Consider the following 57,671-nt stretch of genomic DNA (forward strand, 5'->3'; position numbering starts at 1 on the left):
CTCATGCTGTCCGGGATCGGGGATCCCGATGAAATCCGTCCGCATGGGCTTGATGTAAAAGCCGAGCTGAAAGGCGTCGGCAAGAACCTTCAGGATCATCTGCAAGCCAGACCGGTGTTCAAAACCGACTTGAGTACCATCAATGTCGAAACCAGCAGCCTGTTCAAACAGGCGATGATTGCAATGCAATACGCCCTGACCCAACGCGGACCGATGACAATGGCTGCCAGTTTGGGCACGGCATTCCTGAAGACCGAGAACCATCTGGAAACACCCGATATTCAGTTCCACATTCAGCCGTTCAGCGCGGATAGCCCGGCAGAGGGTGCGCATAAGTTCTCGGCCTTCACGGCTTCGGTCCTGCAACTGAGGCCCGAAAGCGCCGGACATTTGAAACTAAAGTCGGCGCGCATGGATGATCATCCCGAAATTCACCCCAACTATCTGAACTCGGAAACCGATTGCCGCACGATCGTGAAAGGCATTCAGATTGCCCGGCGGATTGCCAGAACCGAACCGCTCAAAACGCACATAACCGAGGAACATGCGCCCGGTGCCAGTATCGCGTTTGAGGACGAACAAGCCACGTTGGACTGGGCGCGCCGGACGGCGGTGACGATCTATCATCCGACCGGCACCTGCAAGATGGGCATCGACGAAACGGCAGTGGTTGATCCGCGTCTGCGTGTGATCGGCATTGATGGGCTGCGGGTGGCGGACGCGTCGATCATGCCCCGGATCGTCAGTGGAAACACGAACGCCCCGGCGATCATGATCGGGGAAAAGGTCAGTGACATGGTGCTGGAGGATGCTCGTATATGACCCGTTTTCATCCAGACTTGCACTTGAGCACGATGCGATTTGCGAGGTGCAGACAAAGATAATGGACAAAACTCCGGGCATAGCCTTCGCCCCCGGGGAGCAAAAAAATCACTAATCAGAGGGCACAGATCTGGGAGGATTTAATGTTTAACCTGAAACCACTTGCGGTCGGCGCAGCAGTTCTTGCGCTTACGGCAACCAGTGCAATGGCCGAAAAGGTTCTGCGCATTCAGTCGGTTCTGCCAAACACGGCAGACGAAGTCTTCATGCTAAACGAGTTCGGCAAGGACGTGGCTGCTCTGACGGGTGGCTCGCTCACGATCGAGGTCTTGCCGGCAGGTGCCGTTGTCGGACCGCGTGACATCATGGATGCGGTTGACGCCGGACTTGTCGAAGGCGGCTTTGCATGGACGCATTACTGGGGTGGCAAGCATGTTGCGGCCAACCTCTTTGGCGCACCGGTGGCCGGTGCCGGCGTTGGCCTTGATAACATCGCGTTCCTCAGCTGGTTCCAGTATGGCGGCGGCAAGGAGCTGTATGACCGTCTTTGGGAAGAGATGGGCGTGAACGTCAAAGGCTTCATGTTGCAGCCGGTTGGCCCCGAGGCCCTTGGTTGGTTCCCCGAGCCGATCAAATCCATGGACGACTTCCGCCAGATGCGCTTCCGTGCGCCTCCGGGCATGGTTGGTGCCGCCTATGCCGACATCGGAGTGCCCGCCGTTGCTATGGGCGGTGGTGATATCCTGCCGGCGCTGGAAAAAGGCACGATCGACGCGGCTGAATGGTGCTGCCCCAAGCCGGACTCGGTCTTTGGTTTCCAGAAAGTGCTCAAGCACTACTATCTGCAGGGGCTGCATCAGGTTGTTGTGAACGCGGACATGTATGTGAACCTCGACTTCTACAACAGCTTGACGGATCTCGAGAAGAAAGCGTTGGAAGTTGCGGCAAACGCGTCATTGTCCAAGTCCATGTCGTATCGCATCTATGAAAACGGCAAGGCTCTGAAGGATCTGACCGACAATCACGGTGTCATTCTGGAAGATACACCGGCGGACTACTTCACCGAGTACATGGCAGCGGCCAAGAATGCCCTGCAGGCAGCGGCGGACGAGAACGAGTTCTTTGCCGAGGTGTGGCAGTCCCAAAAGGACTTTGCCGACATCGCTGTGCCGTTCTGGGCCGGTGCGCAGGCGTCCAACGCTGGCTTGGGTCGCGCGCACGCTGAATCGCTCAAGTAAAACCTTTACCCATCCCGGATAACGCTCCGGGATGGGCCACTCGCCACTGCCGCCCGTGGTGGTTTGCCGCCCTGCGAAACCGGGCAATCAACGAATGATGGGACCAACAAAATGGCTGACGAAGTCAACCCGGACGAGTTGGAAGTTGCCGACGAGCTGATCGCGGAGCGCCGTGCCGAAAAGCCGGGCGAGACCCCAGAAGACATGACCTCCTGGCAACGCCCGATCACCGCAGCCATCGATTTGATCAATTACCGCGCAGGGCAGATCATCGCACTGCTCATGGTGCCGTTGATCGCGGTGGTCGTGTACGAGGTGTTTTCGCGCAACTCCTTTGCCATTCTGTCCAATGCCGGGTTCGAAGATCTGGCGCAGTCTCTGGGCCTTGGCCCTACGCTTTGGGTCTATGATACCAGCCGTATGATTGCAGGGGTCCTGTTCATGGCGGCGGCGGGCTACGGTCTGATGCGCGGGGTGCATATCCGGGCCGACTTTCTGTATCGCTCATGGTCGCCCAAGACGCAGGCGACGGTCGATGCGATCCTGTATCTTCTGTTCTTTATTCCCTCGATGATCTTTTTTACCGTTGTTTCCGCCCAGTTCTGGTGGCTGGCCTACTCCACGGGCGAGACAATGCAGATCGACAGCGCATGGGGGCCGCTCTTGTGGCCTGCGCGCACGGCGATGCCGGTCGGTGGCTTCCTTCTGCTTTTGCAGGGGATTCCTGAGATTTTCCGCGCCTTTCACAAAATGGGAAAAGAGCGGGAGCGTATCTTTGTCCGTGCCCTTCCGTTTTATCTGGTCGGGCTGACCTGGCTTGTTATGGCGGTTTTTGCACCAGAATTGGTGCCCGGCGGGGAATGGTTCACCGAGGTCATGAAGGCCCGTCCGGCAATATCCAAGCCGACCATTGGCCTGATCATGCTTGCAGCGATGCTTTTCGTGATCTTCATCGGCTTCCCGATCGCGTTCACGCTGATTTTTCTCGCCTTCGTCTTTGGCATCTGGGGTGCAAACTTCAAACTGACCACGCTGTTGATGACGCTCAACACCAACTCCACGATGCTGAACGATCAGCTGATGGCGGTTCCGCTTTTTGTCCTGATGGGGATCGTGATGGAACAGGCCGGTCTGATGGAGCGCCTGTTCGGGTCGATCCAGATGATCATGGCCCGCGTCCGCGGAGCGCTCTATATCGCGGTCCTCGTGGTGTCGACGATTTTTGCTGCAGCAACCGGGATCGTCGGGGCATCGGTCACAATCCTCGGGATCATGGCGGGCGCAACAATGAGCCGGTCGGGCTACAACGTTCAGCTTGCCGCAGGAACGATCACGGCAGGCGGCACACTGGGTATCCTCATCCCACCCTCTATCATGCTGATTGTCATGGGCCCGGTGCTGGAGGTTTCGGTTCTCGACCTGTTCCGCGCGGCCTTTATCCCGGGTGCGCTGCTGGCTTCGCTCTACCTGATCTACACGCTTGGCCGCTGCTGGCTAAATCCTGATCTTGGCCCGATCCTTTCCGAAAAGGATCAACCGGTGACATCGAACCGCTATGGCATCGAAGTCGTGCTGATCTCTGTCGGTGTTCTTGCCGTCTGCCGGGTTTTCGGCTGGGCCCTGAACGGCGTGTTTGCCGGCGTATTTCCTTTTGCGGGCCTGATCGCAACGCTTGCGGCACTCGGTGTTGCCTATCTTGCTTACAGGAACCTCAGCATCCTGCGCATTGTTGCGCCCATTACCATTGGCGGCCAGATGGCAATTTCGATCAGTGCGCTAATGGGGGGCAGCCTATCGGGCGTGTCCACTGTGGTTACAGTTTCATGGCTGATCCTCATGACACTCGCCGCCTACCTGATCCTGCCGATCTTCCGGGCGGACGCGAAGGAAGAATTCTATTTCTCCGACCTTTGGGATGAGTTCTTCAGAGGGCTTATGCCGCCGACGATCCTTATCAGCTTTGCATTGGGGTCGATCCTTCTGGGGTTGGCGACCCCGGCCGAAGCTGCCGCCATGGGTGCGTTTGGGTCCATCCTCCTCTCGATCGGTTACCGCAAGTTCTCGCTCTCCGGGTTTATGGATTGTCTCATCAAGGCGCTGGAGATCACTGTCCTGATCATGTTCCTTGTCGCGGCATCCAATTTCTTCGGAGCCGAATTCTCCAGCCTTGGCACACCCAAGATGTTGACCGATGGCCTGTTGGCGCTGGATCTGTCGCCCTACATGGTGCTCATCCTGATCATGGTACTGGTTTTTCTTCTGGGATGGCCGCTTGAATGGGTCCCGATTGTTCTGATCGTGGTGCCGATTCTTTTGCCCACGGTCGTTGCTCTCGATCTTCCGGGGTTCGAAAGCACCTATGACTTCCTGATCTGGTTCGGAATTCTGGTTGCGGTGAACTTGCAAACGGCGTGGCTGTCGCCGCCGGTGGCCCTGTCTGCCTACTTCCTCAAAGGAGTGGTGCCGAACTGGGATCTCAGAGACATCTATCTCGGCATGATGCAGTTCATGCTGGTGCAGCTCTTTGGCCTGATCCTTCTCTTTACCTTCCCGCAGCTGGTTCTCTGGTTGCCCAAAGTCATGGCTGGAGAATAAGATATGAATTCCACACCGCGCTCGGCGGTTTCTTATCTCAAGTGGCCTCTGATCGTGACCGCGACTGGGCTGATCTTGTCCGGCTGGCTCGGTTGGGCAACCGAGGGCACGACCGGCGGTGTCCTGTCGTTCCTGATGATCGGCGTGGTTTTGGCAAGCCTCGAGATTGCCTTGTCCTTCGACAACGCCATTGTGAACGCGAACAAGCTGGTCGACATGACACCGGTGTGGCGACAGAGGTTCCTGACATGGGGTATCCTGATCGCCGTGTTCGGAATGCGCATCGTCTTTCCGCTGGCCATCGTCGCCATTTTCGCCTGGATCAACCCGTTCGAGGCGGTTCGCCTGGCTCTTACGGATCCGGACGAGTACTCGCGGATCATCAAAAGCGCCCACGGTTCTATTGCAGCTTTTGGCGGAACCTTTCTTATGATGGTGGCGTTGAAGTTCTTTGTAGACGAAGACAAGTCGATCGATTGGATTGTCATTCTCGAACGCAATCTGCGCCGCTGTGGGTCGGTGCGCGGTTTCGAGATCGCCTTTGTTCTGGTGATCATGCTGGTGATTTCGAATTACCTTCCTGCCGATTTCCGTGCGACCTTTCTGTTTTCAGCCATATCGGGCCTGTTGGTGTTCACACTGGTCGATGGGTTGGGCACTTTTCTGGACAACAGCGCAAACCAGATGGCCAAGATGGGCGCCCGAGGCGGATTGGGTGCCTTCCTCTATCTGGAAGTGTTGGACGCCAGTTTCTCCTTCGACGGTGTGATCGGTGCCTTTGCCCTGACCACCAATATTCTGCTCATTGCGATCGGTTTGGGGATTGGCGCGATGTATGTCAGGTCGATGACTATCATGCTGGTTGAAAAGGGCACTCTGCGCGAATTCCGGTATCTTGAGCATGGCGCATTCTATTCAATCTTTGCGTTGTCGATGGTCATGTTTGTGCAATCCCTGACCCATGTGCCGGAAATCCTGACCGGATGTCTTGGCGTGGCGTTTATCGGATACGCCTTCTTTTCATCGATCCGTCATAACAAACGCGAAATCTAACCTCGAAATTAGGGCCAGATCTGATGTCCAGAACATATTTGAAGAAAGCAACGCTTACCTCGGTTTCCAATGCCGGAGAGGTGCGCGAAACCGTGACCGACATTCTTGCCGACATCGCTGAGCGGGGCGATGCCGCTGCATTGGAATACGCGGCCCGCTTCGACAAATATGACGGCAACATTCATTTGTCGGATGACGAGATCGCCGAGGCTGCTTCGAAGGTGCCTCAGAAGCTGAAGGATGACATCAGGTTTGCACAGGATAACGTGCGCCGGTTCGCCGAACAGCAAAAGGCAACCGTTTCGGATATTCAGTACGAGATCGTTCCCGGACTGATTGCCGGCCAGAAAGCGATTCCGGTGGATGCGGCAGGGTGTTACGTGCCGGCCGGGCGGTATCGGCATATCGCCAGCGCTGTGATGACCGTGACCACGGCCAAGGTTGCCGGGTGCCGCCACATCACCGTCTGTTCTCCGCCGCAGCCGTCCGAAGGGGTAAACCCGGCAATCGCTTATGCTGCGAAGATCAGTGGGGCCGACAAGATCATGGCCATCGGCGGAGTTCAGGCCGTCGCGGCCATGACCTATGGGCTTTTGGGCCTGCCCAAGGCCAACATCATCGTTGGCCCCGGCAACCAGTTCGTGGCCGAGGCCAAGCGTAGCCTTTACGGACTGGTGGGGATCGACATGATTGCCGGACCAACCGACAGCCTGATCCTTGCGGACCAACAGGCCGACCCGTTCATCGTGGCCACAGACCTCGTGAGCCAGGCCGAACACGGATATAACTCGCCGGTCTGGCTCGTCACCGATCACCGGCCACTGGCCGAAGAGGTGCTGCGCCTTGTGCCGGGACTGATCGCAGATCTGCCGGAGCTGAACCGCGAGAATGCCGCGGCAGCCTGGAGGGACTACGCCGAAGTGATCCTGTGTTCGGATCGCGAGGATATGGCCGCCACGTCTGATGAATATGCGCCCGAACACCTGACCGTGCAGGCCGCCGATCTGGATTGGTGGCTGTCGCGTCTGACCTGCTACGGGTCGCTGTTTCTGGGCGAGGAGACCACTGTTTCTTATGGGGACAAGGCATCCGGTACCAATCACGTTCTGCCAACCTCGCGGGCCGCGACCTATACCGGCGGATTGAGCGTGCACAAGTACATGAAAATCGTGACGTGGCAGCGGTCCACGCGCGACGGATCGAAAGCAGTGGCCGAGGCAACGGCCCGTATTTCACGCCTTGAGGGGATGGAGGGCCATGCCCGAGCGGCAGACGTTCGTCTGGCCAAGTATTTCCCGGAGGAAGACTTTGATCTGACCGCAGATGGGTGACATGACGAACCTGTTTGACATCTCTGGAAAGACGGCGCTGGTGACGGGCGCAAGCTCTGGCATCGGGCGGCACGCGGCGACCCTACTCGCGCGGGCAGGGGCCCGCGTCGTTGGTGTAGCGCGCCGGCAAGGCCCGCTGCTGTCATGGCAGGCCGAAGCCGGGGACAACGCCCATGCAGTTGTTGCAGACATTTCCGATCGGGACGCTTTGCCGGATCTGGTGTCGGCTGTCTGTGCTCCGTTCGGCGCGCCGGATATCCTTGTCCATGCGGCCGGGCTGAATCTTCGGCAACCTGCCGATGACGTCACGCCGGACGGGTGGGACAGAACGCTTGCAGTGAACCTGTCGGCCCCATTTTTTCTCAGTCAGGCGTTGGTTGGGGGCATGAAATCAAAGGGTTGGGGTAGAATTGTGAACTTTGCGTCCCTTCAGACCAGTCGCGCGTTTCCCGGCGGGATCGCCTATGGCGCGTCCAAAGGCGGGGTAGGGCAGCTGACACGGGCCATGGCCGAAGCCTGGTCAGGACACGGCATTCTGACCAATGCGATCGGGCCGGGCTTTTTTCCAACGGAACTGACCGCGCCGGTTTTTGACGATCCGGCAAGAGCGGCGAGAAACGCGCGCCAGACCTGCGTGGGGCGAAACGGAACCACATCGGATCTCGACGGGCCGCTTCTGTTTCTCTGCTCGGATGCATCGGCCTATGTCACCGGTCAGATCCTGATGGTTGATGGGGGATATACTGCGAAATGAAAGCTCTGGTGTATGATGGACCCCGAACCCTCAGCTACAAGGAAGTGGCAGACCCGCCGACAGAAATGACTGGCGAATTGATCCGGGTCGAGGCTGTCGGGATTTGTGGCTCGGACATGCACGCTTATCTGGGCCATGACAGTCGCCGTCCTGCGCCACTGATCCTCGGGCACGAGGCGGCGGGGACAATAGAGGGCGGGCCGCGGGCCGGTGAACGGGTGACGATAAATCCGCTGGTGACCTGTGGCATCTGCCCGGCATGTCAGGCTGGCCGCGAGAACCTGTGCCCTGAGCGCCAGATCATCTCCATGCCACCACGCGAGGGGGCGTTCGCACAATATGTGTCGATGCCCAGCCGGAACCTGACGACCGTTCCCGAGAATGTTCCGCTGGAACAGGCGGCACTTGCGGAACCGCTGGCTGTCAGCTGGCATGCGGCCCGGCTTGCTCTGTCTGCCTTGCCCGAAGGAGGGCGGAGGGACGCTCTTGTAATCGGAGGCGGTGCGATCGGTGTCGCGGCCGTGCTGGCCTTGCGTGCAATGGGAGTGGACAGAGTCGTCATTGCCGAACGCAATGAGGCGCGACAGGATTTCCTGAGTGATATCTGCGGTTTTGACGTTGTAGACAGCCCACAAGGCGATTTCGCCGTCGTCATTGATGCCGTCGGTCTGTCCGTTACCCGCGCTCTGGCATCTGCGCTGGCCTGTCCGGGGGGGGTCATCGCTCATATCGGGCTGGGCGAGGACCGGGGCGGTTTGGATATCCGGCGTATCACTCTGCAGGAGATACAGTTCATCGGAACCTATACCTATACCGATCAGGACTTTCGCGACACGGCCTCGGCGATCTTTGCGGGGCGGCTCGGCCCGCTTGACTGGTTCGAGAAACGTCCGCTTGCAGAAGGGGCTCGGGCGTTCAAAGATCTTAACAGGCACGCGGTATCGGCGCCTAAGATCATTCTGACACCATGGGCCTGACCCAAACACCCGTTTCAACGGAGGTTGCAATGTACGACAAAATCCTAGTTCCGCTGGCCCTTGATCATGGCCTTTCACACAAACTTCTGGAGATCGCGCGCAAGCTGCTGTCTCCGGATGGCGAAATCCATGCGTTGCATGTGGTCGAGGCGCCCTATGGGATGGCCCAGGCCACCCAGAACGAGACGACGTCAGAACATATTTTCCAACAGGCCCGAGGCCGGATGGAGGAAAAACTGCATGGCGAGCCGGGGGTCCACCGGCATGTGATCGAAGGGCACGTCTATCGCACAATCATCGGTTTCGCCAACGAGCACGGGATAAACTGTATCGTCATGGGATCCCACAAACCCGGGTTGAGCGACTATTTCATCGGATCGAACGCGGCGCGGGTCGTGCGACATGCCACCTGCGCGGTGCACGTTCACCGCGGCTCCTGAAACCAGATTCAGCGCAGATCGGCGCACTTCCTGAAAGGCAAATTCAACCATGAGCATCGACAAGAAGATCGCGGACGATCTTGTTGCCAACGACATCTCGTTTGTGACCACCGTGCCCTGTAAGCAACTGGCCGGGGTGATCGAAGAGATCGATCAGCGCGACGAGATCTTTCATATCCCGTCCAACAAGGAAGATGAGGGAATGGGACTTTGCGCCGGGGCATGGATGGGCGGCAAGCGGCCGGCGATCATCATGCAAAACACGGCGATTGGGGTGACGATCAACACGCTCGCGACGCTAATCCAGTACTACCGGATGCCGTTGCCCATGCTGATTTCCTACCGGGGAGAACTGCGAGAGCCCGTCGCCTGTCAGGTCGAGATGGCCGTGCATACCAAAGCATTGCTGGCGCAGCTGAACATCCCGACTTACCATTTTCACCATCAGGGCGACGTCGATGAGCTCGACACCATCCTGAAATACACCTTCATGTGCAACAAACCCGTGGCGATCCTGACGGACGCAAATTTCTGGGGAGGCTATGGCGACCAATGATCCGCTCTGAAATTCTCAAGGAGATTGCTCCGATCCTCCGCGACCAGCTGGTGGTCTGCAATATCGGTATTCCCAGTCAGGAACTGCACGCAATCGATGACCAGCCGACAAATTTCTACATGCTGGGGACCATGGGGCTTGCCTCCAGCATCGGGCTGGGGCTTGCTCTGGCGCAGCCCAAAACAGTCATCGCGATCGACGGCGATGGCTCGGTGTTGACCAATCTCGGAACGCTTCCGACCATTGGCAACAACGTGGCCGATAACTACATCCTGATGATTATCGACAACGGTTCCTACGGATCCACCGGCGACCAGCCGACCTATGCCGGCAGAAAAACATCGCTGGCCGGGATGGCGCGTGCGGCCGGGTGCGAAAGCGTTGTCGAGGTGCGCGACGTGGACACGGGACAGGCCCTGCAGGACGCGATCGACAGCGGCAAAATGACGGTGATGGTTGTGAAATGCGACAGCGGCAATGCCAAGATGCCGGTGATCACGATGGATCCCGTTGTCATCCGGGACCGGTTCATGAAGGCGGTTGCAAGCTGACCGGTGGGGGCTGCCGAGCGAATTCACTGTAGCGAGGACGCGCGGCAGCTTGCTCGCCGACGCCTGCCTTGGATGGTGTTTGACTACATCGATGGCGCTGCAGGATCAGAGGCCGGCGCGGCGAGAAACCGTGCCGCTCTGGACGGGATTTGCCTGCAGCCCCGGATCCTGAAGGATGTCAGCACACGATCGCTGGATGCAACGGTGTTGGGTCAGCAGGCAAAGCGTCCGTTCGGCATTGCTCCGATGGGAATGTGCAACCTATCCCGCCCCGGGGCGGACAGGATGCTGGCCCGGTTGGCGGCGCGCTACAGTGTGCCGCTTGGCGTTTCGACAATGTCATCTACGCCGCTGGAGGCCCTGATAGAGGAGGCTGAAGGTCATGCATGGTTCCAGCTCTACTTTTCGGGGGACGGATCGGGGACGCTGAAACTGGCCAAGAGGGCGCAAACCGCCGGGTATGACGTTCTGGTTCTGACAGCTGACGTACCCGAGGTTGGTCGGCGGCCCCGAGAGTTGCGGCATGGGTTTTCCATGCCGTTCCGTATCGGTCCGAGGCAGTTTGTCGATTTCGCCCTGCACCCCCGCTGGTCGTTGGCAACACTGCTTCGCGGGCGTCCGCAGATGGCGAACTTTGAACTCGAAGGGTTCGATTTCGACCGGACCGAAAGCCGGGCCCGCGCGACCTGGGACACATTGCGGGCCCTTCGGGACATTTGGCAAGGCAAGCTTGTCGTCAAGGGCGTGATGAATGCCGAGGATGCCGTCGCATGCATGGACGCGGGGGCCGACGCGGTTCAAGTCTCGAGCCACGGCGGGCGCCAATTGGACAGCGCACCGGCCCCAATTCACGCGTTGGAGGCAGTACGATCAGCTGTCGGGTCAGATTTCCCAGTTTTCTACGATAGCGGACTTCGCTCAGGAGAGGATGTTCTGCGTGCCCTTGGAAATGGAGCAGACTTTACCTTTTTCGGCCGTATCCTTCAGTTTGCGATCGCGGCAGCGGGCGAAGAAGGATTGCACCGTCTGTGGGACGTCCTGAGCGCGGAACTGTCAATCGCCATGGCGCAAACCGGAACCAATTCACCAGCTGGCGAAGGCCGACGAGACGTTTTGTCTGCATAGCCCGGAATGAGAATTGGCGGGGTAACGGGAGTTTGACCCGAAACAAGAGCCTGAAAGCTATCTGATGGAAAGAACGGCCCGACAAAAGTGGGTTACGATTTCAGATACCCGAAGCCTATTCGATCCCATTCGGTGGATCTGAACGGGACCGAGCCTCATGCCACCTCAATTGTCAGGGGGTCACGAGGCCCAACGCCACCTGCATCCTTGCCGAACTGCAAAAACACTTCTTGGCGTATTCGACCTTACGGATGGAATCCGATTTGAAGCCCACTGCGCGGTTGCAATCTTCGCGTGCGGCTCCGGCCATTTGATAGGCCGGGCCATTCAGGCCGTTGGTCTTAAGGCTGGAGTAGTTTGCGACCGCGTCCGCCAATCTGGATTCGAGATCGTTTTGCAGCGCGTCACCCACCGAAGAGGCATCGAGCTGAACTTCGCGATAGGTGCGGCAGGCTTTGAGAATATCGTCAAGTGTCACGGTGACCCGGCGGTTGCGGCGTTCGGGTGTCGCGACGGCGACGAGAAGCTCTGACTTGCCGCGGCTTTCAATGGAACCAACCCTGTCTACCGGGACCCCCGCAGCGACCAGTGCCTCTGCGACGCGTTGTGCCCGGCGACGCCCCAGATCGCGATTGTAAGCGCTTGTTCCCACCGCATCTGTGTAACCCACAACGACTGTCGGCTTGTAGCTGGGTGAAGCCTTGAGGCTGTCAGCTATCGACCGGACCTGTTGAAGCGCCTGCGCGTCAAGCTGATCGGAATCAAAGTCAAAGTTGACCGTTCCGACGGTTTGCGCAACCGCCGCAAAGGGCAGAAGGGACAAACACAAAAGGCTCAACAGCAGGCGCGCAATTCGTCCAGTCATTATCCATCTCTGATCATACGTGACAGTCTGGGACAGTCTGGGGCAGTTTGAACAATAACTTGCCGATGAACAAGCGCCGTGTGATCGGGACACGGGCTTTTTCTGTTGCATTCCTGTTGCAATCGTCGGGTATCCCGGTCAATCTCTGGTTGCTGCATAGGGGTTGCTGCTCAAAGGATTTGATTTGTTCAGAAGTATTGCGTTTGCATCGTTAATTGCGGCGTCACCGCTTGCCATGAGCGCGGCGGAAGCTTTGTCGCTCGAAGATACGATCCTCTATGTGCTGGAGACAAATCCGGACATCAAAGCGGCCGAAGCGAATAAGCAGGCAATCGAGTTCGAACTCGAACAAGCCCGCAATTTCTACGCGCCAAAGATCGAACTTGAGGCCTGGGGCGGATCGAGCCGCAATCAGGGCACCGCAACCCCGGATCTGGGCGCAGCTTCGAGCGCGGTATCCGGGTATGAAATTTCCGGGCGCATATCCCAGATGCTCTTTGACGGCTGGCAAACCCGCTCGGAAATCGAGCGGCAAGCCTATCGGATCGATGCGGCCGCATACCGCGTGCTGGAACGGTCCGAGGTGTTGTCACTTGAGGCCGTTCGTCTCTATTCGGATGTGCTGCGCAGCCAGCGCTTGCTGAAACTGGCGCGAGATAATCTTGCCTATCACCAAGATGTGTTTGCCCGGTTAAAGACTGGATTTGATCGCGGCGTCATCGGCATCGGGGATTTGAATCAAGCCGAAGAACGGGTGGTGTTGGCCCAGGACACGATTCTTGAATTTGAACTTAACTATGAAGACGTCAAAACCCTGTTTTTGGCGACTGTCGGGGTAGAGGCGCGCAATCTCGGGTCGGTTCCCAATATCGGTGCCTCGGTTCCCTCTGTTCTGGACAATGCCATCGCCAAGGCCCGAAACACAAACCCGACGATCCGATTCCTTCAATCCGATGTCGGCTCAGCCGAGGCCCTGTCCCGGCGCGTGAACGCAAACCAGTATCCCGAGCTGACCCTTGAAGCTGATGGTCGCTATGGCGATGACGTTGGCGGATTTGAAGGTCGTCGGCAGGATGGGCGCGTCGGCCTTGTTCTGCGTTACGAATTCCAGGGTGGCTACAAGCGTGCGGTTCGGCAGGAACATGTCCGCCGGGTGGGTGAAAGTCGGGCTCGGCTTTTGTCGCAAACCCGGTTGGTCGAACGGGAAGTGCGACAATCCTGGAGCACATTGCGATCGGCGCAACGGCGCCTCAAGACAATTGACGCGCAAGCCCGTCTTTCGCGGCGTTTGCGCGAGACCTATGAGGAAGAATACGTTGTGGGTACGCGGTCCTTGCTGGATGTACTGAACACTCAGAACGCTCTTTTTCAGGCCGAGGCCAATCTGATCAATGCCCAGTCGCTGGAATCTTACGTCAAATACAGGCTGTTGGCCTCCATTGGCATTCTGCTGCCCACATTGGGCATTGAACCGCCAGAAGATTCACGGGCTTATGCCAAGGAGCGGATCGGGGCACCCGAACTAAGCAGTGATGGCGTTGACGATCAGCTTGATGCCCGCACCTTCCGCGACTGGCGGAAATCTGTCGAGAACAAGTAAGACCCTTCCGTTGGGAGAGCCGAGATTACCGAACCCACCGCAAAGCAAGGCCCGGTTTCCCGAGTTCGAGTAGAGCCACGGGTTGTGCGGCAGGGTGCATCGCGAGAGTGGGATTTTCCTGACAGATCTCCGGACCCGCTGGCGTCCTCGGTGGTTGCGGCCATGCGGCTTGAAGGGCGGGATGCCTCGACCGACGCGTTGCTTGCAGGTGTGCCGCTGCCCGCCGATGGATTGTTGACGCCACCTTTGGCGCAATCGGCGCTCGAAGCTCAGGGGTTTCGGGCGCATCTGACCCGTCGAAGGCTGAGCCAACTGCCAGATAGTGTGTTGCCGGCAATCCTGTTCTTGCGAGGTCGCGAGGCCTGCGTTCTGGTCTCTCGTCGCGGCGATGATGCTCAGGTCGTCTGGCCGACCAGATCGGACGACCCGCAGTCGATTCCCGAGAAAGATCTGGCAGATACCTATGCCGGTCACGCACTGCTGTTGCGGCCCGAAGAAAAGGAAGAGGCGGGGCCTTCTTCTCCGGAAACGCAACGCCATTGGTATTGGAGCGTCGCGCGACGGTTCTGGCCTGACTACATTCAGGTCATTCTGGCCTCGATGCTGGTCAACCTTCTGGGTTTGGCAGTGCCGATCTTCACGATGAATGTTTATGATCGGGTGTTTCCGACCTCGGCTCTGATTACGTTGTGGTCATTGGCCGCCGGTGTTGGAGTGGCCCTTTTCTTCGATGCGATTCTGAAATGGCTGCGGGCGGCGGTGATCGACAATGTTGGTCGCCGGGTAGATCAGGCGGTTTCATCCGAGATTTTTCGGCACATTGCCGATCTGCGGCTACAGGCCGGGGCGCAGCCTTCGGGAGAGCTCATAAACAACCTTAAGGACTATGAACAGGTTCGCGATTTCTTTTCTTCGCAGACATTGGCAACAATCACCGACCTTTGTTTTAGCCTGCTGTTCGTTGCAGTAATTTTCTATATCGGCGGGCCGCTGGCCTATCCACCTGCCGTGGCGCTGGCTCTGGTTCTGATAATGGGGCTGATGGTGCTGGGCCCGCTGCGCAGCACATCCAATGCGACCCGACGCATGAGCGGGGTCAAGAATGCCGTGGCCGTTGAGGCGGTGACCGAACTTGAAACGCTCAAGGCAGTGGCCGGGCAGGGGCGGATGCAGTCACGATGGGAACGGCAGGTCGCGGAAAGCGCCAGGCTTCAGGACCGCGCCAGAAAGCTTGCGACATTTGCGACGACCGCGACGGCACTGGCGCAACAGGCCGCCTCGGTGGGGATCGTGATCATCGGTGTCTACCTTGCACTTGACGGAAACCTGACCATGGGTGCGGTTATTGCGTCAATGATCCTGTCGGGTCGTGCATTGGCACCTACGGCGGCTCTGTCAGGGCTGTTCGTGCGGGCGAGCTTTGCTTTTTCAACGCTGCGGAGCCTGAACGCCTTGATGTCGCGTCCTTCGGACAAGGCGAGGCCCGCCGCTACGCTCAACGCGCGCATTGACTTGGGTTCATACGAATTTCGCGACGTTTCGCTGGAATATGAAGGGGCGAAGCTACCGTCGCTGGTCGATATTTCCTTTGCCGCCCGTGCACAGGAACGGATCGGCCTGATCGGCCCGGTCGGGGCGGGTAAAACCAGTCTCGTGCGGCTCATGAGTGGGTTGTATTCACCAACATCCGGTCTGGCGACCATAGACGGGTTGAACATAGATCAACTGGACCCGGCCACCTTACGGCGCGATGTGCAGATGGTGACACAGGATGCTGTGCTCTTTTCGGGCACGCTGGCTGAAAACATTGCCTTCGGGATGCCGCAGGCGACCGGTGAGGATGTGCTTCGGGTGGCCCGTCTGACTGGTGTCGACGCTTTGGCAGCCGCTCATCCGCAGGGGTTTGCCATGCCAATCACCGAACGCGGCCGTAACCTGTCCGGTGGCCAGCGGCAGATGGTGGCGCTGGCCCGTGCGCTGCTGCCGCGACCGCGGGTTCTGATCCTTGACGAACCGACCTCGTCTATGGACTCGGCGAGTGAAAGTCGGTTCGTGCAGCGCCTGAAACACGTTCTGGAACAGCGCCCGATGACGGTCGTGATCTCCACTCACCGTATGGGCCTGCTGGATCTGGTGGATCGGGTGATCCTGCTGGACAACGGGAAGATTCGAATGGACGGAAACAGGGCGCAAGTTCTGGCCCGGTTGAACAAGGGCGAACCATGAGCAGCTCCGATTGGGATTTGCGGGATTTTGCGCAAGGCGGCGATGCTGCCCGGATCGGGCGCAGTTCACGCATGCTGACGCTGTTCCTCGCCGTCATGGTAGGGTTGATTGTCGCCGCGATCTGGTGGGCTTCGGTTGCTCGGATCGAGGAAATGGCCCGCGCAACCGGGCGTTTGGTGCCGGCCGGGCAGGCGCGGGTGGTGGAAAGCCTCGAAGGCGGCATTATACGTGAAATTCTTGCGGCCGAAGGACAAACGGTAACAGCCGGGCAGGTTCTGGTGCGGATCGACGATACCGGGTCGGCGGCATCTTTGGGAGAACTTCGGGCACAGATGCAGGCTCTGCAGGTGCGCGCCCTGCGGTTGGCCGCCGAAATGCAGGGTGCGGAGGTCGTTGATTTCTCAACAGATGGAATAGATCCCGAAAGCGCGTTGGCCCTGCGGGAAAGCGCGATCTTCGACAGCCGCACCGCCAGCCATATCGGGCAACGGGCCGTTCTGGAGGCACAGGCCAGTCAACGCCAGCAGGAGGTCGAGGAGACCGAAGCCGCGCTTGCCCGTATCGCCGAGAACATCGCCTTGCTGGATGAAGAGATCCGCCTGAAAACCGAAAGTGGTGTGGTGCCGCGCGCGCAGATAATCCCGATCGAGCGGGAATTGTCGGCCAAACGGCAGGAGCAGGACAGCCTGACCAGCCGTCGTGGGCAGGCCGTGTCTGCGCTGAGTGAGGCGGATGCGCGGTTGACCGAGCTTCGTTTGCAGCGCCGGGCCGAAATCAGCGTCGAGCGGTCGGACACGCTCAACCAGATCAGCGTGATCGAGGAACGGATGAAAACTGCCAGCGACGTCGTCACACGCGCAGCGTTGCGCGCGCCGGTGAACGGGGTGGTATCCGCGCTCAACGTGCACACGATCGGTGCGGTTGTTGCACCGGGCGAAGAGATCCTGCGCATCGTTCCCGTCGAGGATCGTCTGCAGGTGGAGGCACGCGTGCGCCCCGAAGACGTGGCTTTTGTCTATCCTGGGCTTGAGGCCAATGTGAAACTGACCTCCTTCGATTTCACCATCTACGGCTCCATCCCCGGTCAGGTGTCACGGGTCGGAGCGGACGCCGAGCAGGATGAGGCCACCGGAGAGATCTATTTCCCGGTCGTGATCGAAACCTTCAGCACAACGCTGAGCAAGGGCGACCAAACACACGAGATCCGCCCCGGAATGGTTGCATCGGTCGATATTCTCACCGGGGAACGATCGGTACTCGACTATCTGCTCAAACCGTTTCGCAAGGCCCAACTGGAGGCCATGCGGGAGCGATAGGCTCAGATCACCGCCGTTTCCTGTGCTCCGGCGGCGTTGGTGAAAATCACTTCGACCTCACTTGCAAAGACACCCGGCGCGGTTTCGACAGTTGCAGCCAGATTACCATCGACTGTCAGTGCGCCAGTGCCGTTGTTATAGCCAACATGGTCCGAGAGGTTCTCGCCAAGGGTCAACGCAACCACTGTGGTCAGGTCGATCTGGTCCACGCCCATCGGGATGATGATGCCTGTGGGTTCTTCGAAATCCAGTATGATGTCGGATGTCGCCAGATCCGTGATCGCGAATACATCTGCGCCGGCGCCGCCTTCCAGAGTGTCCGCTCCTGCGCCTCCTGTCAGCACGTCGTCGCCGCCGCTGCCGATCGCCCAGTCATCGCCACTACCGGCATCCACCGAGAATCCTTGGGCCGAACCGCTGAGGTCGATGAAATCCGACCCGCCCTGAAGTTCGAAACCTTCGATTTCGGCATAATCCGTTGCCCCTGTCAGGATCACCGCGTCATCATTGGCCGTGCCCTTTGCGATATCCGTGCCGCCGGTTGCTCCTGTCACGTCATCCATCAGGTCACGGGTTACGCCGTCCGGACCCAAATGAGTGCCATTTGCCTCCATCTGCAACGTGTCGATGTCGAGATCTGCCGTAGCTTGCGACCGAGCCGGGCCGGCGCCGCTGTCCACCACATCATAGGTCAGGGTCGGAGTTCCGACAAAAGCGTCGGGAACGGAGATCCGCACCCCTCCGGCCAGTTCCGTCACTGTCACGAGCGGGTCGTCGGCAACTACATTCTCCACGGACAAGGGCAAATCCGGGTCGGAGGCATTCGCCAGCAGTTCCGCATTTGTGATGAAGAACACCGGATCGGTAGAAGAGACCATAACTGGTCCGGAGATATCCGGTTGATCGTTGACCTCGACCATGAAGGGTTCGGCCGGGGCGTCTCCGTGATTGGTGCTGACGGTTATCGTGCCGCTCAGGTCATCGGCAAAATCACCGGGCAGAGTGATCGACAGTGCCGCCACCAGCGCAGCGTAGTCGGCCGGTACCAGCGACCCGCGGGCAAAGGTAAGCCGATCGCCGCTGATCGTGCCGGAGGATGCTGTGGTTCCGGCAGGCAGGGGGGCTGTGAACTGCACGACGACCAGTTCGAGTTGCTCGGATGGGGTGGCCTGCGTGTCAGTAACCTGCGCGTTTATCCCAAAATCGACTGTGATCGGGTTGCCGGTTTGCGCGATGCTCTGCGGCATGACGTTTGTGGCCACTGTCAGGTCAAGTTCACCGTCAATATCGATGGTGAAACTGCCGCTTTCATCACCGCCTTCATTGGTGGTGACGCGGATAGAGCCGTCAAGCGGCGTGCCATTGGTCGCATAGTCCCGCGGGAAGGTCACGGTGAGTTGGCTGAACTGGGCTTCACTGCCCGAAAAGTTCAGATCGCCCATCACAGCCACTGGAGATCCGCCGCCGACGGTGTAGGTGGTCCCGTCTGGGACGCCAAGGATGGTGTATGTGACGTTATCCACGACCTCAGAACCATCCATGTCGGTGACCTGAATGTCGAAATCCGGTGCGGGCATGTAATCGAGCGGTGCGTCGGTCTCGTCCAGCTCCACATCCGGGTCGAGCACGTCGAGGATCAGATCCGGCGCCACTGCGATATCGAGATCAAGCGTTTCGGTCGGCGAGGTTTCGGTATCGGTGAAGATCCCGTCAGCGTCGGTTGTCACCGCAACCACGTCGAGCGAAACCATCCCGGCAAAATCTTTCGGTGGCTCATAGGTAACCGTTCCGTCCGGAAAGAACACCTTACCCTGTTTGACCGAAGCTGAGGCTCCGGCCAGACCGCTCAAGGTTACAACCCCGCCCGGAGCAGGTTGGGCGACGCCATCGAGAAGGATTGTGCCACCAGGCGGTACCTTGATCTCGAAATGCATGGTCTCGTGCAGATCAGGTGTGTTGCCCTGCAAGTTGATCGTGTAGATCGCGCCGTCATCCTCAGTTCCGCTCGCGGGCATGATTTCTGCCAGAAGCGTTGGAACATCAGCATCCGGACGCACCTTTAGAATGATATCCTGGCTGCCGCTTTCCTGGTCGGAATTGGCCAATTCCAGTGTGTTGACCGTGACCTTGAGAGGGATTTGTGCTGGTAGGGTCGGGTCAAGCGAATCCGGCGTGCGGGCGTGGTCGCTTTTCAGCTGAACGGCGACAAGCGGCCAAGCCGTGCGGGAAATCGTGTAAGAACCGTCGCCGTTGTCAATGAAACCGTTGTTTGATGGGCCTGTGACGTTTAGGTAATCCGGAACACCTGACAAGACGATTGAGATCGTTTCCGAACCGTCCTGATCCGGAGAGTCCGGGGTCAGAACTGTCGACAGGTTGAAAGGAATATCCTCGATCGCCGTGATCATCGGAACCGTGCCGGACGTATCCACAAACGGCTGCATCGTTTCCGGGTCTATGACAGTTTCGTCAAACTCGAAGGTTGGAACATCGGCTACCGGGATGACTTCAAGGTTTCGCGTCACCGTTGTCGATCCGATAGATCCGTCCACGTCCTCGCTGTTTGCGGTGACCCGGATCCGCAGTGGCCCGCTATAGTGTTCGGCCGCGGTCAGAGTGAGCCCGGGCAGATCATTTACGGACACCTCGTAACGGACAATCCCTCCGCCAATGTCAGTGCCACTGAGCGGGTTTCCGTTTGCATCGAAAAGCTGCCCGCCATTGGTGCTGTCAACATCGATAAGCACCTTGCCAGACGCACGTTCCCCGCCATCAATCCCTGAAATCGATAGCTTCAGATCATAAGTCGTGTCTTCGTCAAAGGAGTTGCCGCCCGCGAGAATAATCTGCGGCCCATCCACGACGGGATTGATGGTTATCGAGAACTCCCCGCTGCCGGAAGACGTGGTGTTGCAGGTGAAGTTGTTGAGAAGCGACTGATATTCCAAAGAGTTGAGGTTGTCATACGGATCGTCGGGTCCGAATGTTTCGGACGGAGCAAACGGGTTTGCAGGGCTGGATTCATGCTCTGGCGGCGTAAAGAGAATACTTCCCGCAGTCTGCGTCGGATCACTCGGATCCACGCCGAGCGCCTCGATGTCGATTACCCATAGACCTGTCACCGGGTCGTACAGAACAGCGCCCGGAGGATCACTGCTGAGCGACGCCCCGGGCGGCAGATCTATGGCCAGACCAAAATCACCGATCACCCCGTTGGGCAGGTTCCACAGGTCGTCGATGCTATCCCAGTATGGCGGGTTGGGCGTGATCTTCAGCTTGAACGGGATTTCAGTGTCTTCATCCCCGCTCCCGACAAGGCTGAGAACGGGCAGCGGCAATTCCTGCTCAGGCTCGCACGGTGTTGGTGGCCCACCACCGGGTTCGGGAACGACAACAACCGTGAAATCCTTGCTGACAACACTGCCCCCGGGCAGGGCATCGATCTGTCGCAGAATTTCTTCGGGTGTTCCGATCAGACCAGCCAGTGATTGATCATCTTCGAAGACAATCGCATTGAGAGTCATGTCGTAATAAGTGACTTCGTTCACATTGGACGGAACAAACCGAAGCGTAGCCAGCTGCGCCTCGGTGACGACATAGGATTCACCAGTGGCGTCAATGGGTGTGCCGCCCAGGAACGATACATTCGGGTCGACATCCGTGATGATGTAGTAGAGCGTTTCCGAACCGTCCAGCATCCCGCCGAACAGCATCTCGGTCATTTGACCTGTCAGAGGATCGGCCGGAGTAAAGAGGGCGCTAGGGGTAATCACGCCCGATGTTATGACGAGGTCACGCAAGCGGCTACCCAAAAGGAATGGGGCATTGTCCTTGCCAGCGTAGCCATAGACACGATCTGCGTTTGCCACGCCGTCCACGATCTCTGTAGGTCGAAATGTGTCATCGATCTGGTCATCGGTGAAACCTGCACCGGGATCGTCCGTCGGATCCGGGTTTTGGAAAGTCACGATCGGTTCGTCCGCGATCCCAATTACATCGACCGTTACTGTTCCGGTCGCAACGGTGGATTGGGACGGATCGATCGTCTCGTAATACTCGATCGATACATCGAACCGGATGGTTTCGTTGCTGTCTTTACCCGGCAGCAGCCATAAATTGGCCGCCTCTCTGGCGGACAGGATCAGGTTTCCGCCGCCGGACGGAAGGAGCTCGTTGACGAACTTGTTTGCGTTGCCGGGCTCGGCTTGTGGCAAGCCGTCAAAGAAACGGGGAACTCTGCCCTTGGAGTCCGGGACTATGTTGCTGACAACAACATTTCCCAGGATTGCTTCGGGCGACCCAGGCGAATTGTTCATGTTGTCAATGATGTTGCCGTCTATGGCCACCCTGATCGGACGGTCTTCGAACCCGGATGCGGTCTCGCTCGGATCGCCGCCATCAACCACCGGATTCACGCGCAGAACCGTATTCAGCGAGGTGATCCGCGTGCCGCCTCCATCTGCCTCGGTGGTAACCACGTCGATCACCAGCGGATAGTCACCCGCGAAGTGAAGCGGGATGCCCCTCAGTTCCGCTGTTTGCCACTCCCCGTTTTCGAGGCTCCATGAATTGAAGCCCGGCGGATTGTTTACCTCGGTCAGCAGGGCAGGGATCTTGTCGCCGGTGGGGTCGTTGGGGTTTTCCACGTAGACGGTAACAGAGGAAGGCACCTTTTTCATCACCACTGCAGTGACCGTTTCGGACCCGTCGGTATCCTGGATGACAGGCGTGAACGGGATCTGCCAGACACCCCCGGCATCATCGATGACCTGCTCGTTGCCTTCGGGCAGCGCCAGAATGACGGCGATGTTGTTGACCGGATCCACGTCCACATCAAAGGTGGCATCCGATTTCTGGTCGTCGGTCTCGGCGGTATTGTCGTCGCGGGCCAGGATCTCGATCTGCAGATCATCGCCAAAGAACGTTCCCAGCGAAGAGAAGGGATCGCCGTTCATGCGATCCACGTCGTAGTCCTCATAGAGCGAGGGGCGGAGCTTGATAGAGGCGGCAAAACTGGTGACATCGGCCACAAAGGCGATCGACAGCAGACCAGTGGTATCGTCATAACTGGCCGAGGCGATCTTGTCATATTCGGACTGAGCCAGTGGCAGCCCGCCGTTGAGTTCAAAAAAGGCGCCCTGCGTGACCGTGCTGTTGCTCAGGAAATCGGCGATCCAGTCGGTTGGAACATTCGTGATCGTCAACGTTTGCAACTGTTCCGAACCGTCCGTGTCCGGGGTAGAGGCATCCAGCCCGATGAAAAGGTCCACCTGTCCCGGACCGCTGCCATCGGCGGTGCTTTCAAGCAAGGTGAGGATCTCGGAGCCCGAGATCGAACCGTCCTCGATGCTTGCCTCGACCCGATCAGGGCTATCGGTTGCAACAAAGCTTGGGTCGGTGACAAAGACAGAGGCTGTCAGATCCGCTTCGGCCACCGGGCGTATGGTTTCAACGATCCGGAAATCGGTGGTGCCGAAATTGTCGGTCGTGTCGGTTTCAACATCGCCCGTTGTGGTCTCGTTGTTGTACAGCCTGCCGTCCAGGGTCAGAATGCTGCTGAAATGCTGTGGGACCGTGATCCGCAACTCCTCCAGCGCATCAGCGAATTGTTCACTGGTCGCGGTCGGCGCGCGGGCGATTTCGTAGGTGACACTATTGGCGCCAGAACCGGTCTGGGTGATCGCCACATAGCCGCGCAGGTTCTTGTCTGCGATATCGACCAAAAGCTGGCTGTTGTCGCTGGGATCGAAATTGTCGCTTTCGGTGGCGACGGTGATGGTCAGGTCGAGCTTTTCGATCACTTCCGACCCGTCGGTGTCCTGGAGTGCAACGCTGCTCAGGTCCAGATTGATCCGTTTCTGTCCGCCGGTATTCTCCTTGGTGCGGTCATCGGCGACCGTGACGGACATACCGTCGACCACCGCGTCCACGTCCACGTTGACGCCATCCTGTGCAGTTTTGGTATCCGTGGGAAGGCCGGCAGCCATGTCCTCGGATGTAGCTGTGGCCCGCAGGTCATTGGCCACGATGGTCGCCACGTCGCGGTCGTCATCAGGCAGCGGTGCCACCTGCAAAGCGCCATCAAAAACGGTTGTTCCAGGATTCAGGGTGATCGTGAGCGTGGTGCCCGAAATCGTCGCCGACGCAACATCCGCCGCGCCGCGCACAAAGAGAGCAGGATCGACTGTTCCGCCATTGGTCGGCACCCAACCATCGGGCAGGTTTTCGACCACGATCTGAGTCAGCTGTTCCGATCCATCCCGGTCCGGTGTCTGTGCGTCGAAGGTCAGTAAGAAGCTGCTATCTTCCTTGACGATGAAGTTGTCGGCCGAAATCTGGTCCACGGTATCGGGGCTGGAATCGACTGACAGCACCAATGTCGGTTCGGCCACCGGCCGCACATTCAGCTGGAAGGTTTCGGAGGTTCCCGCCGGGTCGCCCTCGTTGGTGGAAACGTTCACCGTGATGTCGATAATGCCGGAGAAATGCTGGGGCAGGGAAGCCACTGCTAGTGACTGAAGGTCTGCAAGCGGGCCGATCCAGCTATCGCTCGGACCGCTCAAAACTGTGCCGTCACTCAGAACAGTATCGCCATTGGTCGGCAGGCCCGCGAAATCGACCGTGATCCCGGTGATCATTTCCGACCCATCAATGTCGGTCACTTGCGCGTCGAGGTTCAGGGCAATGGGCTGGCCCTCGTCCTCGTTAACCGTGATATCGGCGGTGGCGATTTCCACATCCTGTTCGGAAATCACCGTGACTGTGAAGCTTAGTGTTTCGATCCCATCGGTGCCGTCCACATCTGTCTCATTGGCCAGAATGGCCTCGTCCGTGGTGAACGTGACCTCGCCGGTGATATCGGTCGTCGTGGAGAAATCATCAGGCAGGCGAAAGACCAGCCCGTCATACTGTGCTTTTGTAAGATTATCGAACGTGAAGCTGGAACCGCTCGGAACCGCCGTGAAAGTCAGCCCTCCATTGGTGGAATAGAGCGCTCCCGCCGGCAGACCATTAACGGTGACATCGACCTCGGCAATGCTCTCGGAACCGTCGGCATCTGTTGCCATGGCGTCGACGGCATCGGTCAACCGAAACTCGATCGGAGCACTTGTGGTGTTGTCTTCGTCACTGTCGCCGGGGGTGTCGTTCTCATCCAGTTGGATCACACCGGTGCCGGTGAGGTCCAGATCCCCTTCGGCTCCGACCGTGACTGTCAGCGCCCCCTGATCGACGCCACCTTCGTTGGTGACGGCGACGACCAGCCCCTCAAGCGTGGTCGCGGGATTCTGGGTCGAATAATCAGCAGGCAGTTCGATGACCAGCGCGTTGTATTCTATAAGCGTGCCGACAAAGTTCAGTGTGGCAGGTGCGATCTGGAAGGTTGCGCCATCATCGGTTGAGAAACGTGTGCCTGTTGGCAGTGCGTTGAAAACAACGCCGATGAGTTCGACAGTTTCCGACCCGTCGATATCGGTCGCAACCGGGGTGATCTGAGACGAGGGTTTGAAGGTCAGAGGCGCATCAGTTTCGGTCAGCGTAAAGCTGCCGTCACCGACATCGATATCGCCTTCCTCGGTGACGGTGAACGGGATGCTTTCGGATACCGTGCCATTATTTGTCGTAACCGTGATGTCGGCAAAAAGCTGCTGAAAAGGGCTGGTGGTCGAGTAGTCCTGCGGCAGGAAAATGGTGGCGTTCGTCGGGAACACTCTGCCGGTATACTGGTACAGATAGTCGACCGTTCCATCGGGATTGGACGTAAAGCTGCCGATCGGTGTGCCCGCGCCATCGGTGACAACCGTGCCAGCGGGCAGACCGTCGAGATCGAAGGTCATCGACAGGATCGTTTCGCCTCCGCCGACGAGAATCGAGATGAAGTCGCTGAGCAGAACTTCAAGAACCGCGTCTGTTTCATCGACGGTCACGTCACCTTCAATGATGATGTCGGGCGTGGGCGTGATGACAATGACCTGGAGCGTTGTTTCGGTCCCCTCCGGAGTGGTTACCTGAATCGGGCTTAACAATACTCCATTGTAGTCGCCGGGAAATGAAAGCGTCAGGGCGTTGGCTTCGGCAACTGTGCCAGTCCAGACTTCGCCGGTGAGGGTTCCTGCGTTAAAGGTGGCACCGGCTGGCAGGCCGGGGTAGGTGATCTGGACCGAGGCAGCAAAACGCGGGTCGGATGGGTCTGCAGTTTCCGACCCGTCCAGATCGGTGATGGCGATGTCGATATCCAGATCGACCGTGACGCCAAGATCTGGGTCACCAGTGTTGCCATCGTCTTCCTGTCCGGTGATCACTAACGGCGCGGTCAGTTCGATGTCTTCCTCGAAACCGATATCAACAACGCGGGTTGCCGTGGCGGTTCCATCTGTCGGCGTGTCGGTGGCGGGATCCTGATCCTCGTCGGTCTGCACGTTTACGGTCAGAGTCAGGGGAAGGGTCACGTCCCCGTTGCTCAGATCGGATCGGTTGGCAGTTGAGAAATCCGCAGGTAGTTCAAGCGTGATGGTCTGATAGGCTGCCAGCACGTCCCCGACGGCGGCGGTGTCAAGCGAGATGGTCAGAGTGTCTGATCCGGTGAGGATATCGGCGGTAAAGGTCGTCCCCGCGCCGGGCGGTGATACCAAATTCAGGTTGCCTGCGCTCGATCCCGACGGCAGCCCCGCGATGGTCAGGACCAGTGTTTCAAGACTTTCCGACCCGTCCAGATCAAGCACTCGAGGCAACAACAATGACGATGGAGTCACGGGTGTCGGCGCATCGGTTTCGTCCGGCACCGTGTCAGGCAAGGTGTCGTCGACCATAACGTCACCTTCGGGCGTGATGCGTAGCGTGATGGGTGTGCTGCCGCCTGTTGCATCCTCGTTCGACGTCGCGGCGAGCGTGCCGGATAGCGTCATACCATCGGCCGCCGGGCTTTCTGTTGAATAGTCCCTGGGAAAGAGCAACTCAAGCGCCAGATACTGCGCCTCGGTTCCTGCAAATGTGAAATCACCGCCAGCAGTCTGATCGTAGGTGACCGTGCTGCGCGGTACGCCGCGAACCACGACACCGGACGGCAGATCGGCGAGGGTCAAGGTGATCGTGTCAATTCGCTCTGACCCGTCCGTATCATCGACGGAAACTTTCCACGCGGAGGAAGGAGTGATTGCCAGTGCCGCATCGGTTTCCTGTTCCACCAGTTCTACTGCGTCGAACACGATGTCGCCCGTGGGAAAAATGACGATCCTCTGGCTGGTCGTAGTGGTCCCCTCCGGGCTGATCGCCTTTATGGTCGAATTGATGGTGCCGGAATAGTCTTCTGGCAGCGACAGCATCAGAGCATTGGCCTCGACCATGCTGCCGGTCCAGATACCGGTCGCCGGGTCAAAGCTGCCGCCGTTGAAAGTGACGCCGATCGGCAGACCGGTATAAGTAATCTCGATCGTGGTGCTGTCTTCTGATCCATCAATGTCGGTGGCCGCAACGATGATGCCGAGATCCACCACGACACCGGGACTGGCAGAATCCTCGTCACCTGTCAGGTCAGCCGGTGCGGACAGATCCACGTCAAGTTCAAAACCGATATCCACCTGCCGCGACGCGATGGCTGTTCCGTCCACTGGTGTATCACTGGCCGGGTCCTGATCTTCGTCGGTCTGCACTTGTACGGTCAGAACGATCGGCAGGCTGGTAGTCCCATTTGTCAGGTCGTTGCGGTTGGCTGTCGAGAAATCGGTTGCCAGCGACAGGGCCAGTGCATTGTAGGTGGCCAGCACATCCCCTACGGCGGCAGCGTCCAACGTGATCACCAAAGTGCTGGCGCCTGTGGCAGGATCATTGCCAAGTGTATGTGTGGCACCTGCCGGAAGTGGGTCGAGGCCGAGATCCGCCAGTGTCGCGCTGCCGGGCAGACCGGTAATCGTCAGCACTAGTGAATCCAGCGCTTCGGAGCCGTCCATGTCGGTAACCGTCGGTGCAAGAAGGTTGGAGGGTACAAGCGGCGTCGGCGCGTCGGTTTCGTCCGGCACCGTATCTGGCAGGCTGGTGTCGATGACGACATCACCTTCGGGGGTTATTCGCAGCTCGACCGGGGTGTCTGCTCCGACCGGGTCTTCGGTTGAAGTGGCGGCGAGAGTCCCGGTGAGGATGAGACCGTCGCTATCGGGGCTTTCCGTCGAGTAGTCGGTTGGAAAGGACAGGCGCAAAGACTGGTACTGCGCTTCGGTCCCGGTGAAAATCAATGTGCCGCCAGACGTGGCGTCATAGCTGATCGTGCTTGCAGGGACGCCAAGCGCCTGCACATCAGGTGGTAGGCCACCAAGCGTGAGAGTGATTGTCTCAACCATCTCTCCGGGCGGGTTGGGATCGAAATCGGTGATCACGACCTTCCAGGTCGAGGAAGGGTTGACCTCGACCCGCGCATCGGTTTCGGCCGCGGTCAGCTCGGAGACATCAAAGTTAACATCGCCGGTGCCCTCGATGATGATCGTTTGCTTGGTTTCCACCGTGCCTTCCGGGCTGAGAGCCCGGATCGTTGCCTCCACGGTGCCCGAGAAATCACCCGGAAAGGTCAGTGTCAGTGACCCGGCCTCTGTCATCGAGCCTTTCCATATGCTGGTGGAGATGTTGTAGCTGCCGCCACTAAAGATCGTTCCGCGCGGAACGTTGACGAACGCGATCTCGACCGTCGTGCTGTCCTCGGAGCCGTCGATATCGGTAGCCGCAACGGAGATCTGCATATTGATTGTCGCGCCGGACCCGTCGCCACCGTTACTGTCTTCTTCCGCCCGCAGTTCTGCTGGCGCGGTCAGCGTCACATCGAGTTCATAATCCACCACCACATCCAGGCGCCCGAAATCCAGACCACCTTCATTGGTAATTGCTGTAACTTGGGCAAAGATGCGTGTGACGGGGTTTTCGGTCGAGAAATCCGTTGGCAGCTGAATGACCAGCGCCTGATACTCCGCGAGCGTTCCTCTGAAAATCAGGTCAGAAGGGGCCGCCTGAAAGGTCGTGCCATTGTCAGAAGAGTAAAGAGCGCCGGCAGGCAAACCAACGAAGGCAATGGCTACCTGCTGGATGTGTTCCGAGCCGTCGATATCCGTCGATTTCGGTAAAACCGTGTCGGACGGACGGAAAGTAACAGGCGCGTCGGTTTCCACCAGATCCGTTTCACCCGAAGGCACACTTGCATCACCTTCGACCGCGACGATCGTCACGAAAGGTTCTTGCTGATAGCCTTGGAAATTGGTCCAGACCTCCACATTCCCCGGCAAAGGCCCGGTGGGCGCGTCAAGGCGGCTTTGGCTGGAAAAGTCCTGAGGTAGCGTCAAACTTAGCGCGAGAAAATCTGCGTAACTGCCCGAAAACTCAAGGGTCAGGGTGCCATTTCCATCCGGCACCAGCGTTCCGTGCGAAGTGAGGGTTCCAAGCGGCAAGCGCGCCAGTTCAAGATCTACCTGTGTAACCTCTTCGCCGGTTTCAGGCATGGGGATGTTGATGGTGATGTAGTCTGCCGGATGCAGATCAAGCGTGGAATCCGTTTCGGTAAGCCGGATCGGTCCGTTGATGACAATGTCGAAATCACTGGGGGCAGAGCCATCCTTGTTGGAACCGCCATAGGGCCAATCGTCTTGAACGGGGAACGTGTAGCCGGTCGGCGGCAACAGGGGGTTGTAAACCAGCCCCTCCAGCGGGTCCAGAACATCAACCCCTTCGCCCCCGCCAGAGCCCGGTTCGGCCGCGCCAGGGTTAAAGATGAAATGCAGCGGGATCGTGGGCACATCCGCCAAGGTTGGCCAAGAACCTTCCGGGGCGGCGACCTCTATCAAGCGCACAAGAGGCACGTTGCGCCCTTCGACTTGCACCAGAAGGCTCTTGCCGGCAACGTCCTCGAGAAGGATCACGGTTCCGTCGGGCTGAAGCAACGCCAGGTGGTCGCCAAACAGAAACGGCCGCTCGACACTGGAACCTGATGGTAGCACAACGGCCTTGAGCGTCTCGAGTTCGATTACCGTCACGAGCGGTGACGCTTCAGCGATCAGTTGGCTGAACTTCTCCTGTGTTGTATCCGGAGACAAACTGGCTGAAGTCGCTGGTTCAATTGTGGTCATGGTTCAAGCTTTTACCGTCGATACATCTTTAGGAATGTTATGACCCATGTTGGACTCTGTCACCCGTAGGTAACGTAACGGCAACGGGTCGGCATGGATAAGCCGCCTCGATCAGTTCTTCTTTTTTCGGAGCTCAACGAAAAAGGGAGGATTTCAGGCTCGCGATTGTCGTCGCGCAAACAGGTGCAGGCTCAGGCAAAAGGTGTCAGAAGAGATTTTGGAGCGGGTAACGGGAATCGAACCCGTAACTTAAGCTTGGGAAGCTCGCGTGATACCTTTTCACCATACCCGCGTATCGGCCTGGTATCGGCCGGGACATATGGATAGCTATGCCGGTCGGGGCCGTCAAGCGGATAGCCTTTGGCGGCTATCGGGGCGGCACCACTCCGATTTCGCGGCCGAAATCCATGTAGCTGCGGCTTTGCAGGCGTTCGATCTCGGCTTGTGACATGTCACCACCTGCTTCCGACGGGTAGGTGGCAACGCCCGTGCCTTCGACGATGCGGTTCATCATGTTGAAGATTGCACAGGTCTGCACCGCATCGAACAGCGCCTGTTCGGACCACCCGGCGGCATAGACCGCCTCGGCATCCGCTTCGGTCATGCGCGACGGTGCGTGGGTCAGCTTGGCGACATATGCGAGCAGGGGTTTGAGCCGATCGTCGACCGGCGCCGTTTTGACATCCGTCAAAAGGGCTTCGATCGTGGCCGGATCGACCCCGAATGCCTGAGCCATTGCAACATGAGCACCGTGACAGAAGGCGCAGGAGTTCAGGCCGCTGACATAGGCGGCGATCAGCTCGCGCTCGGCGACGGACAGGGCGCTGTCGGCCCGCAGGGCAAGATCATGAAATTCGAGAAGTGGCCGCACGGTTGCGGGGAATTTCTGAAATACATGGCCTAACCTTGGATTGTCGGGGAGAGAGGGAAAGAGGCGTTTCATGGCGAGCTCCTGACAATGGATTGTCCGCACCTTAAACGCCCCTGTGGGCAATTCCCACACCGGCAGTTGCTATGGGGCGGGTCAGCCCCTGCGCCGGCGCCTGCGCCCTCCGGTCCCTTCGGCATCGCCGCCGGTATTGAACGCCGGCGAGGGCAGGGTGACCACGCTGGCCAATTCCGGGAAGGGATCGGTCTTGTGCGGGATGGCATTGGCGGCCACGAAATGCTCCTGAAACTTCGGTTCGATCGCGGTTTCGACCTTGGTGATCTCTCGCACGACGCGTTCGATTTCGGCCCGGGCCGCAATGTTGCACAGCGCAATCCGCGCTCCGGTTCCGGCGGCGTTGCCTGCGCTTGATACTTTGTCGAGCGCCGCATCTGGGATCATGCCCAGAACCATTGCGTGCTTGGTCGAGATGTGTGCGCCAAAAGCACCTGCAAGAACCACGCGATCGACCTTGTCCACATTCATCTCGTCCATCAGCAGCCGCGCCCCGGCATAGAGCGCTGACTTGGCCAGTTGGATTGCGCGAATGTCGCCTTGCGTGACAGTGATACGCGGCCCGCCCTCGGCACTGGCGTCATGGATCAGATAGGAATGGGTGCGACCCTCTGGGACGCAGCGGGGTGTGCCGGTCTGTTGCGCCGATCCGATTAATCCGGAAGCGTCGAGCAACCCGGCCATGCGCATTTCGGCAACGGCCTCGATAATGCCCGACCCGCAGATCCCGGTGATCCCAGTGGTGGCAATGTCGAGCGCGAACCCGGCTTCGTCGGACCATTTGTCGGACCCGATGACCTGAAAGCGCGGCTCTTTGGTCACCGGGTCGATTTCGATCCGTTCGATGGCGCCCGGCGCGGCACGCTGTCCCGAGCTGATCTGGGCACCCTCAAAGGCTGGTCCGGTCGGGGACGAGCAGGCCAGAACCCGGTCGGTATTGCCCAGCAGGATCTCGGCATTGGTGCCGACATCGACAATCAAAACCAGATCATCCGACTTGCCGGGTTCTTCGCTCAGGGCAACAGCCGCACAGTCCGCCCCAACATGCCCGGCGATACAGGGCAGGATGTAAACTTGCGCGCGGGGGTTCATGGTCGTCAGGCCCATTTCATGTGCCGGCAACGACAGGCTTTCCGAACTGGCCAGCGCAAAAGGCGCCTGTCCCAGCTCGACCGGATCCAGCCCAAGCAGCAGGTGATGCATCACTGGGTTGCAGACAAATACGGTCTCGACGATGAGTTCCTTGCTGATCCCTGCCTCTTCGGAAATCGCAGCGCACAGATCATTGATCGCTTCGCGCACGGCCGCTGTCATTTCCCGATCACCGCCGGGATTCATCATTGCATAGGATACCCGGCTCATCAGGTCTTCGCCGAAGCGGATCTGGGGGTTCATCAGACCTGAAGATGCTTTGACTTCACCAGTTTCCAGATCGGTCAGATGCGCGGCAATAGTGGTCGACCCCAAATCGATGGCCAGCCCGAACAGCCCTTGTTCATGAAGGCCGGGCCATATCTCGATGATCCGGGCCGTTCCCTCCCGGTGATCCCTTTGCACGGCGACGGTGACCTGCCATTTTCCCTTTCGCAGGGTGGGTTGCAGTTTCGACAACAGCGACAGGTCAGCCTTCACGGCCGGGATTTGCCATTGGTCGCGCAGCGCACGTTCCAGACGTTCCAGATCGCCCGTGGGCGAATGCATGTCGGGTTCTTCCACCTCGACAAAGTAAAGACGCGTTGCCGGATCCATCATGATGGCGCGGGCGGAGGCGGCCTTGCGCACGACCTGTCGGTGAACCTGACTTTCAGGTGGCACATCGATCACGATATCGCCCTGCACCGTGGCTTGACATCCCAGCCGACGACCAGGCTTCAGTCCGCGCTTGTCATCATAGCGCTGCTCGACCGCGTTCCATTCGCTCAGAGCGCCTTCCTTTACGGTGACGCCATGCTTCGGAAACTCGCCATAGGATGGCGTCACCTGACATTTCGAACAGATGCCGCGCCCGCCGCAAACCGAATCGAGATCCACACCCAGTTGCCGAGCCGCTGTCAGGATCGGGGTGCCGGCCGGAAAATGCCCGCGCTTTCCGGAAGGGGTAAAGACGACGAGGGGGTCGGTGCTCATGGAAGACCTGCCTTTGGAATCCTTGGGTTTTGCGGGCAAGATAGGCATCCGCGCCAAAAGGGGAAGGCCGAAGAGCGGCAGGTTACGGATTGTGGGCGTCTTTTTTGCCCGGTGGAGACAGTCGGCCTCAAATGACGTCTGATTTTCTCCGAGGGCCAGCATCTTACATCCGGATTTGCGGAACCTGTGCCAATTCGCGCTTCGGGCAATTGCGTGTGAGGGGTTTTCCTCCATTTGGATCCATGTCATAGGGTCACCGTCAAACGGTCTTTTGCATGGGGTTCTGAAATGCAGATTCGTGAGGCGCTCACCTTCGACGATGTTCTACTGGTTCCTGCGGCTTCTGCGGTGCTGCCGGCAACGGCTGACACCACGACGCGGGCGACCCGCGACATCGCCATGAACATTCCGTTGCTGAGTTCGGCGATGGATACAGTGACCGAGGCTCGCATGGCCATCGCGGTGGCGCAGGCAGGTGGCATCGGGGTGGTGCACAAGAACCTTTCGGTCGAGGAACAGGCTCGTGAAATCCGACGCGTGAAACGGTTCGAATCCGGCATTGTCTACAACCCGGTAACGCTTAAGGCGAACCAGACTCTGGCCGATGCCAAGGCACTGGTCGAGCGCTACAACTTCACCGGATTTCCTGTTGTGGACGAAACCGGTCGGGTTGTCGGTATCGTGACCAACCGGGACATGCGGTTTGCCACGTCGGATGACACTCCGATCAACGTGATGATGACGACGGACAACCTTGCCATGCTGCAGGAACCGGCAGATCTGGAAGAGGCCAAGAGCCTGATGAAAGCCCGCCGGATCGAAAAACTGCTCGTGGTGGACACAGAAGGCAAGCTGACTGGTCTGTTGACGCTGAAAGACACCGAACAGGCAGTGCTGAACCCGACAGCCTGCAAGGACGAGTTGGGCCGCCTCAGGGTTGCCGCGGCCAGTTCGGTCGGGGATGCAGGGTTCGAACGGTCAGAAGCCTTGATCGACGGCGGCGTCGACATCGTGGTGGTGGACACGGCCCACGGTCATTCCGACGGTGTAATCGAGGCTGTGCAACGGATCAAAGCCATTTCCAACGCCGTTCAGGTGATTGCCGGCAATGTTGCGACCTACGACGCAACCCGGGCGCTGATTGATGCCGGGGCCGATGCGGTAAAGGTTGGCATTGGACCAGGGTCGATCTGCACGACGCGGATGGTGGCCGGTGTCGGCGTTCCGCAGTTGACCGCAATCATGGATTGCGCGTCGGCAGCAGGTGACGTGCCCGTTATCGCTGACGGCGGCATCAAGTTTTCCGGGGATTTTGCCAAGGCCATTGCCGCAGGAGCCTCCTGCGCCATGGTCGGGTCGATGATCGCCGGGACGGATGAAAGCCCGGGCGAAGTCATTTTGTATCAAGGTCGTAGCTTTAAAAGTTACCGTGGAATGGGATCGCTCGGTGCGATGGCCCGCGGATCGGCTGACCGCTATTTCCAAAAGGATGCCGCCAGCGACAAGCTGGTCCCCGAGGGCATCGAGGGACAGGTGCCCTACAAAGGCTCGGCGAGCGCGGTGATCCATCAGCTTGTTGGGGGATTGCGGGCAGCGATGGGGTATACCGGCTGCGCGACGGTGGAAGAGATGCGCAAGAACTGTAATTTCGTCAAGATCACCGGCGCCGGGCTGAAGGAGAGCCACGTGCATGACGTGCAGATCACCCGAGAAAGCCCGAATTACCGTGTCATGTAAGCCGAGGTTCGGATGACACCGGCAGCGCGGATTCAGGCCGCGATCGAAATCCTCGACCAGATCCTGTCCGGAAAACCGGCCGAACAGGCTTTGACCGGATGGGCGCGCCGGTCTCGGTTTGCCGGTTCCAAAGATCGCGCTGCGGTGCGCGATCACGTGTTTGATGCATTGCGCTGCAAACGGTCCTTTGCTGCACGGGGCGGAGGGGAAACCGGACGGGGGATTATGCTCGGGGCGTGTCTGGCTGCCGGTATTGACCCCGAGAGTTGGTTCACCGGCATCGGTCACGCGCCGGATCAGCTGAATGAACAGGAGCGATCCGCTGGCCGGGAGCCAATGGTCGGGCCCGAGCTACTGGATCTGCCCGATTGGTTGTGGCCCTCGATTTCCGCCAGCCTTGGCGACCGTATCGAAACCGCTGCCCGAGCCCTGCAGACTCGTGCACCTGTGCATTTACGGGTGAACACGGCGCGAAGCTCTGTTGCGGACGCGCAAAGTGCCTTGCTGGACGAAGGCATCACAACAAAGCCGCATCCCGCCTGCGAAACGGCGCTGGAGATCACCGAGGGACAACGCCGGTTGCGCCAGAGCAGGCCGTATCTCGAAGGGGTGGTGGAGTTGCAGGACGCGGCATCTCAGGCGGTGGTCGAGGCTCTGCCGTTGAGTCCGGGTATGCGGGTGCTCGACTATTGTGCCGGCGGTGGTGGGAAGGCTCTCGCAATGGCTGCGCACAATGGGATCGAGGTTTTTGCCCATGATGCCTCGGCCCAGCGAATGAAGGATCTGCCGGCGCGGGCAGATCGCGCAGGCAGCTCAATCAAAATCCTGTCGACAAACGAGGTGCGCCGCGCGGCGCCGTTTGATCTCATCCTGTGTGATGTTCCCTGTTCCGGGAGCGGCTCATGGCGACGCGCGCCCGAGGGCAAGTGGCGGCTGACCCCGGACGCACTTGACCGGACCTGTGCAGTGCAGGCCGAGATCCTCGAGGAGGTGGCGCCTCTGATCACGCCCCAAGGTGTTTTGGCCTATGCGACCTGCTCGGTTCTGGATGCCGAGAACGGTGATCAGGTAACCGCGTTTTTGGCTCGCAATCCCGAATGGGCTGCCCAATGGCAACAGCGCTGGCTCATGGATGAAGGCACGGACGGGTTTTTTTCAGCACACTTGACGCGAGGGTATGGATAGCGAAACTCAACCATAGGGAGAGTTTTGCCATGCGTTAAACCGGGTTTAACCCCTGTTGCGCAAAAAGAGCAGCAACGAACTCTCTGTGGAGAATTGAGGTGATCAAACGCGAACCGTTGAGCCTGCCTGATCTGGGCATTGTTTTGCCACAGTGGGCGCGGGTCGCGGCAGTGATGGTGCTGGGGGCATCGGCCATGTTGTTTGGCTCTTTGCTTCTCCCGCCGGGACTACCCCGATTGGGCTCGGTTACCGCGGGGATCACGCTGGCCTGTGTCGCCGCGGCGATCGCCATCCGTATTCAGGTGACCGGAAGGGCCCAGATCATGGCGGTCGACCTGCTCAACAGGTTCATCGAAAGAGACGCAACGCCCAGTTTCGTGACCGATGACGACGGGCGTGTTCATGCACGCAATCGGGCGGCCTGTGTTCGGTTTACAGACTCCGAAGGGGAAACACTGGCGGCCATCCTGCGGATGATTCTGGCAAATCCTTCTGCGGTGCTGTACCGGCTGCAATGCCGGGCCCGGATCGACGGGAACGCACGCGAGGATGTCGTCACCCGCCGAGGACATGTCAGGTTGGCAGTGCATCTGATGGGGGAGCAGGGCTTCCTTTGGCGTGTGGAAGACTTTGCCGAAAGGCCGCAGGCCGGTCGTGGGGCAGATACCCTGCCGATCCCGATGATCACCGTGGGCAGGACCGGAGCGGTTCTTTTCATGAATGAAGCCGCGCGAACGCTGGTGGGCCAGCGGGCAAAGTCGCTTGATCGGTTGTTTGTCTCCTTGCCGCCGGTGCCTGGTCAGATCAACATGCTCACAACCGCCGAAGGACCGGTGCCGACACTGGTTGCCGAAAGGCAGGGACCGGCCGGGCGCACCGAAATCTACTTCCTTCCAACCAGCGAAGGGTGTCCTGTTCATAACGCGTCCGATTTCGACCTTTTGCCGGTGGCCATGCTCAAGGTTGCAGCCAGTGGCGAAGTTCTGAAGACCAATCGGCTAGCCGCGGAATTGCTAGGCCGGGAGGTGATCGAGCCGACACAGCTGGGACAACTGATGCAGGGGCTCGGGCGTCCGATCGCGGACTGGCTGGGGGATACGTTCGAAAACCGGCAGAGTCCGAAATCAGAGTTTCTCAAGCTCAGCCGGGAAGATCGGGAAGTCTTTGTTCAGGTGACACTGAGCAGAGTGATCGAGGACGGTACGCCGATTGTCGTTGCGGTTTTGAGTGACGCAACTGAATTGAAAACACTCGAGGCGCAATTCGTGCAAAGCCAGAAAATGCAGGCGATCGGCCAGCTGGCCGGTGGCGTGGCGCATGATTTTAACAACTTGCTGACCGCAATTTCCGGGCATTGCGATCTTCTTTTGCTGCGCCATGATCAGGGGGATCAGGACTACGGTGATCTTGTTCAGATCAACCAGAACGCCAATCGGGCTGCTGCGCTGGTCAGTCAGCTCTTGGCCTTTTCCCGCAAACAGACATTGCGGCCGGAACCCATCGACCTGCGAGACACCCTGTCAGACCTGACCCATTTGCTGAACCGGTTGGTCGGTGAGAAAGTGACTCTCACCCTGAGCCATGACCCGGTTCTGAAACCGATCCGCGCGGACAAGAGACAGCTTGAACAGGTGCTGATGAACCTCGTCGTCAACGCGCGGGATGCCATGCCGCAGGGGGGAGAGATTCGAATCGAGACCGAGGTGGAAACACTGGAAGGGCCGCAGAACCGGGACCGGGCCACGATTCCGGCCGGGCAATATGTCACCGTGCGGGTCTGCGACGAAGGGGTGGGTATTCCTTCCGACAAGCTTCAGAAAGTGTTTGAGCCGTTCTTTACAACCAAGCGCACCGGAGAAGGGACCGGGCTGGGTTTGTCGACGGCCTATGGCATCATCAAGCAGACCGGAGGGTTCATATTCGTCGATAGTGTGCCCAACAGGGGAACGACCTTTACTTTGTTCTTTCCAGCGCACGATGAAATTGCGACAGAGCGGCCTGCGGCAGAGCCGAAACCGGCACAGACCGTGGCGGTTCACGGCGAGGGTGTCGTACTGCTGGTCGAGGACGAAGCGCCGGTTCGTGCGTTCGCCTCACGCGCACTGCGTCTGAGAGGGTATACGGTTCTTGAGGCGGCCTCGGCGGAGGAAGCTTTGCAGACACTCGAAGATCCAGAACTGTTAGTGGATGTTTTTGTGACAGATGTGGTTATGCCGGGTATGGATGGTCCAAGCTGGGTCCGCGAAGCGCTAAAGAAGCGACCGCAGGTCCGGGTGGTCTTTGTCTCAGGCTATGCCGAAGGTGCATTTGAGGACACCAAACCCGCCGTGCCGAACTCAGTGTTCCTGCCAAAGCCCTTTTCCCTCAGGCAACTGACCGACACGGTACACCGGCAGCTACATTGAGCCGCCGGATAGCGCGAATTGGGCATCAGCCCGTCGCTGGCTGCATTCTGGAGCACCAAATGAAGCGGAAGCACGACACCGTATGTTCCACTTGGAACATGTTGCCGTCGCAGAAGGCAAAAGGAACGATTGGTCATGAACTTGTGCCACGGCAATTCGATACCTCGGGCCAGACTGAAATGTTCGAAACCTCAGACGCCGAGGCTCTGATATAGCGCAAATTCCTCAGCCCGCTTGCGACGCAGCCGATCTTCAACTTCGGGAGAAAGGGTCAGATCCATGGATGGCGAGACATTTTCACGATCCAATTGAATCTTCGTTTCCAGCCTGTCCTCGAGAAACGAGACAAGCCGCTCGGGATCTTCATAGCGGAAGAGATGATCGGCAGGCTTGCCGCCGGGGCGCGGTGTCAGGAAACGGGCCTGACTACCGACCCGTGCAAAGGACGGTTGATCACCCTTGAGATACGCCAGAACGAAATCGTCAAAGCTCAGGCCATGTGTCGAATTAGGTCTTCCCGCCATGTAAGGTCTGCGGCGATACCGGTACCAGCTGCCAAGCCAGCTTATGGGTTCGCGCATTACCGCCATGATCTCCATCTCAGTGTCACAGACCTTCTCGAAAATCGGTCTGAAAAAACGATCATAGCGAAAGATTGGTGCATGTTTCAATTCGGGCGGATTCGAGATCATGATGTCCGCGCGGTCGCGCAGCGCGGTTTGATAAGCCGTTGTGCCAGTTTTGGGAACCGACAACAACACCAGCCTTTCCTTATAGAAAACAAGCACCTGCAACGGTCCTTTCGCGGTTTGAACTGGCTGAAGCCTGCCGTAAACCTTGCATTAACTCAATTGGGAAAGAGTAAAGTTGCGAAAATTCATCTTGAAATGTTCTCTTTTTGTATTCATTGTGAACAAGAGGTGAACAAAGCAGCGATTGCCGCCCCGCTCGGGGTGTGACAATAAGGAAAGAGAACGGGACAATGGCGGATCTTCTGACGATGAGCAGCAAGCAAAACGCGGACAAGCAAAAGGCGCTGGACAGCGCACTGGCCCAGATCGAACGGCAGTTTGGCAAGGGCTCTATCATGAAGCTGGGCGGCGAGAACACCATTCAGGAGATCGAGGCTAGCTCGACTGGGTCACTGGGGCTGGATATCGCGCTGGGAATAGGCGGCCTGCCGATGGGCCGGATCGTCGAGATCTATGGTCCCGAAAGCTCGGGTAAGACCACGCTTACCCTGCATTGTATCGCCGAACAGCAGAAACGCGGTGGCGTTTGCGCTTTCGTGGACGCGGAACATGCGCTCGATCCGCAATATGCCCGCAAGCTGGGTGTTGATCTTGACGAGCTTCTGATCAGCCAGCCCGATACCGGTGAACAGGCGCTCGAGATTACCGATACGCTGGTCCGCTCGGGCGCAGTTAACATGGTAGTGGTCGACTCGGTTGCCGCTCTGACGCCGAAGTCCGAACTCGAAGGTGATATGGGTGATAGCAATGTAGGTGTGCAGGCCCGCCTGATGAGCCAGGCAATGCGCAAACTGACCGGGTCGATCAGCCGGTCGAACTGCATGGTCATCTTCATCAACCAGATCCGCATGAAGATCGGCGTCATGTTCGGCAGTCCAGAAACAACGACCGGCGGCAACGCCCTGAAGTTCTATTCTTCGGTGCGGCTGGATATTCGTCGCATCGGCGCGATCAAGGATCGTGATGAGGTTGTGGGCAACCAGACCCGCGTGAAAGTGGTCAAGAACAAGGTGGCGCCGCCGTTCAAGCAGGTGGAATTCGACATCATGTATGGTGAAGGCATCTCGAAAATGGGCGAGTTGCTGGATCTTGGCGTCAAGGCCGGAGTGGTGGACAAATCCGGTTCGTGGTTCAGCTATGGCGACGAAAGGATCGGGCAGGGACGCGAAAATGCCAAGCAGTTCCTGCGGGAAAACGATCGGGTCGCGCTGGATATCGAGGACAAGATCCGAGCCGCGCACGGGCTTGATTTCGATATGCCCCCCGGATCCGCCGAGGATGACGATATCCTGCTGGAGGGCTGACGGCATTCAGGCAAGCCGCGAAGATCTTGACCGGGCGTTGCCCGGTATCATGGCCGCCCCGAAAGACGGGGCGGCCATCGGCATGCTGTGCCTGCGCCCGGGCAACGGTGAACGCCGGTTTGTCGGCTCCATTGAGGTCACACATGATCGGGGCATACCCGGAGAGCGCTGGAATACCCGCCCTTGGCTGACCCTGCCAGACGGGGCACCGGATCCGCGCATTCAGATCTGTATCCTGCAAGAACGTGTTCTCGAGGCCATCTGGCTTGACCGCGAGAATACGGTTCATCCCGGTGACACGTTCATTGTCGACATGGACCTTTCCGAACCGAACCTGAAAGCCGGGCAACTATTGCAGGCCGGCAGCGCGGTTCTGCAGGTTTCTGATCTGTTCAATGACGCCTGCGTGAAGTGGAAGGTGCGCTATGGTGCGGCGGCCCGGGATTGGGTGAACGCATCCGAAAACAGACACCTGCGGCTCCGAGGGATACTTTGTTCGGTTCAGCGGGATGGGATCATTCGCAACGGCGATCGGCTGACCAAGGTGGACCCGGCGACGCTTTGAGCGGTGGACAGCCTACGGCCAGAGGGCTAAACCCGCAATCGACATGAATTCATCCCAAAGAGCGCCCGTCGAATGCCAACGCTTAACGATATCCGATCGACCTTTCTGAACTATTTCGCCAAACAGGGGCACGAGGTTGTCGCCTCGTCGCCGCTGGTGCCACGAAATGATCCGACCTTGATGTTCACGAACTCGGGCATGGTTCAGTTCAAGAACCTGTTCACCGGGGTTGAGACCCGCGACTACAAACGCGCAACGACCTCTCAGAAATGTGTGCGTGCAGGCGGCAAGCACAACGATCTCGACAATGTCGGCTACACCGCTCGCCACCATACCTTCTTCGAAATGCTTGGGAATTTCTCCTTTGGAGACTATTTCAAAACCGAAGCGATCCCCTTTGCGTGGGAGTTGATTACAGGCGAATTCGACATTCCGAAGGATCGGCTTTACGCCACGGTTTATCATACCGATGACGAAGCGTTCGAGATCTGGAAAAAAGTCGGCGTTCCCGAAGATCGGATTATCCGCATCGCAACCGCCGACAACTTCTGGCAGATGGGTCCGACCGGCCCCTGCGGCCCCTGCACCGAGATCTTCTACGATCATGGCGATCACATCTGGGGCGGACCTCCGGGTTCTCCGGAAGAGGATGGTGACCGGTTCATCGAGATCTGGAACATCGTCTTCATGCAGAACGAGCAGTTCGAGGATGGCTCGATGCGGGCGCTCGACATGCAGTCGATCGATACCGGGATGGGGCTGGAACGGATTGGCGCATTATTGCAGGGCAGCCACGACAATTATGACACCGATCTGTTCAAATCGCTGATCGAGGCAAGTGCAGACGCAACCCATGTCGATCCTTATGGCGACAAGAACGTGCACCATCGGGTCATTGCGGATCATCTGCGGTCGACCTCATTCCTGATTTCCGACGGTGTGATGCCGTCCAATGACGGGCGCGGATACGTGCTGCGCCGTATCATGCGCAGGGCGATGCGGCACGCGCATCTTCTGGGGGCCAAGGACCCGGTCATGCATCGCCTTGTCCCGACATTGGTTCAGCAGATGGGCGCGGCGTATCCCGAGCTCGGCCAGGCACAGGCGCTGATCGAGGAAACCCTGCTGCTGGAAGAAACCCGGTTCAAGCAAACACTGGACCGGGGACTGAAGCTGCTCGACGACGAACTGGCCGGTCTGGATGCAGATGCGCCGCTGTCGGGGCAGGCGGCATTCAAGCTATACGATACATTCGGGTTCCCGCTGGACCTGACACAGGATGCGCTGCGCGAGAAAGGCCGGAAGGTCGATACCGACGGGTTCGATGCAGCGATGGAAGAACAGAAGGCAAAGGCGCGGGCTGCCTGGGCCGGTTCGGGTGAGGCTGCCGACAATGCTGTCTGGTTTGACGTTCTGGACGAAGCTGGCGCCACTGATTTTCTGGGCTACGACACGGAAAAAGCCGAAGGTCAGGTGAGTGCCTTGATCGTGGATGGCGCATTGGTGGACAAGATCGAGGCCGGGAATAGTGGCTGGATCGTCGTAAATCAAACACCGTTTTATGGCGAGGCCGGTGGCCAGGTGGGCGACACCGGCGTTATCCGGCGTCTGGAGAACCGGGATGAAGTCGCCTTGGTCGAAGACACCCGCAAGTTCGCCGACGCCAAAGTATATGCCCATAAGGTTGCCGTCGAACGCGGATCAATCCTGAAGGGTGACCCGGTGGAGCTTGAGGTGGATCACGATCGCCGCAGCGCAATTCGAGCCAACCACTCTGCGACTCACTTGCTGCACGAAGCCCTGCGCGAAACGCTCGGGGATCACGTGGCCCAGCGGGGATCACTCAATGCCGAAGATCGCCTGCGTTTCGATTTCAGCCATTCCAAGGCGCTGAGCGCCGGGGAACTGACGCGCGTGGCTGCCGACGTCAATGCCTTCATTCGTCAGAACTCTGCCGTAGAAACCCGGATCATGACGCCCGATGATGCGCGCGAGATCGGCGCGCAAGCCCTGTTCGGTGAGAAATACGGCGACGAGGTTCGGGTTGTCTCGATGGGGCGGGCAGAGACCGGCAAGGGTCAGGATGGCATGACGTGGTCCATCGAGCTTTGTGGTGGCACCCATGTGAAACAAACCGGTGATATCGGAACGTTCGTGTTGCTGGGCGACAGTGCCAGCAGCGCCGGGGTGCGCCGGATCGAAGCCCTGACCGGGGCCGCGGCATTCGAACACTTGTCCGCCGAGGCCGCTCGTATGGGGGACGTTACCACTATGCTCAAGGCGCAGTCGGCTGAGGTTGTCGACCGTCTTAAGGCGCTGATGGACGAGCGCAAAACGCTTCAGAACGAAGTCGCGCAACTGCGCCGCGAGCTGGCCATGGCTGGTGGTGCAGGGCAGGGCGGTGGAGCCGAGGCTCGAGAGGTGGCCGGCGTTCCGTTCCTCGCGCAGACACTATCCGGGGTTTCCGGAAAGGATTTGCCCGCATTGATCGACGAGCACAAGGCGCGCCTTGGCAGCGGTGCGGTGTTGCTGATTGCAGATGCGGGCGGCAAGGCCGCCGTTGCCGCAGGTGTGACGGCAGACCTGACAGATAAGATCTCGGCCGTTGATCTCGTAAAGGCGGCGGTTGTCGAGCTGGGCGGCAAGGGCGGCGGTGGTCGACCCGACATGGCGCAGGGCGGCGGTCGAGATGCAACAAATGCAGATGCGGCCATCAAGGCCGCCGAAACAGTATTGGGAGGATGATATGGGCGCACTCTGGATTGCACATGTAACCGTCACGGATGCCGAGGCGTATGGAAAATACGCCGAACTGGCCGGACCAGCGATCGCCAAGCACGGCGGCAGTTTCATCGCGCGGGGTGGCCGGTTCGTTCAGCTGGAAGGCAAGGAACGCCCCCGGAATGTTGTGGCGCGCTTCCCGGATGTGGAGGCAGCAGTGGCCTGCTACAACTCGCCGGAATATCAGGAAGCTCTGAGCCACGCCCGGGATGCCTCGGAGCGAGAGCTGCTGGTCGTCGAAACCTCGGACTAACAGGCGGCCGGGATCTCCGCAGTCGTCGGAACCCGGACATTTCCGCGAATTGAAATAGAAAAAGGCGCGCCCGTTTTCCGGCGCGCCTTTTTTCACTTCGAATTTCCGCGATGGGATCAACAGACGTAAATGGCTGCCGGTGTCATAGCGGTCACAGGTCTGCTTCAGCTGGCGGCCCTTGCCATCCGCTTGCGTTCATGCGGATCGAGGTAGCGCTTGCGCAAGCGGACCACATTGGGCGTCACTTCGACTAGTTCGTCATCGTCGATATAGGCAATCGCCTCTTCCAGCGAAAACTGCACATGCGGGGTCAGGCGCACCGCATCGTCGGAACCGCTCGCCCGAACGTTGGTCAGCTTTTTGCCCTTGAGCGGGTTCACTTCCAGATCGTTGTCCCGGGAATGCTCGCCGATAATCATACCCTGATAGACCTCTGCTTGCGGGCCAATGAACATGCGGCCGCGTTCTTCGAGGTTCCACAGGGCATAGGCCACAGACTGACCCTTCTCCATCGAGATCAGCACGCCGGCGCGCCTTCCCGGGATCGCGCCCTTATGTGGGGCCCACCCGTGAAACACCCGGTTCAGCACACCGGTTCCGCGGGTATCCGTCAGGAACTCGCCATGATAGCCGATCAGGCCACGTGATGGCACATGGGCGATAATCCGCGTCTTGCCGGCGCCGGCTGGTTTCATTTCGGCCAGTTCGCCCTTGCGGGTGCCGGTGATTTTTTCGATCACCGAACCGGAATACTCGTCATCGACGTCGATGGTGACCTCTTCGATCGGCTCCATGCGCTGTCCGTCTTCCTCGCGGAACAGAACCTGCGGACGGGAAATCGAAAGCTCGAACCCCTCGCGTCGCATGTTTTCGATCAGCACGCCCATTTGCAGTTCCCCGCGTCCGGCAACTTCGAAGGCCTCGCCTCCGGGCGTATCGGTCACGCGGATCGCAACATTGGATTCGGCCTCTTTCATCAGTCGGTCGCGGATGACGCGGGACTGCACCTTTTTTCCGTCCCGGCCAGCAAGCGGAGAGTCGTTGATGCCAAAAGTGACAGTGATGGTCGGCGGATCGATGGGTTGTGCAGGCAGCGCTTCGTCCACCTGCGGGGCAACCAGAGAGTCGGCGACCGTGGCCTTGGCCATACCCGCGAGCGACACGATATCGCCGGCTTCGGCCACGTCGATCGGCTGCTGCGACAGACCACGGAACGCAAGGATCTTGGAGGCCCGAAAGGTTTCGATCTGGCTGCCGTCACGGCTCAGCGCCTTGACCGTGTCGCCGGTTTTCAGGGTTCCGCTTTCCACCCGCCCCGTCAGGATGCGCCCCAGAAACGGGTCCGAGCCCAGCGTGGTTGCCAGCATCCGGAAAGGCTCGCCCTTGTGCGCGGCCTGTGCAGGGGCCGGGACATGCTCGACAATCAGGTCGAACAGGGCGGAGAGATCCTTGCGCGGGCCGTCCAGCTCCATATCGGCCCAGCCGGACCGGCCCGAGGCATACATGGACGGGAAATCCAGCTGGTCATCATCTGCACCGAGATTGGCAAAGAGATCGAAACACTCGTCCAGCGCCCGGTCAGGCTCACCATCGGGTTTATCGACTTTGTTGACCACAACGATCGGACGAAGCCCCAGCGCCAATGCCTTGGAGGTGACGAATTTGGTTTGCGGCATCGGTCCTTCGGCGGCATCGACAAGCAACACAACGCCGTCAACCATGCTGAGGATACGCTCGACCTCGCCACCGAAATCGGCGTGGCCGGGGGTGTCGACGATGTTAATGCGGGTGCCTTTCCATTCGACCGACGTCGCCTTGGCCAGAATGGTAATGCCGCGTTCGCGTTCCAGATCGTTGCTGTCCATGGCGCGTTCAGCCACGGCCTGATTGTCCCGGAATGCGCCGGATTGTTTGAGCAGCTCGTCCACCAGGGTTGTCTTGCCGTGGTCGACATGCGCGATGATTGCGATATTACGCAGGTCCATGGGGTATGCCTTTGAACTGGGAGTTGCCCGGCGCATAACGTGCCATCGGCCCGGTTACCAGCAAAAAAGCGCAAGACCTCATCCGGAATTCGATCCCACATGTGATCTGGGCCTGAATGGCAAAAATCCGCAGGGCGCTGGTGCTGCGCGGGCCAGCCCAGTTCGCATCTGTCGACGTTAGTGACCGGATGCCTTGGAAAACAGGTGGATGATCAGAATGCCGGTCAGAATCAGTGTCATGCCAAGGATCGCGGGCCAGTCCAGCCTCTGGCCAAAAACCACGAATCCGATGGCGGCAATGAATACGATGCCTAGCCCCGACCAGATCGCATAAACAATGCCCACCGGCATGAATTTCAGCGTCAAACCCATCAGATAGAAGGACAATCCATAAGCAACCACGACAAGAACAGATGGCCAGAATCGCGAGAATTGCTGACTGGCCTGAAGGGCCGATGTGCCAATGGTCTCAAATGCGACGGCGATAAACAGGTAGGCATAATGCATGGGCATGGCCGGAGTGCGCCTTATTGGGAACATGTCCGGCGTGTTTAGCCGCCCGCCACGGGATGCGGCAATCCCGGATGCGACATGCGGGCGTCGAAATGAAACACCAACCCGAAAAGACGCCGTCAGCCCGGTTCCGTGGTGGAAAAGCCCGCTGTCAGCCCGCAAGCGCCTTGTTCAGATTCTCGTCGATTTTTTCGAGAAAACCCATCGTTGTCAGCCAGCCCTGATCTGGCCCCACAAGCAGGGCGAGATCTTTGGTCATGGATCCGCCCTCGACCGTGTCCACAATCACCCGCTCCAGCGTGGTGGCAAACCGCATGAGCTGGTCGTTTCCGTCCAGCTTGGCGCGATGTTTCAATCCGCCGGTCCAAGCATAGATCGAGGCGATCGAATTGGTTGAAGTCTGCTCACCTTTCTGGTGCTGGCGGTAATGGCGAGTGACGGTGCCATGTGCGGCCTCGGCTTCGACAATCTTGCCATCCGGCGTCATCAGCTGTGAGGTCATCAGGCCGAGCGAGCCGAACCCCTGTGCCACGGTATCGGATTGCACATCTCCGTCGTAGTTCTTACAGGCCCAGACAAACCCTCCATTCCACTTCATTGCGCAAGCCACCATGTCGTCGATCAGCCGGTGTTCATACCAGATCCCGGCCTCCTTGAACCGGTCCTCGAACTCGTCTTCGAATACCTGCTGGAACAGTTCAAGGAACCGCCCGTCATATTGTTTGAGAATGGTATTCTTCGTGGACAGGTAGAGAGGCCACTTGAGGTCCAGCGCGTAATTCATTGAAGCGCGTGCAAAATCCAGAATTGATTGATCGAGATTGTACATCGACATGAAAACCCCGGCCGAGGGCGCGTCGAAAACCTCATGTTCGATCTCGGTTCCGTCTTCACCCACGAATTTCATCGTCAGTTTGCCTGGCCCCGGAAATTTCATGTCTGTTGCTTTATACTGATCGCCGAATGCATGACGGCCAATCACGATGGGTTTGGTCCAGCCCGGCACCAGCCGGGGCACGTTGCGGCAAATGATTGGCTGGCGAAATACCACGCCACCAAGGATATTGCGAATGGTGCCGTTGGGGCTGCGCCACATCTTCTTGAGGCCAAATTCCTCAACTCGTGCCTCGTCCGGGGTAATGGTGGCACATTTCACAGCGACCCCGACTTCTTTTGTCTTCTCGGCGGCGTCGATAGTGATCTGGTCTTCGGTCCGATCGCGCTCTTCCATACCAAGATCGTAGTAGAGCAGATCTATATCCAGATAGGGCAGGATCAGCTTGTCCTTGATGAACTGCCAGATGATCCGGGTCATTTCATCGCCGTCCATTTCGACGATTGGGTTGTCTACCTTGATCTTGGTCATGGGATGCCTCTCTACGGGTCCGAGTCGCCTGAGGGCTGTTTATCCCATTCGCGGTGGATGAGGAAGATATGTATGCGAATGTATACTGAAAGGAGCGTCGGCGAACGCCGTTAGACCTTTCAGTCAAGACTTTATATTTCAGAGGCTTGCCCTAAACTTGCCTTTAACCGGCGTCAGATCGGAAAGCTGTCAAAGGGAGAATAAGCCATGAGATCAATGAAAAAGTTGTGTCTGGGATGCACTGCGATTGGCTTTGCTCTGCTGTCCGGGGCCGCCTCCGCGCAGTATTATGGTCATGAATACGAAGGCACGGTGGCCCCGATCCGCGAAGGCGAACAGCCGGTGATCCCGCTCGCCACCGAGGATCCGAGCTACAACGCCTGGCAGGTTCCGCGCGACGACCTGCAGGAAGGTCGAGAACCGGGCCCCATCAACCCCAACCGCTTTCCATTTGGAATGGCGTACACGGCGATGCCGACCTTTTTCAGCGCGCCACTTGCCCTCACTCCGGAGGATCTGAAGGCGGGCAACGTCGATGTGGCGGTAATCGGCGCCTTCACCGATATGGGGTCCGGCATGCGTGGCGCCTCGGCCGGCCCCAACGCGTTCCGCAACTCACAGGTCTATGGCGGATACGGTCTGTCACAGCCCCACATGATGACAATGGTGGACCCGCTGGAAGAGATGGTGGTGGTCGATTACGGCAACGCACCCAACGACATGATGAGCACCGAACGGACCATGCATGCGGTGCGCTCTCTGGTGCGCGAGATCGCCGAGGTTCAGCATGAGGATGGCCGCCATGTGTTCCCGATGATCATCGGCGGCGATCATTCGCTGATGTATTCCGACGTGGCCGCCCTCACGGATGTCTACGGCAAGGGCAACGTGGGCGTGATCCATTTTGACGCCCATTACGATGCCGGCAAATACATGATGGGCCACCTGATCAACCACGGTATGCCGGTTTATCGCCTGATCGAGGAAGGGCTGGTGCCCGGCAAGAACTTCATTCAGGTGGCGCTGCGCGGCTACTATCCGGACAAAGCGTCGTTCGAGTGGATGCGCGAGCAGGGCTTCCGCTATCACACCATGGCCGAGATTGAGGCGCGCGGGTTCGATGCGGTGATGGAGGACGTGATCCGCGAGGCGCAGGACGGACCCGAATACATGTTCGTTTCCTTTGACATCGACACGCTGGATCCGGCCTTTGTCCCCGGCACCGGCACCCCGGAACCCGGTGGGCTGACACCGCGCGAAGCCTTCCCGATCGTGCGCCGTCTCTGCGCCGAGTCCAATGTGGTGGGTTTTGAACTGGTCGAACTGGCCCCGATGCTGGACCCGACATATGTCTCGGCGATGAACGCCAACCGCATCGGGCGCGAATGTCTGACCGGAATGGCGCTGCGCAAGCTTGGCATCACCGAACCGGACTACAAGAGCCCGCTGACTGTCAGCCACGGCCAAGACAGCGAATGACCAAGGCGGTGGACGGGCCGGGTTATCCGGCCTGCTCTGTCGTTTCTGAGGGCGTGCCGGATTTCAGTTCGGTGTAGCGTTTCTTGAGGAAATCCCGCGCGGTGCGTTCGGCCAAGCGCACCCGAACTTCGGTCAGATAGGCTTCTTCCAGCGATTGCGAAGCGGCAGCCAGCACGCTGCCGACCTCGACGTAAAGCCGTTCCTCTCCGGTCTGATCCATCACCTTCAACGTATCCTCGGCCAGTTTGGAGGCGAGGATGTCGATCGTTTCCGACATTAGCGAGTGTTCTCCGTCAGGCGCCGCTTCACATAGTCGGTCACGTTGCCGATCAGAGTGTCCATGTGCGGTTCCTGGAAGAAGTGGTCTGCGTCCTCGACCTCGGTGTGCGTGATCGTAATACCTTTTTGTTCGTGCAGCTTGTTTACAAGAGCCGTGGTATCGGCCGGCGGCGCCACACGGTCTGAGGTGCCATTGATGATCAGGCCCGAAGACGGGCAGGGGGCGAGGAACGAGAAATCGTACATGTTGGCCGGAGGAGAAACACTGATAAAACCGGTGATTTCGGGGCGGCGCATCAAAAGTTGCATCCCGATCCATGCACCGAACGAGAAACCAGCAACCCAGCAATGCTTGGAGTTGTTGTTCATCGACTGCAGGTAATCGAGCGCCGAGGCGGCATCGGAAAGTTCACCGACGCCCTGATCGTACTCACCCTGGCTGCGGCCAACACCGCGGAAATTGAAGCGCAGAACCGTGAAGCCCATATTGTAGAAGGCATAATGCAGGTTGTAGACCACCTTGTTGTTCATCGTTCCTCCGAATTGTGGATGCGGATGAAGAACGATTGCGATCGGCGCGTCTTTTTCCTTCTGCGGGTGGTAGCGGCCTTCGAGGCGGCCTTCTGGTCCGGGAAAAATCACCTCGGGCATGGGAGCTTTTGTCCTGTCTCTTTTTCTTTGAGCCCCGGCTACATTCTTGACGAATTCAGTGGGGCATTTTAGAACGGTTCTAAATATTGCGCGGTTCAAGCCGGAACTTATGACGACACGCCCGAGCGAGATACGCATTGCAGACGGTAACGTCAATGTTTTCGCTGTTTTGTTTCGCAAATCCCGGATCGCGAGGAAAATGATCCGGATTGGTTCGGAAAATGCGGTGCGACGAGATAGGCAAAGCCGGGACACGGGCAAGGGCAGGAAAGGGATCTGCGTATGAAGCTATCGACCAAGGGGCGTTATGCAGTCGTCGCACTGGCGGATATTGCGCTGCAGCCGTCTGACCAGTTGGTGACATTGGGCGAGATCTCGCAACGGCAGGACATCTCGCTGCCCTATCTGGAACAGTTGTTTGTAAAACTCCGGCGCGCGGATTTGGTGAAATCGGTGCGTGGCCCCGGCGGTGGGTATCGGCTGTCACGGCCTGCCTCAGAGATCCGGGTTGTCGATATCCTGACAGCGGTGGATGAAACGGTCGATGCCATGCACAAGGGGGCAGGGGTCACGGGGGCGTCTTCGGGCAGTCGGGCACAATCCCTGACCAACCGGCTTTGGGAAGGGCTGAGTGCTCATGTCTATGTGTTTCTGCACCAGACCCGCTTGTCGGACGTGATCCGCAACGATCTGGCGCCATGCCCGGCGGTGCCAAACTTGTTCTCGGTTGTAGATGTGGAATGAACCGATGAAAGCGCCTTCCGTTGGATAGAACATATCTCGATCATAACGCGACCGCTCCGCTGCGGCCCGAGGCCCGCGCCGCGATGACCGCGGCGATGGATCTTGTCGGAAACCCGTCCTCGGTGCATGCCGAAGGCCGGGCCGCCAAAGGACTGATGGAGCGCGCGCGCGCGCAGGTGGCCAGCGCGTTCGGAGCCGATGGCGCCGATGTGATCTTTGTCTCGGGTGCGACCGAAGCCGCAGCCCTCGCTTGCGCAGGGCGGGATCTGTCCGGGTCAGCGGTGGAACATGATGCGGTGCGGGCGTGGATCCGCGAAGACCTGCAGGTTTCGAACGATGGCCGGGTCATTGTGGAGGATCCAGCGCGGTCGGTCCTTCAGATGGCGAATTCCGAAACGGGTATCCTGCAGGAGTTGCCGCAGGGTTTGGCGGTGACGGATGCGACACAGGCCTTTGGGAAACTGCCAGTTGCCTTCAACTGGTGCGGTGCTCAGATGGCGTTGATCTCAGCGCACAAGATGGGTGGTCCCAAAGGAATCGGAGCATTGGTGATCCGTCGTGGAACCGACCTTGGTGCCCAGATTCGCGGTGGCGGGCAGGAAATGGGGCGACGTTCCGGAACCGAGAATCTGATCGGGATTGCCGGGTTCGGTGCCGCTGCCGAAGCCGCAACAAAAGAATTGGCCAACGGGGTCTGGGATCGGGTTGCAGAAATTAGAAATATTCTAGAAACAGCTCTTGAGGCTGGCGCGAATAAGACTATTTTTGTCGGGAAATCCAAAAGGCGACTCCCGAATACATCTTGTTTCGCGACGCCCGGCTGGAAAGGCGAAACGCAGGTTATGCAAATGGACCTTGCGGGCTTTGCCATCAGCGCCGGTAGCGCCTGTTCGAGCGGCAAGGTCAAAGCCAGTTCGGTCTTGCAGGCGATGGGATATGACGAGGTGACGGCCTCGAGCGCGGTCCGGATCAGTCTGGGACCGCAGGTAACGAAAGACGACGTGCTGCGCTTTGCCGAGGCGTGGCTCGAAAAAGAAAAGAAACATCGCGCGCGTGCTGCGTGATTTTGGAGGGTTGTTCATGGCCGCTTTGGACCAGACGCAAGTCAAGGAAGGTGTCGATCAGGAAACGGTGGATGCCGTTCGTGATGTTGGCACCTACAAGTACGGCTGGGAAACCGAGATCGAGATGGAATACGCGCCCAAGGGCGTAAATCCCGATATCGTCCGGCTGATTTCGGGCAAGAATGACGAGCCCGAATGGATGACTGAGTGGCGTCTGTCCGCCTTTGCCCGGTGGGAAAAGATGGATGAGCCCAATTGGGCAATGGTGAACTATCCTGAAATCGATTTTCAGGATCAGTATTACTACGCCCGACCGAAATCGATGGAAGAAAAGCCGAAGTCGCTGGACGAGGTCGATCCCAAGTTGCTGGCGACCTACGAAAAGCTCGGTATCCCTCTGAAAGAACAGATGATTCTGGCGGGTGTTGAGGGGGCAGAAAATGCCCCTTCAGAGGGCCGCAAGGTAGCCGTGGACGCGGTGTTCGACAGCGTTTCCGTCGGCACCACCTTTCAGGACGAGCTGAAGAAGCACGGCGTTATTTTCTGCTCGATCTCCGAGGCGATCCGCGAGCATCCGGAACTGGTGAAAAAGTATCTCGGCACCGTGGTTCCGGCGTCTGACAATTTCTATGCGACGCTGAATTCAGCCGTATTTTCGGATGGCTCCTTTGTTTACGTGCCGCCGGGTGTGCGCTGCCCGATGGAACTGTCGACCTATTTCCGCATCAACGCGGAAAACACCGGCCAGTTCGAACGCACACTGATCATTGCCGACAAGGGCTCATACGTCAGCTACCTCGAAGGCTGCACAGCGCCGCAGCGGGACACCGCGCAGCTGCACGCCGCCGTGGTAGAGATTATCATCGAAGAGGACGCGGAGGTGAAATACTCCACCGTCCAGAACTGGTATCCGGGCGATGAAAACGGCAAGGGCGGCATCTACAACTTCGTGACCAAACGCGCCGATTGCCGGGGCGACAGGTCCAAGGTGATGTGGACGCAAGTGGAGACCGGCTCGGCGGTGACGTGGAAATACCCGTCCTGCATCCTGCGGGGCAATGACAGCCAGGGCGAGTTCTACTCGATCGCCATCACCAACAACATGCAGCAGGCCGATACCGGCACCAAGATGGTGCATCTGGGCCGGAACACCAAGTCGCGCATCGTATCCAAGGGGATCAGCGCGGGCCGTGCACAGAACACCTATCGCGGGCTGGTGTCGATGCACCCCAAGGCCAAGGATTCACGGAACTACACCCAGTGTGACTCGCTGCTGATCGGCGACAAATGCGGGGCGCATACGGTGCCCTACATCGAGGTTAAGAATAATTCCTCGCGGGTTGAGCATGAGGCGACCACTTCAAAAGTGGACGAGGATCAGCTCTTCTACTGCCGCCAGCGCGGCATGGACGAGGAAGAAGCGGTAGCTCTGGTCGTCAACGGATTCTGCAAGGACGTGTTGCAGGCGCTGCCGATGGAGTTTGCGATGGAAGCACAGCAGCTGGTTGCAATCTCGCTGGAGGGATCTGTTGGCTGACAAGCCCACCATAACCATGTCGGACAGGCTGACTGCCTCTTTGCCCTATGTGCTTCCGGTGCTGGGTGCTGCGATTGGCATGTTCTGGGCGCGCTACGGAACTGAACACTCCAACCCGGTGATCTGGGTGGCAGCCGGCGCCGTCATTGGCCGCCTGGCTGCCATGGTTCTGGTCAGGATGCTGCACCGCAATACCTTTGACCGCCCCGGCGGGAAGTGATGGGAGTACGCATGATTGTCACGACCACACACAATGTCGAAGGGCATCGCATCACCGAATACAAAGGCATCGTCGTGGGCGAGGCCATAATGGGTGCCAATGTCGTGCGGGACGTGTTCGCCAGTATTACCGATATCGTCGGTGGTCGCAGCGGTGCCTATGAAAGCAAATTGCAGGATGCCCGCGAAACAGCGATAGCCGAACTTCAGGACCGCGCCACGGCCAAGGGAGCCAATGCGGTTGTCGGCGTTGATCTGGATTACGAAGTGGTCGGGGGCTCCATGCTGATGGTATCAGCCAGCGGTACAGCAGTGGTGCTCGGATAGGGATGAATCGGTGCTCAGGCACTGGAACGAATACAGGCGGCCGATGCTGCCGAGTTATGTGAAACGAGGAAAAAATGCTCGAAATCAAGAATCTGAACGTCAAACTTGAAGAAGAAGACAAGCAGATCCTCAAGGGTGTGGACCTGACCGTCGAAGCGGGCAAGGTGCACGCGATCATGGGGCCGAACGGGTCGGGTAAGTCGACGCTGTCTTATGTTTTGTCGGGCCGCGACGGGTACGAGGTCACCGAGGGTGCAGCCAATCTGAATGGTGAAGACCTGTTGGAGATGGAGCCTGAAGAACGCGCGGCCGCCGGGCTCTTTCTGGCATTCCAGTATCCGGTCGAGATCCCCGGTGTCGGCAACATGACCTTCCTGCGGACGGCTGTGAATGCACAGCGCAAGGCCCGCAACGAGGACGAGCTGAGCGCAGCGGATTTCCTCAAGTTGGTGCGGGAAAAGGCCAAGGCACTGAAAATCGACGCCGACATGCTCAAGCGTCCGGTCAATGTCGGCTTCTCCGGCGGTGAAAAAAAGCGCAACGAAATCCTTCAAATGGCGATGCTGGAACCCAAGCTGTGCATTCTCGACGAAACCGACTCGGGGCTGGACGTGGATGCGATGAAGCTGGTGGCCGAGGGTGTGAACGCTTTGCGGGACGAGGGGCGTGGCTTCCTTGTTATCACACATTATCAGCGGCTTCTGGATCATATTAAACCTGACGTCGTGCATATTATGGCCGACGGGCGCATTGTGAAATCCGGCGGTCCTGAGCTTGCGCTCGAAGTTGAAAGCAACGGGTATGCCGACATTCTTGCCGAGGTGGACTGATGGCTTTGGACGATCGCAAACACTCCGCCACCGAGGAACGGCTGGCGGCGATGGAGTTGCCGCAGGTCGGTTGCACGGGCAAAGCCCGCGAAGCAGCCTTGGCTCGGGTTCGCGCCATGGGCCTGCCGCAGCGCCGTGATGAATACTGGAAATACACCCGGCCGGACACACTGGTTCAGGCTGGCGCGCCCAGGGCGGCGGTTTTCGAACATGACGAAGGGCTCATGTTCGACGGGTTCGACCGCCTGAAGATTCATTTTGTCGATGGCGTTTTCGATCCGGACCTGTCGGACGACCTGTCGTTGGAAGGCGTGGAAATCGATCGGTTGGAAGATGTATGCTGCACGGATGCCCACTGGGCAGAAGAGCTATACGGATCATTGGAAGCCCGGGGCCAGACACCGGTAGAGCGTCCGCTCGCGGCACTGAATACCGCATATGCAGGTGATGGCGTGGCGATCCGGATTACGGGCCGGCCAAGCAAGCCGATCAGTCTGATTTATACTCATAAATCAGATAGTTCTGACGTGTTTCTGCATCATGTGATACGGGTCGAAAGTGGCGCCGTGGCGACCATTCTGGAGAACGGTCCGGCGGCAGCTCGGTTCAACAAATGCATAGAGATCGACATCGCTGATGGCGGCACGCTTCATCATGTTCGGGCGCAAGGCCGTGACCATGAGCGCAGGGCTGTGACCGGCATATTCACCCGGTTGGGAGAAGAGTCGGTTTATAAGTCTTTTACTCTCACAGTGAACGGCGTGCTCACCCGCAACGAACAGGTGGTCGAAATCACCGGGGACAACGCGGTGGCCCATGTGGCGGGCGCCTGTGTCGGGGATGGCGATTTCCACCATGACGACACGGTGTTCATCACCCATGACGCGGTGAATTGCGAAAGCCGTCAGGTGTTCAAGAAGGTTCTGCGCAACGGCGCGACCGGCGTTTTTCAGGGCAAAATTCTGGTGAAGGAAGGCGCGCAAAAGACTGACGGATATCAGATTTCCCAATCACTGCTGCTGGATGACGACAGCCAGTTTCTCGCCAAGCCCGAGCTTGAGATCTATGCCGATGACGTCGCCTGTTCGCATGGCTCGACCTCGGGTGCGATCGACGAAACGGCGCTGTTCTACCTGCGCTCGCGCGGGGTTCCCGCGGCCGATGCCACCGATCTGCTGACCCTGGCTTTCCTGGCCGAAGCGGTTGAGGAGATCGAAGACGAAGCACTGGCAGATGACATCGTGTCCCGGCTCGAGGGCTGGCTGGCCCGTCGTCGCGGCTGATGCCCGTCACCGCTGATATCGCGGCTACCTATCGGGGGCCGGGCAAGGTCATGCGCCGCCTTCTTTCGATGGGGCAGCGCGAGGATCGGGCCCTTGCATTCGTCATGGCCTTTTGCGTGGTGGCGTTCATTGCGCAGATGCCGCTGCTGGCACGCAAGGCACATCTGGAAGGCGTCGAGTTGAACATGTTGCTGGGTGGGGCATTGCTGGGAACAGTGATCATCCTGCCGCTCCTGCTATATATCCTCTCCTTCGTGTCCTTCGTTGTCGCGCGTCTTTTTGGTTCAAAGCCAACGGCCTATGCGGCACGGTTGGCGCTGTTCTGGTCCTTGTTGGCCTCGACCCCGCTAATGCTGCTGCATGGGCTGGTGGCGGGCATGATCGGACCGGGGACTGCAATGTCGATTGTCGGTGCGCTCTGGGCTGCGGTATTCCTGTGGTTCTGGTTGTCCAACCTCATCGAAGCCGGAAAGGTTATCGAAGTCGGAAAGGAACCGGCATGACACCACAGGATCTGGTGCCTCTGGCCGTTACCACGATTACTCGCCCGCAAGACGCTGCCAAGCAGGTCTTGGCGCTCAATCTGCCGCGGAACGTGCTGTGGCTGGCATTGTTCCTTGCCGTGGTTCTCAACTGCTTCCTGTTCATGTTGTCGAACCTGCTGGTTCCGGCACCAGCTGACATGCCGGTTCAGGTGACATCGCCAACCATCTACGGCGCCATTGTCGGTGGCGGGTTGGTACTGACCATAACCTCGCTCACCTTTGTTGGCCGGGCCATGGGCGGGCAGGGCAGTTTCAACGACGTCATGGCCCTGATGGTTTGGATGCAACTTCTCAGGGTTGCCCTGCAGGCTGTTGCGCTGGTTCTGATGCTGACGGTTCCGATCCTGTCAATGCTGCTAGTGCTGGCGGCGGCGCTGGTCGGTCTTTACATCATGGTGCATTTCATCAACGAAGCGCATCGCTTGAATTCTCTGGGTCGGGCCGTTTTTGTATTGCTCGGCGCAGTCTTTGCCATTGCCCTTGCAATGATGGTCCTGCTGTCGCTGATGGGCGGCGCGATTGGCGGAGGAATGCCTCATGTATGACGTGGAAAAGATCCGCGCCGATTTCCCGATCCTGTCCCGAGAGGTGAACAGCAAGCCGCTCACATATCTCGATAACGGTGCCTCGGCACAGAAACCTCAGGTCGTGATCGATGCGGTGACGCGCGCCTATGCCGAGGAGTACTCAAACGTTCACAGGGGCCTGCATTTTCTTTCCAACCTTGCGACTGAAAAATATGAGGCTGTGCGGGGGAATGTTGCACGGTTTCTTGGTGTTCCGGATGAGAATGAGATCGTGCTCAACTCGGGTACCACCGAAGGTATCAACCTCGTGGCCTATGGCTGGGCCATGCCACGGATGGAACCGGGCGACGAGATCGTTCTTAGTGTCATGGAACACCACGCTAACATCGTTCCGTGGCATTTTCTTCGCGAACAGCAGGGCGTGGTGCTGAAATGGGTTGATGTGGATACGACCGGGGCGCTCGACCCGCAGGCGGTGATCGACGCAATCGGCCCACGGACAAAACTGGTTGCCGTAACCCAATGCTCGAACGTGCTGGGAACCGTTGTGGATGTGAAAGCCATCACCGAAGGCGCGCATGCTAAGGGCGTTCCGGTGCTGGTCGACGGCTCGCAGGGTGCGGTGCACATGCCGGTCGACGTCAAAGATATCGGCTGCGATTTTTATGCCATCACCGGGCACAAATTATACGGACCTTCCGGCTCCGGTGCGATCTACATCAA

The 57,671-nt window shown here is 58.7% G+C and carries 42 protein-coding genes and 1 tRNA gene (2 of these 43 cut by a window edge); 32 read left to right on the forward strand and 11 right to left on the reverse strand.

Features of this window, described 5'->3' with window-relative positions:
* The 11 genes from ACP15U_RS05975 to ACP15U_RS06025 form a co-directional block, all read left to right on the forward strand.
* On the forward strand, nt 1-822 hold the 3' portion of the coding sequence (locus ACP15U_RS05975) for a GMC family oxidoreductase (protein WP_425044227.1). Its footprint begins 780 nt before the window's first position; the window shows 822 of its 1,602 coding nt (coding positions 781-1,602); the start codon falls outside the window, past its left edge; it ends in the stop codon at nt 820-822.
* Between the two features lie 143 nt (nt 823-965).
* The gene (locus ACP15U_RS05980) at nt 966-2,060 is read left to right on the forward strand and encodes a TRAP transporter substrate-binding protein (protein WP_425044228.1); all 1,095 of its coding nucleotides are present in this window, start codon (nt 966-968) and stop codon (nt 2,058-2,060) included.
* Nucleotides 2,061-2,171: 111 nt separating this feature from the next.
* Nucleotides 2,172-4,655, forward strand: coding sequence for a TRAP transporter large permease subunit (locus ACP15U_RS05985; RefSeq protein ID WP_425044229.1), 2,484 nt, complete (start codon nt 2,172-2,174; stop codon nt 4,653-4,655).
* Between the two features lie 3 nt (nt 4,656-4,658).
* A complete protein-coding gene (locus ACP15U_RS05990) occupies nt 4,659-5,708 on the forward strand; it encodes a DUF475 domain-containing protein (protein WP_425044230.1) in 1,050 nt (349 codons plus the stop codon).
* A gap of 23 nt (nt 5,709-5,731) precedes the next feature.
* Complete coding sequence (hisD, locus tag ACP15U_RS05995; protein WP_425044231.1) at nt 5,732-7,039, forward strand: histidinol dehydrogenase; 1,308 nt, start codon at nt 5,732-5,734, stop codon at nt 7,037-7,039.
* Nucleotides 7,032-7,793, forward strand: a complete 762-nt coding sequence (locus tag ACP15U_RS06000) for an SDR family NAD(P)-dependent oxidoreductase (RefSeq protein ID WP_425044232.1) — start codon at nt 7,032-7,034, stop codon at nt 7,791-7,793. Before hisD ends, ACP15U_RS06000 begins: the two co-directional genes overlap by 8 nt.
* Complete coding sequence (locus ACP15U_RS06005) at nt 7,790-8,770, forward strand: zinc-dependent alcohol dehydrogenase (protein ID WP_425044233.1); 981 nt, start codon at nt 7,790-7,792, stop codon at nt 8,768-8,770. Before ACP15U_RS06000 ends, ACP15U_RS06005 begins: the two co-directional genes overlap by 4 nt.
* A gap of 29 nt (nt 8,771-8,799) precedes the next feature.
* Entirely contained in the window at nt 8,800-9,210 is a 411-nt protein-coding gene (locus ACP15U_RS06010; RefSeq protein WP_425044234.1) for a universal stress protein, read from the forward strand.
* Nucleotides 9,211-9,259: 49 nt separating this feature from the next.
* On the forward strand, nt 9,260-9,766 hold the full coding sequence (locus tag ACP15U_RS06015; protein ID WP_425044235.1) for a sulfopyruvate decarboxylase subunit alpha: 507 nt from the start codon (nt 9,260-9,262) through the stop codon (nt 9,764-9,766).
* The gene (gene comE, locus ACP15U_RS06020; protein WP_425044236.1) at nt 9,763-10,317 is read left to right on the forward strand and encodes a sulfopyruvate decarboxylase subunit beta; all 555 of its coding nucleotides are present in this window, start codon (nt 9,763-9,765) and stop codon (nt 10,315-10,317) included. The genes ACP15U_RS06015 and comE overlap by 4 nt, the downstream gene beginning before the upstream one ends.
* Nucleotides 10,318-10,320: 3 nt before the next feature.
* On the forward strand, nt 10,321-11,442 hold the full coding sequence (locus tag ACP15U_RS06025) for an alpha-hydroxy acid oxidase (protein ID WP_425044237.1): 1,122 nt from the start codon (nt 10,321-10,323) through the stop codon (nt 11,440-11,442).
* Between the two features lie 172 nt (nt 11,443-11,614).
* Here the strand turns inward: ACP15U_RS06025 and ACP15U_RS06030 are convergent, their stop codons facing one another.
* Nucleotides 11,615-12,307 carry an OmpA family protein gene (locus ACP15U_RS06030; protein WP_425044238.1) on the reverse strand — a complete coding sequence of 231 codons (693 nt, stop codon included), beginning with the start codon at nt 12,305-12,307 and terminating at the stop codon, nt 11,615-11,617.
* A 235-nt stretch (nt 12,308-12,542) separates the two neighbouring features.
* Between ACP15U_RS06030 and ACP15U_RS06035 the strand changes: the two genes are divergently transcribed.
* The 3 genes from ACP15U_RS06035 (at nt 12,543) to ACP15U_RS06045 (ending at nt 17,449) form a co-directional block, all read left to right on the forward strand.
* A complete protein-coding gene (locus tag ACP15U_RS06035) occupies nt 12,543-13,907 on the forward strand; it encodes a TolC family protein (protein WP_425044239.1) in 1,365 nt (454 codons plus the stop codon).
* Between the two features lie 84 nt (nt 13,908-13,991).
* Complete coding sequence (locus ACP15U_RS06040) at nt 13,992-16,133, forward strand: type I secretion system permease/ATPase (protein WP_425044240.1); 2,142 nt, start codon at nt 13,992-13,994, stop codon at nt 16,131-16,133.
* On the forward strand, nt 16,130-17,449 hold the full coding sequence (locus ACP15U_RS06045) for an HlyD family type I secretion periplasmic adaptor subunit (RefSeq protein ID WP_425044241.1): 1,320 nt from the start codon (nt 16,130-16,132) through the stop codon (nt 17,447-17,449). The genes ACP15U_RS06040 and ACP15U_RS06045 overlap by 4 nt, the downstream gene beginning before the upstream one ends.
* Nucleotides 17,450-17,451: 2 nt before the next feature.
* Here the strand turns inward: ACP15U_RS06045 and ACP15U_RS06050 are convergent, their stop codons facing one another.
* The 4 genes from ACP15U_RS06050 to ACP15U_RS06065 all read right to left on the reverse strand — a co-directional run bounded on the left by ACP15U_RS06050 (nt 17,452) and on the right by ACP15U_RS06065 (nt 32,617).
* Nucleotides 17,452-29,547: a hypothetical protein gene (locus tag ACP15U_RS06050; protein ID WP_425044242.1), complete on the reverse strand. Its 12,096-nt coding sequence runs from the start codon at nt 29,545-29,547 to the stop codon at nt 17,452-17,454.
* A 218-nt stretch (nt 29,548-29,765) separates the two neighbouring features.
* A tRNA-Gly gene (locus ACP15U_RS06055) sits at nt 29,766-29,839 on the reverse strand.
* 75 nt (nt 29,840-29,914) lie between these two features.
* Nucleotides 29,915-30,490, reverse strand: coding sequence for a carboxymuconolactone decarboxylase family protein (locus ACP15U_RS06060; protein ID WP_425044243.1), 576 nt, complete (start codon nt 30,488-30,490; stop codon nt 29,915-29,917).
* An 81-nt stretch (nt 30,491-30,571) separates the two neighbouring features.
* Complete coding sequence (locus ACP15U_RS06065; protein ID WP_425044244.1) at nt 30,572-32,617, reverse strand: ASKHA domain-containing protein; 2,046 nt, start codon at nt 32,615-32,617, stop codon at nt 30,572-30,574.
* A 288-nt stretch (nt 32,618-32,905) separates the two neighbouring features.
* On the opposite strand from ACP15U_RS06065, the gene guaB reads away from it, so the two are divergent.
* From guaB to ACP15U_RS06080, 3 genes are all read left to right on the forward strand, one after another.
* Nucleotides 32,906-34,354: an IMP dehydrogenase gene (gene guaB / locus ACP15U_RS06070; protein WP_425044245.1), complete on the forward strand. Its 1,449-nt coding sequence runs from the start codon at nt 32,906-32,908 to the stop codon at nt 34,352-34,354.
* A gap of 12 nt (nt 34,355-34,366) precedes the next feature.
* Complete coding sequence (locus ACP15U_RS06075; protein ID WP_425044246.1) at nt 34,367-35,539, forward strand: RsmB/NOP family class I SAM-dependent RNA methyltransferase; 1,173 nt, start codon at nt 34,367-34,369, stop codon at nt 35,537-35,539.
* Between the two features lie 98 nt (nt 35,540-35,637).
* On the forward strand, nt 35,638-37,944 hold the full coding sequence (locus ACP15U_RS06080; protein ID WP_425044247.1) for an ATP-binding protein: 2,307 nt from the start codon (nt 35,638-35,640) through the stop codon (nt 37,942-37,944).
* Nucleotides 37,945-38,135: 191 nt separating this feature from the next.
* Here ACP15U_RS06080 and ACP15U_RS06085 read toward each other — a convergent pair whose 3' ends face one another.
* Nucleotides 38,136-38,732, reverse strand: coding sequence for a gamma-glutamyl kinase (locus tag ACP15U_RS06085; protein ID WP_425044248.1), 597 nt, complete (start codon nt 38,730-38,732; stop codon nt 38,136-38,138).
* A gap of 194 nt (nt 38,733-38,926) precedes the next feature.
* Between ACP15U_RS06085 and recA the strand changes: the two genes are divergently transcribed.
* The 4 genes from recA (at nt 38,927) to ACP15U_RS06105 (ending at nt 43,599) form a co-directional block, all read left to right on the forward strand.
* Nucleotides 38,927-40,000, forward strand: a complete 1,074-nt coding sequence (recA, locus tag ACP15U_RS06090) for a recombinase RecA (RefSeq protein WP_425044249.1) — start codon at nt 38,927-38,929, stop codon at nt 39,998-40,000.
* Nucleotides 39,975-40,565 (forward strand): MOSC domain-containing protein, encoded by a 591-nt coding sequence (locus ACP15U_RS06095; protein ID WP_425044250.1) that lies wholly within the window; start codon nt 39,975-39,977, stop codon nt 40,563-40,565. Before recA ends, ACP15U_RS06095 begins: the two co-directional genes overlap by 26 nt.
* Nucleotides 40,566-40,637: 72 nt before the next feature.
* Nucleotides 40,638-43,310: an alanine--tRNA ligase gene (alaS, locus tag ACP15U_RS06100; protein WP_425044251.1), complete on the forward strand. Its 2,673-nt coding sequence runs from the start codon at nt 40,638-40,640 to the stop codon at nt 43,308-43,310.
* Nucleotide 43,311: 1 nt separating this feature from the next.
* Entirely contained in the window at nt 43,312-43,599 is a 288-nt protein-coding gene (locus ACP15U_RS06105; RefSeq protein WP_425044252.1) for a DUF1330 domain-containing protein, read from the forward strand.
* 164 nt (nt 43,600-43,763) lie between these two features.
* Here ACP15U_RS06105 and typA read toward each other — a convergent pair whose 3' ends face one another.
* The 3 genes from typA to ACP15U_RS06120 form a co-directional block, all read right to left on the reverse strand.
* Nucleotides 43,764-45,584 carry a translational GTPase TypA gene (typA, locus tag ACP15U_RS06110; protein WP_425044253.1) on the reverse strand — a complete coding sequence of 607 codons (1,821 nt, stop codon included), beginning with the start codon at nt 45,582-45,584 and terminating at the stop codon, nt 43,764-43,766.
* Between the two features lie 177 nt (nt 45,585-45,761).
* Nucleotides 45,762-46,097 carry a DMT family transporter gene (locus ACP15U_RS06115; protein ID WP_425044254.1) on the reverse strand — a complete coding sequence of 112 codons (336 nt, stop codon included), beginning with the start codon at nt 46,095-46,097 and terminating at the stop codon, nt 45,762-45,764.
* A 151-nt stretch (nt 46,098-46,248) separates the two neighbouring features.
* Entirely contained in the window at nt 46,249-47,463 is a 1,215-nt protein-coding gene (locus ACP15U_RS06120) for an NADP-dependent isocitrate dehydrogenase (protein WP_425044255.1), read from the reverse strand.
* 207 nt (nt 47,464-47,670) lie between these two features.
* On the opposite strand from ACP15U_RS06120, the gene ACP15U_RS06125 reads away from it, so the two are divergent.
* Nucleotides 47,671-48,942 (forward strand): agmatinase family protein, encoded by a 1,272-nt coding sequence (locus tag ACP15U_RS06125; protein WP_425044256.1) that lies wholly within the window; start codon nt 47,671-47,673, stop codon nt 48,940-48,942.
* A gap of 22 nt (nt 48,943-48,964) precedes the next feature.
* Here ACP15U_RS06125 and ACP15U_RS06130 read toward each other — a convergent pair whose 3' ends face one another.
* Nucleotides 48,965-49,219, reverse strand: coding sequence for a hypothetical protein (locus tag ACP15U_RS06130; RefSeq protein ID WP_425044257.1), 255 nt, complete (start codon nt 49,217-49,219; stop codon nt 48,965-48,967).
* Nucleotides 49,219-49,872 (reverse strand): alpha/beta hydrolase, encoded by a 654-nt coding sequence (locus tag ACP15U_RS06135; protein WP_425044258.1) that lies wholly within the window; start codon nt 49,870-49,872, stop codon nt 49,219-49,221. The genes ACP15U_RS06130 and ACP15U_RS06135 overlap by 1 nt, the downstream gene beginning before the upstream one ends.
* A gap of 282 nt (nt 49,873-50,154) precedes the next feature.
* Between ACP15U_RS06135 and ACP15U_RS06140 the strand changes: the two genes are divergently transcribed.
* From ACP15U_RS06140 to ACP15U_RS06185, 10 genes are all read left to right on the forward strand, one after another.
* Nucleotides 50,155-50,616 carry an Rrf2 family transcriptional regulator gene (locus ACP15U_RS06140; RefSeq protein ID WP_425044259.1) on the forward strand — a complete coding sequence of 154 codons (462 nt, stop codon included), beginning with the start codon at nt 50,155-50,157 and terminating at the stop codon, nt 50,614-50,616.
* Between the two features lie 20 nt (nt 50,617-50,636).
* A complete protein-coding gene (locus ACP15U_RS06145; RefSeq protein ID WP_425044260.1) occupies nt 50,637-51,680 on the forward strand; it encodes a cysteine desulfurase family protein in 1,044 nt (347 codons plus the stop codon).
* A gap of 16 nt (nt 51,681-51,696) precedes the next feature.
* Nucleotides 51,697-53,217, forward strand: a complete 1,521-nt coding sequence (sufB, locus tag ACP15U_RS06150; protein WP_425044261.1) for a Fe-S cluster assembly protein SufB — start codon at nt 51,697-51,699, stop codon at nt 53,215-53,217.
* Complete coding sequence (locus tag ACP15U_RS06155) at nt 53,210-53,437, forward strand: hypothetical protein (protein WP_425044262.1); 228 nt, start codon at nt 53,210-53,212, stop codon at nt 53,435-53,437. Before sufB ends, ACP15U_RS06155 begins: the two co-directional genes overlap by 8 nt.
* An 11-nt stretch (nt 53,438-53,448) precedes the next feature.
* A complete protein-coding gene (locus ACP15U_RS06160; protein WP_425044263.1) occupies nt 53,449-53,763 on the forward strand; it encodes a YbjQ family protein in 315 nt (104 codons plus the stop codon).
* A gap of 74 nt (nt 53,764-53,837) precedes the next feature.
* On the forward strand, nt 53,838-54,593 hold the full coding sequence (gene sufC, locus ACP15U_RS06165) for a Fe-S cluster assembly ATPase SufC (protein ID WP_425044264.1): 756 nt from the start codon (nt 53,838-53,840) through the stop codon (nt 54,591-54,593).
* On the forward strand, nt 54,593-55,876 hold the full coding sequence (sufD, locus tag ACP15U_RS06170) for a Fe-S cluster assembly protein SufD (protein ID WP_425044265.1): 1,284 nt from the start codon (nt 54,593-54,595) through the stop codon (nt 55,874-55,876). Before sufC ends, sufD begins: the two co-directional genes overlap by 1 nt.
* The gene (locus ACP15U_RS06175) at nt 55,876-56,379 is read left to right on the forward strand and encodes a YIP1 family protein (protein ID WP_425044266.1); all 504 of its coding nucleotides are present in this window, start codon (nt 55,876-55,878) and stop codon (nt 56,377-56,379) included. The genes sufD and ACP15U_RS06175 overlap by 1 nt, the downstream gene beginning before the upstream one ends.
* A complete protein-coding gene (locus ACP15U_RS06180; RefSeq protein WP_425044267.1) occupies nt 56,376-56,966 on the forward strand; it encodes a Yip1 family protein in 591 nt (196 codons plus the stop codon). Before ACP15U_RS06175 ends, ACP15U_RS06180 begins: the two co-directional genes overlap by 4 nt.
* Nucleotides 56,959-57,671, forward strand: partial view of a cysteine desulfurase gene (locus ACP15U_RS06185; RefSeq protein ID WP_425044268.1) — the 5' portion only. The gene runs 508 nt beyond the window's last position; 713 of the gene's 1,221 nt are visible here — the first part of the coding sequence; it begins with the start codon at nt 56,959-56,961; its stop codon lies off the right edge, out of view. Before ACP15U_RS06180 ends, ACP15U_RS06185 begins: the two co-directional genes overlap by 8 nt.

This window comes from Primorskyibacter sp. S87 (genome assembly GCF_049801055.1).
Taxonomy (GTDB): domain Bacteria; phylum Pseudomonadota; class Alphaproteobacteria; order Rhodobacterales; family Rhodobacteraceae; genus JBNAGF01.

What these genes read in the sequence shown, in the direction of transcription:
- ACP15U_RS06180 (WP_425044267.1), top strand. Translation starts at nt 56,376, where the DNA reads ATGACACCACAGGATCTGGTGCCTCTGGCCGTTACCACGATTACTCGC.
- ACP15U_RS06060 (WP_425044243.1), bottom strand. Translation starts at nt 30,490, where the DNA reads ATGAAACGCCTCTTTCCCTCTCTCCCCGACAATCCAAGGTTAGGCCAT.
- ACP15U_RS06125 (WP_425044256.1), top strand. Translation starts at nt 47,671, where the DNA reads ATGAGATCAATGAAAAAGTTGTGTCTGGGATGCACTGCGATTGGCTTT.
- sufB (WP_425044261.1), top strand. Translation starts at nt 51,697, where the DNA reads ATGGCCGCTTTGGACCAGACGCAAGTCAAGGAAGGTGTCGATCAGGAA.
- ACP15U_RS06045 (WP_425044241.1), top strand. Translation starts at nt 16,130, where the DNA reads ATGAGCAGCTCCGATTGGGATTTGCGGGATTTTGCGCAAGGCGGCGAT.
- ACP15U_RS06035 (WP_425044239.1), top strand. Translation starts at nt 12,543, where the DNA reads ATGAGCGCGGCGGAAGCTTTGTCGCTCGAAGATACGATCCTCTATGTG.
- ACP15U_RS05980 (WP_425044228.1), top strand. Translation starts at nt 966, where the DNA reads ATGTTTAACCTGAAACCACTTGCGGTCGGCGCAGCAGTTCTTGCGCTT.
- ACP15U_RS06065 (WP_425044244.1), bottom strand. Translation starts at nt 32,617, where the DNA reads ATGAGCACCGACCCCCTCGTCGTCTTTACCCCTTCCGGAAAGCGCGGG.
- comE (WP_425044236.1), top strand. Translation starts at nt 9,763, where the DNA reads ATGATCCGCTCTGAAATTCTCAAGGAGATTGCTCCGATCCTCCGCGAC.
- ACP15U_RS05990 (WP_425044230.1), top strand. Translation starts at nt 4,659, where the DNA reads ATGAATTCCACACCGCGCTCGGCGGTTTCTTATCTCAAGTGGCCTCTG.
- recA (WP_425044249.1), top strand. Translation starts at nt 38,927, where the DNA reads ATGGCGGATCTTCTGACGATGAGCAGCAAGCAAAACGCGGACAAGCAA.
- ACP15U_RS06115 (WP_425044254.1), bottom strand. Translation starts at nt 46,097, where the DNA reads ATGCCCATGCATTATGCCTACCTGTTTATCGCCGTCGCATTTGAGACC.
- typA (WP_425044253.1), bottom strand. Translation starts at nt 45,584, where the DNA reads ATGGACCTGCGTAATATCGCAATCATCGCGCATGTCGACCACGGCAAG.
- guaB (WP_425044245.1), top strand. Translation starts at nt 32,906, where the DNA reads ATGCAGATTCGTGAGGCGCTCACCTTCGACGATGTTCTACTGGTTCCT.
- ACP15U_RS06095 (WP_425044250.1), top strand. Translation starts at nt 39,975, where the DNA reads ATGACGATATCCTGCTGGAGGGCTGACGGCATTCAGGCAAGCCGCGAA.
- ACP15U_RS06030 (WP_425044238.1), bottom strand. Translation starts at nt 12,307, where the DNA reads ATGACTGGACGAATTGCGCGCCTGCTGTTGAGCCTTTTGTGTTTGTCC.
- hisD (WP_425044231.1), top strand. Translation starts at nt 5,732, where the DNA reads ATGTCCAGAACATATTTGAAGAAAGCAACGCTTACCTCGGTTTCCAAT.
- ACP15U_RS06075 (WP_425044246.1), top strand. Translation starts at nt 34,367, where the DNA reads ATGACACCGGCAGCGCGGATTCAGGCCGCGATCGAAATCCTCGACCAG.
- ACP15U_RS06005 (WP_425044233.1), top strand. Translation starts at nt 7,790, where the DNA reads ATGAAAGCTCTGGTGTATGATGGACCCCGAACCCTCAGCTACAAGGAA.
- ACP15U_RS06140 (WP_425044259.1), top strand. Translation starts at nt 50,155, where the DNA reads ATGAAGCTATCGACCAAGGGGCGTTATGCAGTCGTCGCACTGGCGGAT.
- ACP15U_RS06050 (WP_425044242.1), bottom strand. Translation starts at nt 29,547, where the DNA reads ATGACCACAATTGAACCAGCGACTTCAGCCAGTTTGTCTCCGGATACA.
- sufC (WP_425044264.1), top strand. Translation starts at nt 53,838, where the DNA reads ATGCTCGAAATCAAGAATCTGAACGTCAAACTTGAAGAAGAAGACAAG.
- ACP15U_RS05985 (WP_425044229.1), top strand. Translation starts at nt 2,172, where the DNA reads ATGGCTGACGAAGTCAACCCGGACGAGTTGGAAGTTGCCGACGAGCTG.
- ACP15U_RS06010 (WP_425044234.1), top strand. Translation starts at nt 8,800, where the DNA reads ATGTACGACAAAATCCTAGTTCCGCTGGCCCTTGATCATGGCCTTTCA.
- ACP15U_RS06175 (WP_425044266.1), top strand. Translation starts at nt 55,876, where the DNA reads ATGCCCGTCACCGCTGATATCGCGGCTACCTATCGGGGGCCGGGCAAG.
- sufD (WP_425044265.1), top strand. Translation starts at nt 54,593, where the DNA reads ATGGCTTTGGACGATCGCAAACACTCCGCCACCGAGGAACGGCTGGCG.
- ACP15U_RS06000 (WP_425044232.1), top strand. Translation starts at nt 7,032, where the DNA reads ATGGGTGACATGACGAACCTGTTTGACATCTCTGGAAAGACGGCGCTG.
- ACP15U_RS06015 (WP_425044235.1), top strand. Translation starts at nt 9,260, where the DNA reads ATGAGCATCGACAAGAAGATCGCGGACGATCTTGTTGCCAACGACATC.
- ACP15U_RS06160 (WP_425044263.1), top strand. Translation starts at nt 53,449, where the DNA reads ATGATTGTCACGACCACACACAATGTCGAAGGGCATCGCATCACCGAA.
- ACP15U_RS06105 (WP_425044252.1), top strand. Translation starts at nt 43,312, where the DNA reads ATGGGCGCACTCTGGATTGCACATGTAACCGTCACGGATGCCGAGGCG.
- ACP15U_RS06120 (WP_425044255.1), bottom strand. Translation starts at nt 47,463, where the DNA reads ATGACCAAGATCAAGGTAGACAACCCAATCGTCGAAATGGACGGCGAT.
- alaS (WP_425044251.1), top strand. Translation starts at nt 40,638, where the DNA reads ATGCCAACGCTTAACGATATCCGATCGACCTTTCTGAACTATTTCGCC.
- ACP15U_RS06130 (WP_425044257.1), bottom strand. Translation starts at nt 49,219, where the DNA reads ATGTCGGAAACGATCGACATCCTCGCCTCCAAACTGGCCGAGGATACG.
- ACP15U_RS06135 (WP_425044258.1), bottom strand. Translation starts at nt 49,872, where the DNA reads ATGCCCGAGGTGATTTTTCCCGGACCAGAAGGCCGCCTCGAAGGCCGC.